The 57305-nt window shown below is 40.5% G+C and carries 64 protein-coding genes and 1 pseudogene (2 of these 65 cut by a window edge); 9 read left to right on the top strand and 56 right to left on the bottom strand.

All coding sequences use genetic code 11. The features are described from left to right. A protein-coding gene (locus tag FJR77_RS00260; protein ID WP_140832975.1) for a pullulanase crosses the window boundary here: on the top strand, positions 1-3598 show its 3' portion. It extends 278 nt beyond the left edge of the window; 3598 of the gene's 3876 nt are visible here — the last part of the coding sequence; the start codon falls outside the window, past its left edge; its stop codon occupies positions 3596-3598. A 99-nt stretch (positions 3599-3697) separates the two neighbouring features. On the opposite strand, the gene FJR77_RS00265 is transcribed toward FJR77_RS00260, so the two are convergent. The 9 genes from FJR77_RS00265 to ruvB form a co-directional block, all read right to left on the bottom strand. Then, positions 3698-4747, bottom strand: coding sequence for an LLM class flavin-dependent oxidoreductase (locus tag FJR77_RS00265; protein ID WP_125451117.1), 1050 nt, complete (start codon positions 4745-4747; stop codon positions 3698-3700). A 119-nt stretch (positions 4748-4866) separates the two neighbouring features. Continuing rightward, entirely contained in the window at positions 4867-6675 is a 1809-nt protein-coding gene (glmS, locus tag FJR77_RS00270; RefSeq protein ID WP_140832973.1) for a glutamine--fructose-6-phosphate transaminase (isomerizing), read from the bottom strand. A 191-nt stretch (positions 6676-6866) separates the two neighbouring features. After that, positions 6867-8246, bottom strand: a complete 1380-nt coding sequence (gene bglA, locus FJR77_RS00275; RefSeq protein WP_125451119.1) for a 6-phospho-beta-glucosidase — start codon at positions 8244-8246, stop codon at positions 6867-6869. Between the two features lie 98 nt (positions 8247-8344). Further along, the gene (locus FJR77_RS00280; protein WP_125451120.1) at positions 8345-10198 is read right to left on the bottom strand and encodes a proline--tRNA ligase; all 1854 of its coding nucleotides are present in this window, start codon (positions 10196-10198) and stop codon (positions 8345-8347) included. Positions 10199-10210: 12 nt separating this feature from the next. Then, positions 10211-11470 (bottom strand): RIP metalloprotease RseP, encoded by a 1260-nt coding sequence (rseP, locus tag FJR77_RS00285; RefSeq protein ID WP_125451121.1) that lies wholly within the window; start codon positions 11468-11470, stop codon positions 10211-10213. 15 nt (positions 11471-11485) lie between these two features. Continuing rightward, a complete protein-coding gene (locus tag FJR77_RS00290; RefSeq protein ID WP_061758899.1) occupies positions 11486-12289 on the bottom strand; it encodes a phosphatidate cytidylyltransferase in 804 nt (267 codons plus the stop codon). Positions 12290-12297: 8 nt separating this feature from the next. Beyond that, a complete protein-coding gene (locus tag FJR77_RS00295; RefSeq protein WP_140832971.1) occupies positions 12298-13056 on the bottom strand; it encodes an isoprenyl transferase in 759 nt (252 codons plus the stop codon). Between the two features lie 232 nt (positions 13057-13288). Then, complete coding sequence (locus FJR77_RS00300) at positions 13289-13861, bottom strand: nucleotidyltransferase family protein (RefSeq protein WP_140832969.1); 573 nt, start codon at positions 13859-13861, stop codon at positions 13289-13291. Continuing rightward, positions 13842-14840: a Holliday junction branch migration DNA helicase RuvB gene (gene ruvB / locus FJR77_RS00305; protein WP_079114808.1), complete on the bottom strand. Its 999-nt coding sequence runs from the start codon at positions 14838-14840 to the stop codon at positions 13842-13844. Before ruvB ends, FJR77_RS00300 begins: the two co-directional genes overlap by 20 nt. Before the next feature lie 133 nt (positions 14841-14973). On the opposite strand from ruvB, the gene FJR77_RS00310 reads away from it, so the two are divergent. Then, positions 14974-15066 (top strand): type I toxin-antitoxin system Fst family toxin, encoded by a 93-nt coding sequence (locus FJR77_RS00310; RefSeq protein WP_125451129.1) that lies wholly within the window; start codon positions 14974-14976, stop codon positions 15064-15066. Positions 15067-15927: 861 nt separating this feature from the next. Here the strand turns inward: FJR77_RS00310 and FJR77_RS00315 are convergent. The 6 genes and pseudogenes from FJR77_RS00315 to leuS all read right to left on the bottom strand — a co-directional run bounded on the left by FJR77_RS00315 (position 15928) and on the right by leuS (position 22072). Next, positions 15928-16613 (bottom strand): annotated as a pseudogene (locus tag FJR77_RS00315) (GNAT family N-acetyltransferase). 94 nt (positions 16614-16707) lie between these two features. Continuing rightward, positions 16708-17127, bottom strand: a complete 420-nt coding sequence (locus FJR77_RS00320; protein WP_140832965.1) for a DUF3021 domain-containing protein — start codon at positions 17125-17127, stop codon at positions 16708-16710. A 9-nt stretch (positions 17128-17136) separates the two neighbouring features. Then, entirely contained in the window at positions 17137-17592 is a 456-nt protein-coding gene (locus FJR77_RS00325; protein ID WP_125451132.1) for a LytTR family DNA-binding domain-containing protein, read from the bottom strand. Positions 17593-17610: 18 nt separating this feature from the next. Then, on the bottom strand, positions 17611-18453 hold the full coding sequence (locus tag FJR77_RS00330) for an ABC transporter permease (protein WP_140832963.1): 843 nt from the start codon (positions 18451-18453) through the stop codon (positions 17611-17613). Then, positions 18453-19319: an ABC transporter ATP-binding protein gene (locus FJR77_RS00335; RefSeq protein ID WP_061758906.1), complete on the bottom strand. Its 867-nt coding sequence runs from the start codon at positions 19317-19319 to the stop codon at positions 18453-18455. The genes FJR77_RS00330 and FJR77_RS00335 overlap by 1 nt, the downstream gene beginning before the upstream one ends. 251 nt (positions 19320-19570) lie before the next feature. Then, positions 19571-22072 (bottom strand): leucine--tRNA ligase, encoded by a 2502-nt coding sequence (gene leuS / locus FJR77_RS00340; RefSeq protein WP_140832961.1) that lies wholly within the window; start codon positions 22070-22072, stop codon positions 19571-19573. 147 nt (positions 22073-22219) lie between these two features. On the opposite strand from leuS, the gene FJR77_RS00345 reads away from it, so the two are divergent. The 7 genes from FJR77_RS00345 to FJR77_RS00370 all read left to right on the top strand — a co-directional run bounded on the left by FJR77_RS00345 (position 22220) and on the right by FJR77_RS00370 (position 29935). Next, a complete protein-coding gene (locus FJR77_RS00345; RefSeq protein ID WP_235888708.1) occupies positions 22220-23338 on the top strand; it encodes a sensor histidine kinase in 1119 nt (372 codons plus the stop codon). Then, positions 23325-23879, top strand: a complete 555-nt coding sequence (locus tag FJR77_RS10230) for a sensor histidine kinase (RefSeq protein WP_235888709.1) — start codon at positions 23325-23327, stop codon at positions 23877-23879. The genes FJR77_RS00345 and FJR77_RS10230 overlap by 14 nt, the downstream gene beginning before the upstream one ends. Then, positions 23872-24642 carry a response regulator transcription factor gene (locus FJR77_RS00350; RefSeq protein ID WP_079114801.1) on the top strand — a complete coding sequence of 257 codons (771 nt, stop codon included), beginning with the start codon at positions 23872-23874 and terminating at the stop codon, positions 24640-24642. The genes FJR77_RS10230 and FJR77_RS00350 overlap by 8 nt, the downstream gene beginning before the upstream one ends. A gap of 291 nt (positions 24643-24933) precedes the next feature. Beyond that, on the top strand, positions 24934-25974 hold the full coding sequence (locus FJR77_RS00355; protein ID WP_061758909.1) for an ABC transporter substrate-binding protein: 1041 nt from the start codon (positions 24934-24936) through the stop codon (positions 25972-25974). Between the two features lie 162 nt (positions 25975-26136). After that, a complete protein-coding gene (locus FJR77_RS00360) occupies positions 26137-27183 on the top strand; it encodes an ABC transporter substrate-binding protein (RefSeq protein WP_061758910.1) in 1047 nt (348 codons plus the stop codon). Positions 27184-27195: 12 nt separating this feature from the next. Continuing rightward, a complete protein-coding gene (locus FJR77_RS00365) occupies positions 27196-28287 on the top strand; it encodes an ABC transporter ATP-binding protein (protein ID WP_140832959.1) in 1092 nt (363 codons plus the stop codon). After that, complete coding sequence (locus tag FJR77_RS00370; protein WP_140832957.1) at positions 28277-29935, top strand: ABC transporter permease; 1659 nt, start codon at positions 28277-28279, stop codon at positions 29933-29935. The genes FJR77_RS00365 and FJR77_RS00370 overlap by 11 nt, the downstream gene beginning before the upstream one ends. Before the next feature lie 102 nt (positions 29936-30037). Here the strand turns inward: FJR77_RS00370 and FJR77_RS00375 are convergent, their stop codons facing one another. The 41 genes from FJR77_RS00375 to FJR77_RS00580 all read right to left on the bottom strand — a co-directional run. Next, complete coding sequence (locus FJR77_RS00375; protein WP_000241548.1) at positions 30038-30730, bottom strand: histidine phosphatase family protein; 693 nt, start codon at positions 30728-30730, stop codon at positions 30038-30040. 232 nt (positions 30731-30962) lie between these two features. After that, positions 30963-32492, bottom strand: a complete 1530-nt coding sequence (locus tag FJR77_RS00380; RefSeq protein WP_140832955.1) for an N-acetylmuramoyl-L-alanine amidase family protein — start codon at positions 32490-32492, stop codon at positions 30963-30965. A gap of 17 nt (positions 32493-32509) precedes the next feature. Beyond that, positions 32510-33847 carry a PFL family protein gene (locus FJR77_RS00385; protein ID WP_140860020.1) on the bottom strand — a complete coding sequence of 446 codons (1338 nt, stop codon included), beginning with the start codon at positions 33845-33847 and terminating at the stop codon, positions 32510-32512. A 9-nt stretch (positions 33848-33856) separates the two neighbouring features. Continuing rightward, positions 33857-34123 (bottom strand): ACT domain-containing protein, encoded by a 267-nt coding sequence (locus tag FJR77_RS00390; RefSeq protein ID WP_000644124.1) that lies wholly within the window; start codon positions 34121-34123, stop codon positions 33857-33859. Between the two features lie 264 nt (positions 34124-34387). Then, complete coding sequence (rplQ, locus tag FJR77_RS00395) at positions 34388-34774, bottom strand: 50S ribosomal protein L17 (protein ID WP_000331493.1); 387 nt, start codon at positions 34772-34774, stop codon at positions 34388-34390. Between the two features lie 11 nt (positions 34775-34785). Further along, positions 34786-35721: a DNA-directed RNA polymerase subunit alpha gene (locus tag FJR77_RS00400; protein ID WP_000568988.1), complete on the bottom strand. Its 936-nt coding sequence runs from the start codon at positions 35719-35721 to the stop codon at positions 34786-34788. A gap of 42 nt (positions 35722-35763) precedes the next feature. Then, positions 35764-36147, bottom strand: coding sequence for a 30S ribosomal protein S11 (gene rpsK, locus FJR77_RS00405; RefSeq protein ID WP_001118385.1), 384 nt, complete (start codon positions 36145-36147; stop codon positions 35764-35766). Positions 36148-36164: 17 nt separating this feature from the next. Continuing rightward, positions 36165-36530 (bottom strand): 30S ribosomal protein S13, encoded by a 366-nt coding sequence (gene rpsM, locus FJR77_RS00410; protein ID WP_000090781.1) that lies wholly within the window; start codon positions 36528-36530, stop codon positions 36165-36167. Positions 36531-36547: 17 nt separating this feature from the next. Further along, positions 36548-36664 (bottom strand): 50S ribosomal protein L36, encoded by a 117-nt coding sequence (rpmJ, locus tag FJR77_RS00415; RefSeq protein WP_001808836.1) that lies wholly within the window; start codon positions 36662-36664, stop codon positions 36548-36550. A 24-nt stretch (positions 36665-36688) separates the two neighbouring features. Next, on the bottom strand, positions 36689-36907 hold the full coding sequence (infA, locus tag FJR77_RS00420; RefSeq protein WP_001029883.1) for a translation initiation factor IF-1: 219 nt from the start codon (positions 36905-36907) through the stop codon (positions 36689-36691). 116 nt (positions 36908-37023) lie between these two features. Beyond that, positions 37024-37662 carry an adenylate kinase gene (locus FJR77_RS00425; RefSeq protein WP_001050436.1) on the bottom strand — a complete coding sequence of 213 codons (639 nt, stop codon included), beginning with the start codon at positions 37660-37662 and terminating at the stop codon, positions 37024-37026. Positions 37663-37812: 150 nt separating this feature from the next. Further along, positions 37813-39123, bottom strand: coding sequence for a preprotein translocase subunit SecY (gene secY, locus FJR77_RS00430; protein ID WP_000465402.1), 1311 nt, complete (start codon positions 39121-39123; stop codon positions 37813-37815). A gap of 12 nt (positions 39124-39135) precedes the next feature. Next, a complete protein-coding gene (gene rplO, locus FJR77_RS00435) occupies positions 39136-39576 on the bottom strand; it encodes a 50S ribosomal protein L15 (protein WP_000766087.1) in 441 nt (146 codons plus the stop codon). A 144-nt stretch (positions 39577-39720) separates the two neighbouring features. Next, entirely contained in the window at positions 39721-39903 is a 183-nt protein-coding gene (rpmD, locus tag FJR77_RS00440; protein WP_000057241.1) for a 50S ribosomal protein L30, read from the bottom strand. 13 nt (positions 39904-39916) lie between these two features. Then, positions 39917-40411 (bottom strand): 30S ribosomal protein S5, encoded by a 495-nt coding sequence (gene rpsE / locus FJR77_RS00445; protein WP_000874202.1) that lies wholly within the window; start codon positions 40409-40411, stop codon positions 39917-39919. A 17-nt stretch (positions 40412-40428) separates the two neighbouring features. Then, a complete protein-coding gene (rplR, locus tag FJR77_RS00450) occupies positions 40429-40785 on the bottom strand; it encodes a 50S ribosomal protein L18 (protein WP_000624044.1) in 357 nt (118 codons plus the stop codon). An 83-nt stretch (positions 40786-40868) separates the two neighbouring features. After that, the gene (gene rplF / locus FJR77_RS00455) at positions 40869-41405 is read right to left on the bottom strand and encodes a 50S ribosomal protein L6 (RefSeq protein WP_000086640.1); all 537 of its coding nucleotides are present in this window, start codon (positions 41403-41405) and stop codon (positions 40869-40871) included. Between the two features lie 116 nt (positions 41406-41521). After that, positions 41522-41920 carry a 30S ribosomal protein S8 gene (gene rpsH / locus FJR77_RS00460; RefSeq protein ID WP_000245504.1) on the bottom strand — a complete coding sequence of 133 codons (399 nt, stop codon included), beginning with the start codon at positions 41918-41920 and terminating at the stop codon, positions 41522-41524. Between the two features lie 284 nt (positions 41921-42204). Then, positions 42205-42390 (bottom strand): type Z 30S ribosomal protein S14, encoded by a 186-nt coding sequence (locus tag FJR77_RS00465; protein WP_001085697.1) that lies wholly within the window; start codon positions 42388-42390, stop codon positions 42205-42207. 17 nt (positions 42391-42407) lie between these two features. Then, positions 42408-42950, bottom strand: coding sequence for a 50S ribosomal protein L5 (gene rplE / locus FJR77_RS00470; protein WP_000013542.1), 543 nt, complete (start codon positions 42948-42950; stop codon positions 42408-42410). Between the two features lie 23 nt (positions 42951-42973). Then, entirely contained in the window at positions 42974-43279 is a 306-nt protein-coding gene (gene rplX / locus FJR77_RS00475; RefSeq protein WP_000497691.1) for a 50S ribosomal protein L24, read from the bottom strand. A gap of 77 nt (positions 43280-43356) precedes the next feature. Next, the gene (gene rplN, locus FJR77_RS00480) at positions 43357-43725 is read right to left on the bottom strand and encodes a 50S ribosomal protein L14 (protein WP_000616545.1); all 369 of its coding nucleotides are present in this window, start codon (positions 43723-43725) and stop codon (positions 43357-43359) included. A gap of 25 nt (positions 43726-43750) precedes the next feature. Further along, the gene (gene rpsQ / locus FJR77_RS00485) at positions 43751-44011 is read right to left on the bottom strand and encodes a 30S ribosomal protein S17 (RefSeq protein ID WP_000440801.1); all 261 of its coding nucleotides are present in this window, start codon (positions 44009-44011) and stop codon (positions 43751-43753) included. Positions 44012-44035: 24 nt separating this feature from the next. After that, positions 44036-44242, bottom strand: coding sequence for a 50S ribosomal protein L29 (gene rpmC, locus FJR77_RS00490; RefSeq protein WP_000772918.1), 207 nt, complete (start codon positions 44240-44242; stop codon positions 44036-44038). A gap of 9 nt (positions 44243-44251) precedes the next feature. Then, positions 44252-44665 (bottom strand): 50S ribosomal protein L16, encoded by a 414-nt coding sequence (gene rplP / locus FJR77_RS00495; RefSeq protein WP_000960946.1) that lies wholly within the window; start codon positions 44663-44665, stop codon positions 44252-44254. 3 nt (positions 44666-44668) lie between these two features. Further along, the gene (gene rpsC, locus FJR77_RS00500; protein WP_140832951.1) at positions 44669-45322 is read right to left on the bottom strand and encodes a 30S ribosomal protein S3; all 654 of its coding nucleotides are present in this window, start codon (positions 45320-45322) and stop codon (positions 44669-44671) included. A gap of 12 nt (positions 45323-45334) precedes the next feature. Further along, a complete protein-coding gene (rplV, locus tag FJR77_RS00505; protein WP_000818137.1) occupies positions 45335-45679 on the bottom strand; it encodes a 50S ribosomal protein L22 in 345 nt (114 codons plus the stop codon). 11 nt (positions 45680-45690) lie between these two features. After that, complete coding sequence (gene rpsS, locus FJR77_RS00510; RefSeq protein WP_000533766.1) at positions 45691-45972, bottom strand: 30S ribosomal protein S19; 282 nt, start codon at positions 45970-45972, stop codon at positions 45691-45693. 103 nt (positions 45973-46075) lie between these two features. After that, entirely contained in the window at positions 46076-46909 is an 834-nt protein-coding gene (gene rplB, locus FJR77_RS00515; protein ID WP_000512911.1) for a 50S ribosomal protein L2, read from the bottom strand. A 17-nt stretch (positions 46910-46926) separates the two neighbouring features. Beyond that, on the bottom strand, positions 46927-47223 hold the full coding sequence (locus FJR77_RS00520; RefSeq protein WP_001055347.1) for a 50S ribosomal protein L23: 297 nt from the start codon (positions 47221-47223) through the stop codon (positions 46927-46929). Continuing rightward, positions 47223-47846 carry a 50S ribosomal protein L4 gene (rplD, locus tag FJR77_RS00525; RefSeq protein WP_140832949.1) on the bottom strand — a complete coding sequence of 208 codons (624 nt, stop codon included), beginning with the start codon at positions 47844-47846 and terminating at the stop codon, positions 47223-47225. Before rplD ends, FJR77_RS00520 begins: the two co-directional genes overlap by 1 nt. A 24-nt stretch (positions 47847-47870) precedes the next feature. Then, positions 47871-48497: a 50S ribosomal protein L3 gene (rplC, locus tag FJR77_RS00530; protein ID WP_000160197.1), complete on the bottom strand. Its 627-nt coding sequence runs from the start codon at positions 48495-48497 to the stop codon at positions 47871-47873. Between the two features lie 216 nt (positions 48498-48713). Further along, positions 48714-49022 (bottom strand): 30S ribosomal protein S10, encoded by a 309-nt coding sequence (rpsJ, locus tag FJR77_RS00535; protein ID WP_001284513.1) that lies wholly within the window; start codon positions 49020-49022, stop codon positions 48714-48716. A 253-nt stretch (positions 49023-49275) separates the two neighbouring features. Continuing rightward, complete coding sequence (locus FJR77_RS00540) at positions 49276-49893, bottom strand: uridine kinase family protein (protein ID WP_140832947.1); 618 nt, start codon at positions 49891-49893, stop codon at positions 49276-49278. Continuing rightward, on the bottom strand, positions 49890-50480 hold the full coding sequence (nrdG, locus tag FJR77_RS00545) for an anaerobic ribonucleoside-triphosphate reductase activating protein (RefSeq protein ID WP_140832945.1): 591 nt from the start codon (positions 50478-50480) through the stop codon (positions 49890-49892). The genes FJR77_RS00540 and nrdG overlap by 4 nt, the downstream gene beginning before the upstream one ends. Beyond that, positions 50473-50979 (bottom strand): GNAT family N-acetyltransferase, encoded by a 507-nt coding sequence (locus FJR77_RS00550; protein WP_140832943.1) that lies wholly within the window; start codon positions 50977-50979, stop codon positions 50473-50475. The genes nrdG and FJR77_RS00550 overlap by 8 nt, the downstream gene beginning before the upstream one ends. A 43-nt stretch (positions 50980-51022) precedes the next feature. Next, positions 51023-51163 carry a hypothetical protein gene (locus FJR77_RS00555; protein ID WP_000521618.1) on the bottom strand — a complete coding sequence of 47 codons (141 nt, stop codon included), beginning with the start codon at positions 51161-51163 and terminating at the stop codon, positions 51023-51025. A gap of 11 nt (positions 51164-51174) precedes the next feature. Then, positions 51175-53382 (bottom strand): anaerobic ribonucleoside-triphosphate reductase, encoded by a 2208-nt coding sequence (nrdD, locus tag FJR77_RS00560; protein WP_181146572.1) that lies wholly within the window; start codon positions 53380-53382, stop codon positions 51175-51177. A 119-nt stretch (positions 53383-53501) separates the two neighbouring features. Further along, a complete protein-coding gene (locus tag FJR77_RS00565; RefSeq protein WP_140832939.1) occupies positions 53502-55055 on the bottom strand; it encodes a glycosyltransferase family protein in 1554 nt (517 codons plus the stop codon). 254 nt (positions 55056-55309) lie between these two features. Further along, on the bottom strand, positions 55310-56842 hold the full coding sequence (gene cls / locus FJR77_RS00575; RefSeq protein ID WP_140832937.1) for a cardiolipin synthase: 1533 nt from the start codon (positions 56840-56842) through the stop codon (positions 55310-55312). Between the two features lie 139 nt (positions 56843-56981). Beyond that, positions 56982-57305, bottom strand: partial view of an SP_0198 family lipoprotein gene (locus FJR77_RS00580; protein WP_061758921.1) — the 3' portion only. It continues 141 nt past the right edge of the window; 324 of the gene's 465 nt are visible here — the last part of the coding sequence; its start codon lies off the right edge, out of view; it ends in the stop codon at positions 56982-56984.

Consider the following 57305-nt stretch of genomic DNA (forward strand, 5'->3'; position numbering starts at 1 on the left):
TGCAACAGAGGCAACCACTCCTGCTGCAACTCCCGCCGATTCAGCACCACAAACTGGGCAAGATCGTTCAAATGAGCCAACTACTTCTACGAGTCCAGTAGCAACTGAAACTAAGGCAGAAGAGCCAATCGAAGACAATTACTTCCGTATCCACGTCAAAAAACTTCCTGAAGAAAACAAGGATAGTCAAGGACTATGGACTTGGGATGATGTTGAAAAACCTTCTGAAAACTGGCCTAACGGAGCCTTGTCCTTTAAGGATGCCAAAAAAGATAACTACGGCTACTACCTAGATGTCAAATTAAAGGGAGAACAAGCCAAAAAAATTAGCTTCCTCATCAATAATACAGCTGGAAAAAATCTAACCGGCGATAAATCGGTAGAAAAACTGGCACCAAAGATGAATGAGGCTTGGTTGGACCAAGATCACAAGGTTTTCTCTTACGAGCCACAACCTGCAGGAACTATTCGCGTCAACTACTACCGTACAGATGGCAACTATGACAAGAAATCTCTCTGGTACTGGGGAGATGTGAAAAATCCAAGTAGTGGTGAATGGCCTAACGGAACAGACTTTACGGCTACAGGCAAATATGGTCGCTATATCGATATTCCACTCAAGGATGCAGCTAAAGATCTTGGATTTTTATTACTAGACAGAAAGAAACAAGGAGACGATGTGAAAATCCGTAAAGAAGATTATAAATTCACAGATTTGAAAAATCATAGCCAAATTTTCCTAAAAGATGATGACGAAACCATCTACACCAACCCCTACTATGTGCACGATATCCGCATGACAGGAGCTCAACACGTAAGAACTTCTAGCATTGAAAGTAGTTTTTCAACACTTGTCGGTGCTAAAAAAGAAGATATCCTCAAACACTCCAACATCACTAATCATCTAGGAAACAAAGTAACTATCACTGATGTTACAATCGATGAGGCTGGTAAGAAAGTGACCTACAGCGGAGATTTCTCTGACACAAAACATCCTTATACCGTTAGCTACAACTCTGACAAATTCACTACCAAAACAAGCTGGCGCCTGAAAGATGAGACTTACAGCTATGATGGTAAACTTGGAGCTGAACTCAAAGAAGAAGGAAAACAGGTTGATTTAACTCTCTGGTCACCAAGTGCTGATAAGGTTTCTGTTGTTATCTACGACAAGAATGACCCTGAAAAAGTAGTTGGAACTGTCGCTCTTGAAAAAGGGGAAAGAGGAACTTGGAAACAAACTCTAGATAGCACAAACAAACTAGGCATCACAGATTTCACTGGCTACTATTATCAATACCAAATCGAGCGTCAAGGTAAAACTGTTCTTGCACTCGATCCTTACGCTAAATCCCTCGCTGCTTGGAATAGTGACGATGCTAAGATTGACGATGCCCATAAAGTGGCTAAAGCTGCCTTTGTAGATCCAGCTAAACTAGGACCTCAAGACTTGACTTATGGTAAGATTCGCAACTTCAAATCGCGCGAAGATGCTGTCATCTATGAAGCTCATGTGCGTGATTTCACTTCAGATCCTGCCATCGCAAAAGATTTGACTAAGCCATTTGGTACTTTTGAAGCCTTTATCGAAAAACTAGACTACCTCAAAAATTTGGGTGTAACCCACATCCAGCTCCTTCCAGTCTTGTCTTACTACTTTGTCAATGAGTTGAAGAACCACGAACGCTTATCTGACTATGCTTCAAGCAACAGCAACTACAACTGGGGATATGACCCTCAAAACTACTTCTCCTTGACTGGTATGTACTCAAGCGATCCTAAGAATCCAGAAAAACGAATCGCAGAATTCAAAAACCTCATCAACGAAATCCACAAACGTGGCATGGGAGCCATCCTGGACGTAGTGTATAACCATACAGCCAAAGTCGATATCTTTGAAGATTTGGAACCAAACTACTATCACTTTATGGATGCCGATGGAACACCTCGAACTAGCTTTGGTGGTGGACGTTTGGGGACAACTCACCACATGACCAAACGCCTCCTAGTTGATTCTATCAAATATCTAGTTGATACCTACAAAGTGGATGGATTCCGCTTCGATATGATGGGAGACCATGACGCCGCTTCTATCGAAGAAGCTTACAAGGCTGCACGCGCCCTCAATCCAAACCTCATCATGCTAGGTGAAGGTTGGAGAACCTATGCTGGTGATGAAAATATGCCTACTAAAGCTGCTGACCAAGATTGGATGAAACATACCGATACTGTCGCTGTCTTCTCAGACGACATCCGTAACAACCTCAAGTCTGGTTATCCAAACGAAGGTCAACCTGCCTTTATCACAGGTGGCAAACGTGATATCAATACTATCTTCAAAAATCTCATTGCTCAACCAACCAACTTTGAAGCTGACAGCCCTGGAGATGTCATCCAATACATCGCAGCCCATGATAACTTGACCCTCTTTGACATCATCGCCCAATCTATCAAAAAAGACCCAAGCAAGGCTGAGAACTATGCTGAAATCCACCGTCGTTTGCGACTTGGAAATCTCATGGTCTTAACAGCTCAAGGAACTCCATTTATCCACTCTGGTCAGGAATATGGTCGCACCAAACAATTCCGTGACCCAGCCTACAAGACTCCAGTAGCAGAGGACAAACAACCAAACAAATCTCACTTGTTGCGTGATAAGGACGGCAATCCATTTGACTATCCTTACTTCATCCATGACTCTTACGATTCTAGCGATGCTGTCAACAAGTTTGACTGGACTAAGGCTACAGATAGAAAAGCATATCCTGAAAATGTCAAGAGTCGTGACTATATGAAAGGGTTGATTGCCCTTCGTCAATCTACAGATGCCTTCCGACTTAAGAGTCTTAAAGATATCAAGGACCGTGTCCACCTCATCACTGTCCCAGGCCAAAATGGTGTGGCAAAAGAGGATGTAGTGATTGGCTACCAAATCACTGCTCCAAACGGAGATATCTACGCAGTCTTTGTCAATGCGGACGAAAAAGCTCGTGAATTTAATTTGGGAACTGCCTTCGCCCACCTCAGAAATGCTGAAGTTTTAGCAGATGAAAACCAAGCAGGACCAGTTGGAATTGCCAACCCGAAAGGACTTGAATGGACTGAAAAAGGCTTGAAATTAAATGCCCTTACAGCTACTGTTCTTAGAGTCGCTCAAGGCGGTGCCAGCGTTGCCCCAGCTGTGGAAGAAAAACCAGAATTTGACCTTTCTAGCTTAAAACAAGAACACGGTCAAAATAACGGCCAAGACAATATGTCAAACCGAGTAGACAAACCGGAACAGCAAACTCCAGCTCCACAAACTAAACCTGATTCTGCAAAACCGGATGCAAAAGTAGCTAATGTGGAAAATAAACCTAGCCAAGCTACAGCTGATTCACAAGCTGAACAAGAAGCACAAGCATCATCTGTAAGTGAAGCTATTCAAAACGAAGCTGTAGAAAACTCTAGCAAGGAAAATATACCTGCAACCCCAGCTAAACAAGCTGAACTTCCAAATACAGGAACCAAAAACGATCACAAACTCCTGTTGACAGGAATCAGCCTCCTTGCCCTTCTAGGTCTCGGGTTCTTGCTCAAAAACAAAAAAGAGAACTAAACTAGCCCTCCTATAGAAAAATCCCCCAAGCATTAAGTCTAGGGGGATTATTTTTTGTACAATATTTGTGGTTATAATACATTTGATTAGTATTTTTTATTAAGCCTCTTTCATGGCAAAATAAGCCCGGACTTTGGGTGCTACTTGCATTCCGAATAGTTCAATAGCTCTCAGGACTTGTTCATGAGGCATGGAACCAAGCGGTAGATGGAGCATGAAGCGGTCCAAGCCTAGATCTTCAATCATGCGAATCAATTTTTCTGCCACCTGATCTGGATTGCCCACAAACATAGCACCATTTGGCCCAACTTGCTCCAAATATTGCTCATAACGCAATTCCTGCCAGTGCGGACGGTCTTTGGAAATAGCATCCACCACTTGCTTGGTCGGATGGAAATAATCTTTCACCGCTTGCTCGCCATCATCAGCAATCCAACCCCAAGAATGGGCTCCAACCTTTAGTTCATGACTGGCATGACCCGCTTCGCTCCCAATCTCACGATAAGCCTGAATCAACTTTTTAAAATAACGCGGATTGCCACCAATAATGGCATAAACAATCGGTAGACCTGCCTGAGCAATCTTCACAGTTGATTCGACATGACCACCTGTCGCTATCCACAAGGGTAATTTTTCCTGAACTGGACGAGGATAAACTTCTTGGCCAGAGATTGTTTGAGTCAATCGCCCTTTCCAGTCTAGCCTTGTTTTTTCATTGACTAACTGGAGCAAGTCTAATTTCTCATCAAAAAGGGCTTCGTAGTCTTTCAAATCATAGCCAAACAGAGGAAATGATTCCGTGAAAGAACCCCTTCCAGCCATAATCTCCGCACGTCCATTTGACAAAGCATCGATAGTGGCATATTGTTGGAACAAACGAATCGGGTCCATGCTCGAGAGAATGCTGACTGCACTGGTCAAACGAATTTTCTTGGTATTGACTGCCCCAGCTGCCAGAACAATCTCTGGCGCAGATACTGCAAAATCCGCTCGATGGTGCTCACCAATCCCATATACATCCAAACCAACCTTGTCAGCTAGCTCAATCTCTGCCAGCAACTGGCGAATACGTTCGGCATGACTGTAAGTTTGCCCAGTCCCTTCAAGCTCCGTTGTTTCCCCAAATGTTGAAATTCCCAATTCTACCATTGTGATTCTCCCTGTCTATTTCTGTCCTTCAATTTGAAAAATTATTCTAACACGAATCTTGAGTACAAGCAACCGATTTGCTCACAAGAAAAAGCCTAGATAAACTAGACTTTTTAAGCTTATTCTACCGTTACTGACTTAGCAAGGTTACGTGGTTTATCCACATCAAGCCCACGGTGCAGGGTTGCGAAGTAAGCGACTAATTGCGTTGGCACGACCATTGAAATTGGTGAGAGGTATGGATGTACGGTCGTAAGAACGATGTCGTCTGTATCTTTGGCAACATTTTCTTCTGCTATAGTGAGGACTTTGGCACCACGGGCTGCCACCTCTTGGATATTTCCACGAGTGTGGTTGGCAAGGACTGGATCTGACAAGAGAGCCAAGACAGGCGTTCCTTCTTCAATCAAGGCAATAGTTCCGTGCTTGAGTTCTCCTGCCGCAAAGCCTTCACACTGGATGTAAGAAATCTCTTTGAGCTTGAGACTTGCTTCCATGGCTACGTAGTAATCTTGGCCACGTCCGATGTAAAAGGCATTGCGAGTTGTTTCAAGGAGCTCACGAACCTTGGCTTCGATGGTTTCTTTCTCTGAAAGAGTTGATTCAATAGACTGAGCTACGATTGACAACTCATGAACTAAATCAAATGCTTGCGCTTTGGCATTGCCATTTGCTTCTCCGACTGCTTTTGCAAGGAATGCAAGGGCTGCAATTTGTGCTGTATAGGCTTTAGTTGATGCCACGGCAATTTCAGGACCCGCGTGAAGAAGCATAGTATGGTTAGCTTCACGTGACAGAGTTGATCCTGGCACATTTGTCACTGTCAAACTTGGAATACCCATTTCATTGGCCTTAACCAAAACCTGACGGCTATCCGCTGTTTCACCAGACTGGCTGATAAAGATGAAGAGTGGTTTCTTGCTGAGAAGTGGCATACCATAGCCCCACTCAGATGAGATTCCAAGTTCAACTGGCGTATCTGTCAATTCTTCCAGCATCTTCTTAGAAGCAAATCCTGCGTGGTAAGATGTTCCAGCTGCAAGAATGTAGATGCGGTCTGCGTCTTGAACAGCCTTGATGATAGCTGGATCAACGACTACTTGACCAGACTCATCTGTGTAGGCTTGGATGAGTTTACGCATCACTGTTGGTTGCTCATCAATTTCCTTAAGCATGTAGTAAGGATAAGTTCCCTTACCGATATCAGACAAGTCAAGTTCAGCAGTGTAGCTAGCACGCTCACGACTATTACCATCATAGTCTTGAACTTCCACGCTATCAGCCTTGACGATTACCAACTCTTGGTCATGAATTTCCATGTACTGGTTGGTTTCACGAATCATAGCCATGGCATCTGAGCAGACCATGTTATAGTCTTGTCCAAGACCAATCAAAAGTGGTGATTTATTCTTAGCCACATAGATGACTTCAGGATCTTGTGAGTCAACCAAGGCAAAGGCATAAGAACCACGGATGATGTGAAGAGCTTTTTTGAAGGCTTCAAGAACTGACAAACCGTCTTCTTCCGCAAATTTTCCAATCAAGTGAACGGCGATTTCCGTATCTGTTTGCCCCTTGAAGTGGTGTCCTGCAAGGTATTCTTCCTTGATTTCAAGGTAGTTCTCAATCACCCCATTGTGCACCAAGACAAAACGTTCAGTCTCAGAGCGGTGTGGGTGAGCATTGTCTTCAGTTGGTTTCCCGTGAGTTGCCCAACGAGTATGTCCGATACCAGTTGTTCCCTCCACACCAGCTGTCTTGGCAGACAATTCTGCGATACGACCAACAGCCTTCACCAAATGGTTCTCAGCACCACCTAGGACAAAAATCCCCGCAGAATCATAGCCACGGTATTCGAGCTTTTCAAGCCCTTGAATCAAAATATCAGTTGCATTTGTGTTTCCAACAACACCAACAATTCCACACATAGTATATACGACACAGACCAGCTGTGCTTTCTCCTTAAAATTGGTATAGTCTAATTCCTCTTTTGTAGAATCAGCAAAAACAGTATATACTTGTTTCTTTCACTTGTCAAGAGTAAAAATTGGTATAGTTCAAATTAATCTACTGTAAGCAAAAAACTCTGACCAATTAGAATAATCAGTCAGAGTCCTTTTTAAAATCCATTATTATCGCTTAATTCCTTGAACCAGTGCCCTGATTTTTTCAGACGACGTTCTTGCGTTTCCAAGTCTAATTCGACCAAACCATAGCGATTTTTATAGCTATTGAGCCATGACCAACAATCGATAAATGTCCAAATCAAGTAGCCCTTACAATTAGCTCCGTCTTCAATAGCGCGGTGAAGTTCACGAAGATGACCTTTTACAAAGTCAATACGATAATCATCTTGAATCATTCCATCTTGACGGAATTTTTCCTCTCCTTCAACCCCCATACCATTCTCTGTCAACATCCACTCGATATTACCATAATTTTCCTTGATATTTTGGGCAATGTCATAAATCCCCTGCTCATAAATCTCCCAGCCACGGTGAGGATTGATTTTACGTCCAGGCATCACATAAGGTTCGTAAAAATGTTCTGGCAAGAATGGACTCTCTGGATGCTTAGCAAATCGAGGTGCCATGACGCGCAAAGGTTGATAGTAGTTAACACCGAGGAAGTCCACCGTATTGTCACGAATGAGTTCCAACTCCTCCTCTGTAGCATCAGGCAAGAGCCCATATTCATGCAAGATTTCTACCAACTCCTGTGGATAAGTCCCCAAAACAGACGGATCTAAGAAAGATTGGGCCTGAAAAAGGTCTGCAATACGAGCTGCCTTGACATCAGCAGGATGCTGGCTACGTGGATAAGCCGGTGTCAAGTTGAGGACAATCCCAATCTTAGAGTCAGGCAAGAGTTCATGACAGGCCTTAACCGCCCGACTGCTGGCCAATTGTGTATGATAGGCTACTTTTACCGCTGCTTCTGCATCCACCTTATGTGGATAATGGGCATCGTAAAAATAACCAAATTCTACAGGAACGATGGGCTCGTTAAAGGTAATCCATTGGTCCACCAAATCTCCATAAGTCTCAAAACAGAAACGAGCATAGTCTTCATAGGCTGAAACAGTCTCCTTATTTTCCCAACCATCACCAGCTTCTTGAAGAGCAAAAGGCAAATCAAAATGGTAGAGATTGACTAACAGACGAATCCCCTTAGCCTTAATAGCCTCAAAAACCTTACGATAGAAATCCACACCTTGAGGATTGACTTTTCCACAGCCTTGTGGAAAAATCCGTGACCATTGAATAGAAGTCCGAAAGGCTGTGTGACCAGTATCTAACAAAAGCTCAATATCCTGCTCCCAATTTTCATAAAAGGTCGATGTCTTATCTGGACCAAGCCCATTATAGTAACGATTTGGCTCCACTTGGTACCAATAATCCCAGAGATTATCTCCCTTACCGTCACCAGCTACACGTCCTTCTGTTTGTGGTCCAGAAGTAGAGGATCCCCAGACAAAATCCTTTGGAAATCTTAGCATACATTTACCTCTTTATCTACTCATTTTTCCTATTATACAGAAAAAACAAGGTAAAAACTAGTTACATTTTTTCCTTGTTTTTCTTCTAATTATAGTTTTTATTTCTTGCTGAGGATTTCAAGCGTTTCAAGTAAGTTATCTGCATGAACTTCGATGGTGTCACCAGTCGCTTTAATCTTCACTTCTACGATGCCATCAGCCGCTTTTTTACCAACAGTGATGCGGATTGGCAATCCAATCAAGTCGCTGTCGCTGAATTTGACTCCGACACGTTCATTACGGTCATCTGTCAAGACTTCGTAACCAGCTCCCATCAAGCTTGCTTCAAGTTTTTCTGTCAAGGCTTGTGCTTCTTCGTCCTTGACATTGACAGTAATCAAGTGCACATCAAATGGCGCCAATTCTTTAGGGAAGTTGATTCCCCATGCGTAACGGTATTCACCTTTTGGCGTTTTGTTAACAAAGAGGCGAGCGTGTTGCTCCATCACTGCTGAAAGGAGACGGCTGACACCGATACCGTAACATCCCATGATAATTGGCACAGCACGGCCATTTTCATCCAAAACATCTGCTCCCATGCTTGCTGAGTAGCGAGTACCGAGTTTGAAGATGTGACCAATTTCGATACCACGAGCAAAGTTAAGAACCCCTTGTCCGTCTGGGGACACTTCACCCTCACGAACTTCACGAATATCCACATATTCTGCAGTGAAGTCACGACCTGGATTCACACCAGTCAAGTGGTAGCCATCTTCGTTAGCACCCACAACTGCATTGCGAACATCTTGCACCTTACGGTCTGCAATGATTTTAACATTATCTGGCAAACCAACTGGGCCAAGTGAACCGAATCCTGCTTGAACAAGATTCGCCACTTCTTCTTCGCTCGCAACATCAAAGAAATCTGCTCCCAAGTGGTTTTTCAACTTAACTTCGTTGAGTTGGTCATTTCCAACTAGAAGGGCCGCAACAAGCTCACCATCTGCCATGTAGAAGAGAGTTTTAATTGTTTGTTCTTCTGGAACATTGAGGAAGGCTGCAACTTCATCGATTGATTTAACATCTGGAGTTACAACACGAGTCACTTCTTCTTCAGCGACAACACGGTTGCTTGGTTTGTACTCGTTTGTTGCCATTTCCAAGTTAGCCGCATAGCTAGACTCACTTGAGTAAGCAATGGTATCCTCACCAGAAACCATCCATTTAAGCAATTCTGCCTTGATTTCTTCTTGCACTTCTGTAGGAATTTCGTCAAATGAGGCAACTGACTTGTCCAAGACAACCCAGCGGTCAAGGTCTGTACGAGCAGATGTAATAGCCATAAATTCTTGGCTATCCTTACCACCCATAGCTCCACCATCACCGATGATAGCCTTGAAATCTAAGCCACTACGAGTGAAAATACGCTCATAAGCAGCCTTGTACTCATCGTAAACACTGTCCAAGCTATCATAGTTAGCGTGAAAACTATAAGCATCCTTCATGATAAACTCACGTGTACGAAGTAGTCCATTACGTGGGCGTTTTTCATCACGATACTTAGGCTGGATTTGATAAAGGTTAAGTGGCAATTGCTTATAAGACTTAACAGAATCACGGACAATAGCTGTAAAGGTTTCTTCGTGAGTTGGACCTAGGATAAAGTCTGATTTTTCACGGTTTTTTAGTTTGTAAAGGTCCTCACCATAAGTTTCGTAACGACCTGATTCGCGCCACAACTCTGCACTGAGAAGGGCAGGAGCCAACATCTCAACGGCACCAATCTTGTCAAACTCTTGGCGCATGATGTTTTTGGCTTTTTCAATCACACGGTTGGCAAGTGGCAGGTAAGAATAAACACCTGCTGAGACTTGACGAACATAACCAGCTCGCAACATAAGAGCATGGCTGATAACTTGAGCATCGCTTGGCATTTCGCGAAGCGTTGGGATAGGCATTTTACTTTGTTTCATAATATTCCTCGATTATCTAAAAAAGAGTCGCATAATGTCATTCCAGGTCACAGCAATCATCAAGACAACCATGATGACCACTCCGGCCAAGGTGACATAGGTTTCAATTTCTTGTTTCAATGGTTTGCGGCGGATGGCTTCTAGGATATTGAGCACAATCTTACCGCCATCCAGAGCTGGAATCGGAATAAGATTAAAAATCCCGATATTGATGGAAATTATTGCCAAAAAGTACAAGACATTCTCAATTCCATTTTTAGCAGCATCACTACTTGCCTTAAAGATGGCAACAGGTCCACCTAACTTGTTCAAATCCGGTTGGAAAATCAGATTTTTCAGAGCCGATAGAATTCGGAGAGCCGAGTCAGCAGCACTTGTAAATCCACCTACAAACATAGATAGAAAGTCCGACTTAATTCCTGGTTGAACACCTAGAAGATATCGACCTTGATTTTCTTCTGGGGTAACAGTAACTTGTTTGTCACTCCCCTTTTCAGAAATAGTCACATCCAAGATCGGGGCCGTCTTATCTTTGGTTTCTGATTCCACAGCCTGAATCAAGCTTTCCCAGTTGCTAACCTCATGTGAGCCAATCTTGGTAATTTGTGCCGTTTCTGGTACTCCCACCTTAGCCAAGGCCCCTTGGGGCATAACATGGAACTGGTTGGTATCAACATCTCTGACACCACCCTGCATAAAGATTAAAATCCAAAAAACAACGACACCTAAGATAAAGTTGTTCATAGGGCCTGCAAAGTTGGTAATCAGTTTGCCCCAGATAGTTGCATTTTGATATTGAACATCTAAAGGTGCAATCCGAACCTCAGTTCCATCTAATTCTACAACCGTTGCATCATGATCCACTGCAAGGGTTTTTTCTTCTTCCAGAACCAAACCCTTGATAAAGAGCTTGTCCTCAAAGTCAAACTGAGTCACCTGCATAGGAAGAGCTGTTTGATCCAATTTTTTACCTGAGAGATTGATGCGTTTAACTTTACCATCATCAGTAAGGGTTAAACTGACAGGAGTTCCTGTCTTGATTTCAGTCGTATCATCGCCCCAACCTGCCATACGAACGTAGCCACCCAGAGGCAAGATCCGAATGGTATAGGCCGTCCCGTCCTTACCAATGTGAGCAAAGATTTTGGGTCCCATACCGATGGCAAATTCACGCACTAGAATTCCTGATTTCTTGGCAAAGTAGAAGTGTCCGAACTCGTGCACCACTACAATAATCCCAAAAACCAGAATAAAGGTTAAAATTCCGAGCATTCTATCTTCCTTTCTCTAAAAGAGTCCAAATAAGTGCATGATTGGAAATACAAGCAACATACTATCGAAGCGATCCAAAACACCACCATGCCCAGGAATAAATTTCCCAGAATCCTTAACACCAAAGTGACGCTTAATCGAACTTTCTAGTAAGTCACCAAATTGTCCAGCAATGCTGAAGAAAATAGCAAAGACTGACATCTTGTAAATTCCATACGGAAGAGCAACTGTCCTATCAAAAATCATAAAGACAATTGTTATCAAGATAGCTCCTAAAATACCACCAAAAGATCCCTCAAAGGTTTTATTGGGTGATACCCTTGGCGCTAATTTTCGTTTACCGTATCTCATCCCTACAAGATAAGCACAACTATCTGTTGCCCAAACAATACACAAGGCCAATAGTGCCTTATCTAAACCTGCAATTCTAGCATCTAATAGAGCATTAAAGCCAAAGCCCACATAGAAACTCATAGCAAGAGGGAAAACAGCATCCTCAATCGTATAGGACTTGCTAAAAACAGTTGTTCCTAACATAATTGAAATCAACACACTATAAGCAACCACATTCCCATCAACTGGTAAAAAAGTCAGGTAATTCTCCAAGGGAATGGTCAAGGCAAAGGTTGCAAAGAGGGTCAAGAGCCCCTCCATAGTCATGGTCTCTAAACCTCTCATCTTCAAAAGTTCATGCATTGCTAGCATGGCTATGATTCCGATGGCGATCTGAAGCAAAAGGCCCCCAATCATTAAAATTGGTAGGAAAATAGCCAGGGCAATCCCTGCGAACAAGGTTCTTTTTTGTAAATCCTTTGTCATATCTCCTCCTAAACTCCTCCAAATCGGCGATGACGACGATTGTAGGCAAGAATAGCTTCCTGCAAGGCTACCTCATCAAAGTCAGGCCACAAGGTGTCCGTAAAATAGAGCTCACTATAGGCTCCCTGCCATGGAAGAAAATTACTCAAACGCAATTCTCCACTAGTACGTATAATCAAGTCTGGGTCTCGTAGGTCCTTAGGCAAATGATGGGTAAAGAGATAATTGCCAATCAAGTCCTCTGTGATATCACCTGGGGTGATTTTGGCATCTAAAACATCCTGGGAAATCAACTTAAGAGCCTGTGTAATCTCAGCACGTCCACCATAGTTGAGGGCAAAATTAAGAATCAAACCTGTGTTGTTCTTAGTCAATTCCTCAGCCTTTGTTAAAGCTTCAAAGGTTTGCTTAGGCAGGCGGTCTGTCTCCCCAATCATTTGAATCTTAACATTATTCGCATGCAGTTCCGGGACATAATTATCATAAAACTCTACTGGCAAGTTCATGATAAACTTGACTTCCTGATCTGGGCGGGTCCAGTTTTCTGTAGAAAAAGCATAGACCGTAATAACCTTAACGCCTAGTTTGTTGGCTGCCTTGGTCACAGTTTGCAATGCTTCCATGCCCGCCTTGTGTCCGAAGACTCGCGGTTGCATACGTTTTTTAGCCCAACGGCCATTGCCATCCATGATGATGCCGATATGAGCAGGAACCTGTGTCGGAACCTCTACTTCCACAGCCTTATCTTTCTTAAAAAATCCAAACATGATCTTATTCCTATTCAAAAATCTATCGTTTCATTATACCATATTTCCCTATTTTCTTCTATCACTAAGCTATTTATTCTCAGGCACAAAGCCTACTTTTCAAAAAAAAATAAGTCGCCTGATTGGGCGACTCTATTTTTATAGGGAGATTATTATGAAAAAGTTTTAGGAGTTTAAGTTAAGGTCTTCTTAACTTATGGACTTAGTATACACTCCCTAGCTTAAAGTTTCCTTAAGTATTTTTAAAAATCAAATTTTTCCATTTCTCCTGCCAATTTTTCTTGGATAAACGTGTTTGATAGAGTTCCATTCGGTCTTCATTCTCTAAAAAATGAGGAGTTAGACGAACTTGAAAATTCAAAATATCCTCCAAACCATAAGGTGCATAGAGTTCAAAATCGGATTCTTCATTCAAGCGCAGTACAACTGCCGTACACCGTTCTGGATACTTACTCATAGCATCACTGGAACTGATATAGGGAGCAGTATGAGGGCTATGCAGGTGCATATAGACTTGATTTTTCAATTCCCACTGGTACTGAGGAAAATCCTCTCTCAACTTTTTCTCTAGATACAAGGTTTCCTCATAAGAAATATCTGAATCAAAGAAAATCACATCTACATCTGTTTCACAATCAAAAGGTGATTTATCTGACAAGAGATTCCAGATGAAATTTCTGACAGAACCTGCTGCCAACCACGAGTCTTTCAGACCAAGGTCTCGGATGATAGTCAAAATAGCCATCATATCCGGATTTTCTCTAAAAGCCTCCAGAATTTCTTGCTCATTTTTCATTGTATTCATAACCTAAGTGCTCATATGCCTTAGCAGTCGCCACCCGTCCAGACCGTGTCCGCATGATAAAACCTTTTTGGATTAAGTAAGGTTCATACATGTCTTCAACTGTCTCACGCTCTTCGGCGATATTCACAGAAAGAGTTCCTAGACCAACAGGACCACCACCGTACATCTCAATCATGGTCCGAAGGATTTTCTGGTCCACATAGTCCAGACCTTCATGGTCAACATCCAGCATGGTCAAAGCCTTATCGGTAATAATATCATCGATAACCCCATCCCCCATAATCTGGGCAAAATCGCGCACGCGCTTGAGGAGACGATTGGCAATACGAGGGGTCCCACGACTACGTAGGGCCAACTCAGATGCTGCCTCATGAGTGATTTCCATCTCAAAAATATCTGCCGTCCGCTCGACAATTTCTGTCAAGTCAGCATGGGCATAATACTCCATATGCCCCGTAATCCCAAAACGTGCCCGTAGTGGATTTGAGAGCATACCAGCCCGAGTCGTCGCACCAATCAAGGTAAAAGGTGGTAACTCCAAATGAACACTGCGACTACCTTCACCAGCCCCAATCATGATATCAATGTAGAAGTCCTCCATGGCACTATAAAGCACCTCTTCCACCGACATGGGCAAGCGATGAATCTCATCAATAAAAAGGACATCCCCAGGCTCTAAGTCATTCAAAATCGCTACTAGATCTCCAGCTTTTTCAATGACAGGCCCAGACGTCTGCTTGAGATTGACACCCAGTTCGTTGGCGATAACAAAAGCCATGGTCGTTTTCCCCAAACCTGGAGGCCCAAATAAGAGGACATGATCCAACGCTTCATCCCGCATTTTGGCAGCTTCAATAAAGATTTGTAGCTGGTCCTTGACCTTATCCTGCCCAATATATTCACGTAAATACTGAGGACGGAGCGTGCGTTCTACTAACTCCTCGTCCCCCATTATCTCATTATCTAAAATTCTACTCATGGCTCTATTATATCAAAAATCCAAGCCACAAACAAAAAAGCCACCCGATTGGGTGACTCCTGAGTTTAGCACTTATGTGGTATAATATTATACGGCACTGCTACACCGCCTACGAAAGGAGGTGAGATAGCCCATGATGGAACTAATCCTTAAAACTATCATCGGACCAATTGTGGTCGGTGTTGTTCTTCGCTTAGTCGATAAATGGCTAAACAAGAACAAATAGTGTCAAAAAAGACCCCAAGCTTAATGTGGAAGTTAGCTTGGGGTCTTTTCTAGTCCATGATATAGAACTAATCCTTAATTCCTCTCCATTATCCCACAGTTCACAAAATTTGTCAAAACTTTACATCCTCAGCTTCTCAAGCTTTAACCGCTTTACAACAAGACTTTCAAGTTTAAGAGAAAATTAGGGATTCTATCAATTTCATAGAAATTTTGATTTAGTAAACGAAGAGACAATCTTATATGTCACTTCTCATTTAATACGCCACTACTAGACAAGCAAAATCATTATTACAGTAGTTCCAGTCCTTCAATTAACAGTCACTTACATTCAAAGCGAGGTTGAAGTAGCTGAAGTAACAGCAAACCTATTTCTTAGTCATATTCGCTAAAAAGGTCCCCGCCAATTCCCCGACCAAAATCCGAAAAATATCGAAAAATGATTTTTAGAAAACTCCCCAAAAGCCTGAAATAAAGCCAAAAAACTCCACCTGATTGGGTGGAGTTAAGGGAGATTATTATGAAAAAGAAAAGTTTAGAATTTTATTAAATAAAGTTAGGAGGTCTTTATTTAATAACTACATGATACAAGACGAAACTTAAAACTAGCTTAACTTTTCTCAAATTTTACTATTCTGCAAAAAATTTCTATCACTAGCACCTATCCAAGAAAAAAAGCCACCTGATTGGGTGACTTCATTAGGAGATTATGATGAAAAAAGTTTTAGGATTTCATTAAATAAAGTTAGGAGGTCTTTATTTAATGGTTATATAATACTAGACCAGTCTTAAATTTTGCTTAAGAAAAAACAAGTTTTGTTATTTTTCTCTGTTTATCCAAGTCATTCCTCTATAACACCTCTTAAAGCTCTCTCAAGCTCTTGTGCTGTCGTCCATTTTTATCAAAGTTTTCAGGATCCAACCATGTTTCCAATCGAGCTTTGACTTTTGGCCAGTCCTTATCAATCAATCCGTATCTCTCGTACGTCCCTTATAAACCACTGCCTGGCGGAAGGTCCCTTCATAGACAAAACCTAAACGTTCCGCTGCTCGTCTGGATGGCAGATTTAAGGCATCGCATTTCCACTCATAGCGACGATAGTTAAGCTTCTCAAAGACATAGCAAGCCAAGAGATACTGGGCTTCTGTTCCTATCCGTGTCCCCCTGAGTTTTGGAGAGAAAGTGACAGCTCCCACTTCTATTACTCGGTTATTCTGGTCAATGCGCATGAGAGAAAATGTTCCCAAAGCCTTACCAGTTGCCTTGTCTACAATCGCATAGTAAAAGCGATCCTTACGAGCCAACATCTGATTTAAAAGGCTGACCAACTCCTCTATATCTGCGACTGACTCCTGAAAGAGGTAGGTCCACATTTCCCGAGGCGTATCAGGGCCATAAACAGCTAATAAATCCTCCGCATGCTTTTCTACAGAGAGAGCCTCTATTCGAGCATAACGCCCTTCTAAAAAATCAATAGAAGGCAGTGCACCTGGTGTATAACCTTCCATTGACTCACCAATCATCTGACCATATTCGTTTACTGGCATTTTTCTTCTCCTTGTTTTACGCTGAAAATACTATATCACAAATTGTTCTCTTTGGAAACTGGCACTGGCTTAAAACTTCATCCTCAACACTATATTAGTGACCCGTTTTCTGTCTTTTATCCTCTAAGGCTTGATTAATTCGTTGAGTGAGTTTGTGAGTTTGCCAGATTTGATACAACCATATCAATCCATAAATTAACAAGAAAAAGAACCAAAGCAAGGGACTCCACAAGGCTGAACCCCAGCCCAAAAATAGAGAGATCAATACTAAGATAGTAGCTGTCACTAATAAATGAACTCCTACACGTATACTAAAAGCAAGAAACTCTAGCTTTTCAAGGATTAAAGTCAATACCCCCATAATTCCACCCATTAAAAACAGAGCTAGAATATTTTTTATCATTGGTTCAGGATAGGTAATACCTGGATAACACTGAGCTAATAACATCATACTCAAATAAAAGAAAGAAGCCGTACGCATTCCCGATACAAAATAATCAATTAATCGTTTCATGATTTTCTCCTATAAACCTAGATAATTCATTAAGGACTTAACGTATTTCCGACTCACACTAGATTTGATGCCCCGAGTCATTTTAGCCATCATGTTCCCTGAAAAACTATCTGATAACGATTCTAAGTGGTCAATGTTTATAATTGAATGGCGTGATATCTGTATAAAGTTACGCCGATTAATCCGATTCTGAAAATTTATCAATGTTTCCTTAGTTTTATAAATCCCATCTACCGTATAAATGGTTAATAAATTCTTGTCAATATCAGCTAGAATAAGATCCTCAATTTTCACCATAACCAGATAATCATCCGTTCGAATAGGAATGGCCACCTGATTGGTCGTTGAAAATTGTTCTAAATACTCCATGATTTCCCTTGCTTGGCCGGTTAACTGAGCTGCCTGAATTACAATATGTGGGTCCTTTTCTGAAAACTCTGCCTTCATTTCAAAACGAATCTTCATTTTCTCTCCAATATACTTTTATTTTCTCTTGCTAAATACTTTAACAAATAAAAGCCAAAGAAGAATAGCGACGAGACATATAATAACCACTATAAAGTATGTCTCTTCCTTTGTCAATAGTTCTTGCCAGTTGATTTGGATTCCCATTTTTTCTTGAAATTCCTTTAACAAGCTGCTATTTCCTGTAAATGCGGTCTCTAATGGTTCTTTCATTAAAATTTGTCGATAGAGAGAAGCAATATAAGTTGCAGGGGTACACTTCATGATAATCTGTGCAAAATCAGGTAAAACTCCAATAGGGACATAAGTTCCTACTAAAAATCCAGAAGCAGTTCCCACTATAGTTGCCAGTTTGCCAAGACTATCTACAGATTGAAAACGATAAATCAAGAGAATATTTATCAAACTTGAAAGCAGACTACTTAACAACATAATCAAAGTAATTTCCGGTAAATGACTGATAACTGGACTTTCTTTAAAATAAAGCCCCATAACAGCAAACATAAACACCTGCATAACAAAAGAAATGGCAATACTACTGATTAGATAGGACATCTGTAAACCCCAGATACCTAAATCTGTCAAGAAGAGATCTTGATCCACTTGATTTTCACGATCCTGTACCATTTGTGTAAGAGCCGTAAAACTGGTTGTAATCCCAGTCACAGCCAAGGTCCCACCCATCAGCCAGTTATTTAAAAGGTTCGTATTATCAGGGAGTTGGGACCAAGCATCCGTCAAGTTCTTCTGCAAAAAAATGATATAAAGGAGGAAGGAAATCAATGCCCCCAATAATGAGAAAAATACTCCTGAACGATTACGAAAATATAAGATAAAATTCCGTTTCAATAAAGCTAACATTACCGAACCTCTCTTCCTGTAAGTGCAATAAAGGCATCATCCATGGTACCTGGACGAAACTCAAAAGAATCAATTTCTTCTCGTACTTTTGCCAAATATTCAATAGCTTCCAGTGATGTCCTTGGATAAAAAAGATATTCCAACTCATTTTCTTCCTTTACTGTCATTCCAGTCTGTAACAACTTTTCTAAATCCTTCATTTCTTTAAAACGAATTTTTAGGATATTAGATGCATACTGACTTTTAATAGCCGTCGCAGAACCTTGCGCAATCACTTTCCCATGATCAACGATATAGATCTGATTTGCTTCATCCGCTTCATCCAGATAATGAGTCGTTAAGATAATAGTCATCCCTTCATCCTTTTGTAGTCGAGACAATAAATCCCAAATGGCTTTGCGAGTCTGAATATCTAGACCTGTCGTTGGTTCATCTAAGAAAAGAATATCTGGCTGTGAAAGAAGAGCACGCGCAATATCAACCCTACGTTTTTGCCCACCTGACAAAGTCCCATATAGTTGCTTCTGGAAAGCAGTCAAACCCAGTTGATGGATCAAATCATCCACACGACTTGCTGCAATCTCCTTATACTGTTGAGCACGAATCGTAAGATTTTCCCTAACTGTCAACATCTCATCCAGTACACTAGCTTGAAAAACAACTCCTATTTTCGTATTTGGCGCATATCGAATCTGACCTTTTGTCGGCTTTTTCAAACCGATTAACATGGAAATGGTGGTTGATTTTCCTGCACCATTGGGACCCAAAATAGCATTAAAACTCCCTTTTTCAAACTCTAACTGAATATCGTCAACAGCCATATGATCGCCGTACCGTTTAGTCAAATGTTTAGCTTGTAAAATCATATTTAGTTCCTCCTCTTTACCTCATCAGTTTAACAAAAAGTATGAAAGAAAAATCGACTTTTGAGATAGGTGGTTAAAATGAGAGGTTAAGTGGTGAGATGACGGAAACAGGATTATATTTTTCATTCAAAAAATCCTCCAGATTCTACTCTGAAGGATTCTTATCTTATTTCACAACAATATTAACCAATTTAGTTGGCTTCAATAGTCCAGTGGACCATTGAAGGTGGCAAATAGAGCTAATAAACTCGTTATTTAACGACGATATTAACGAGTTTGTTAGGTACCGCAATCACCTTGACGATTTCCTTACCGTCAATTTCTGCTTTGACTTTTTCATCAGCTAGAGCAATCTCTTGCAATTCTTCGCGTGATAGGTCTTTAGCGACCATGAGTTTGGCACGAACTTTTCCTTTGATTTGGACAACGATTTCGATTTCGTCTTCAACCAATTTGCTTTCGTCCCATGTTGGCCAAGCCACGTAAGAGATTGACTCACCTGTTGCTGCAACTGTTTGCCAGAGCTCTTCTGCCAAGTGAGGTGCAAATGGTGCAATCAACTGAACGAAGCCTTTGGCGTAGTCTACATAAAGTTTTTCTTCCTTGTTAGCCGCGTTGACAAAGACCATAAGTTGGGCAATAGCTGTGTTGAATTTCAATGATTCGATTTGTTCTGTGACAGCTTTAACGGTTTCGTTATAAACCTTGTCAAGAGCGCCATTGTTTTCCGCAGCGATTTCTTTACTTGTAATCAAACGGTAAACACGGTCCAAGAATTTACGGCTTCCTTCCAGACCTTCTTCAGACCAAGCAATCGAAGCATCAAGTGGTCCCATGAACATTTCATAGACACGAAGGGTGTCAGCACCGTATTGTTCCACAACATCATCTGGGTTAACAACGTTCTTGAGGGATTTAGACATCTTGGCTGGTGCTTGCTCCAACTCTTCTCCTGTTTCCATGTGGAAGAAGGAGCCGTCACGTTTTTCAACCTTATCAGTTGCCACAAGAGCCCCACGGTGGTCACGGTAGCTTGTTCCCAAGATCATTCCTTGGTTAAAGAGTTTTTGGAATGGTTCCTTAGTCGGAACAACACCGAGATCATAGAGGAATTTATGCCAGAAACGAGCGTAAAGCAAGTGAAGAACGGCATGCTCTGCACCACCCACGTAGATATCTACTGGCAACCATTGTTTGAGGAGATCCTCATCGGCCAATTTCTCAGTATTGTGTGGGTCAATATAGCGGAGGTAGTACCAGCTTGAACCTGCCCACTGTGGCATGGTGTTGGTTTCACGACGACCTTTGACACCATCTTCACGAGTCACTTCAAGCCAGTCTGTCAAGTTAGCTAGTGGACTTTCCCCTGTACCTGAAGGGCGGATGTCCTTGGTTACAGGCAAGACAAGTGGCAATTCACTTTCAGGAACAGCTGTTGATGTCCCATCTTCCCAATGAATGATAGGAATTGGCTCACCCCAGTAACGTTGACGGCTAAAGAGCCAGTCGCGGAGACGGTAGGTAACTTTCTCCTGACCACAGCCGTTTTCTTCCAACCAGGACACAATCTTAGCAATAGCTTCTTCTTTGTTCAATCCATCTAGGAAGTCTGAATTGACATGAAGACCATCCTCTGTGTAGGCAGCTTCTGCTACGTTTCCACCTTCAAGGACTTCTACGATTGGAAGGTCAAATTGTTTGGCGAATTCCCAGTCACGTTGATCGTGGGCAGGCACAGCCATTACAGCACCTGTTCCATAACTAGCAAGAACATAGTCCGCAATCCAGATTGGAATTTCCTTGCCATTGACAGGGTTGATGGCATAAGCACCAGTCCAAACCCCTGTTTTTTCTTTGGCAAGGTCTGTACGAGCCAAGTCAGATTTGAGGCTAGCTTGGTGTTTGTAGTCTGCTACTGCATCTGCTTGCTCTGGGCTTGTGATAGCGTCAACCAAGTCATGCTCAGGAGCCAAGACTGTGAAAGTCGCACCGAAAAGGGTATCAGGACGAGTGGTAAAGACAGTAAATTCCTTATCAGTTCCCTTAACCTTGAAGGTTACATTTGCACCAGTTGATTTCCCAATCCAGTTGCGTTGCATGTCCTTGATAGACTCTGGCCAATCTAGTTCATCTAAGTCATTAAGCAAACGCTCTGCATATGCCGTGATTTTGAGCATCCATTGGCGCATTGGTTTGCGAACAACTGGATAGCCTCCACGCTCAGAAGTTCCATCAGGAAGCACTTCTTCATTAGCGATAGCTGTTCCGAGTTCCTCAACCCAGTTTACTGGCACTTCCGCTTCATAGGCCAAGCCTTTTTCATAAAGCTTAGTAAAAATCCATTGCGTCCACTTGTAGTAGTTTGGATCTGTTGTATTGACTTCACGATTCCAGTCATAAGAAAATCCAAGCGCATTGATTTGGCGTTTGAAGTTGGCAATGTTCTCAGCTGTAAATTCTGCTGGGTCATTACCAGTATCCATAGCGTATTGCTCTGCAGGCAAACCAAAAGCATCCCAACCCATTGGGTGAAGGACATTGTAGCCTTGCGCACGTTTGTAACGACTGAGGATATCGGTTGCGGTATAGCCTTCTGGGTGTCCTACGTGCAGACCAGCTCCAGACGGATAAGGGAACATATCGAGAGCATAAAACTTCGGTTTTGATGCATCTGTTCCTGTCTTAAATGTATGATGTTCTGCCCAGTAGCTCTGCCACTTAGGCTCAATTTCTTTATGATTGTAAAAACTCATGGTCTCTCTCCAATTTTGTGATGTTACTATTATACCATTTTTGAGGGAATTTGGTCTCGTTCTATTCTATACTTTTCTATTTTACCTTGCTCTAGAATTTTTAAACTGCTATACTTATAACAGAAAACCCTTCCAAGGAGGTAGCGAATGTCTCATTCCTTTAAAAAATCTCTCCAAAAAGAAATTCTCCATAGAAGCTCTATCGCAGCTTTTATGACCTCTCTTTTACTACTCATTTTACTTTTTGGTTTTTCCTATTTTTTACAAAAGCAGCAACTCTCCAAAGACACAAGACAGATTGTAAAACAGGTTCAAGAAATGAAAGAAGCAAATAATGAGCTCCTGACTACTATGAACCATAAAATGATTCCTGGATTTTTGGATGGCAAACACACAGAGCGAGAAGTCTTTAGCTTATTTTACGAGACCAAAGCTAAATTAAAACTTAGTTCTGACCTCATTATCCTAAGTGATGCAGGTGAATTACTATTTAGTACCAATCGAAATCATCAAGAAAGTATTTTATCTCCCTACTATCTAAAACTGCTCATTCAAAATCCTTCTCAAGAAAAAGTGACAGAAAAAATTGCACTCTCTTCAGATAAACAACATTACACACTCTTTATCAAACCACTACTTCAAAACCAACGAGTTATAGCCTATACGATTGCTTTCGTAAATGAGAATGATTTCATCTCAAGTTTCCCAATGATAAATTCTAAATACATCATTACCGATAACTTTGGTAATATGTTTTCCAACAATACAAATCAATTTACTCGTTCCACTCTTGAAAAATTTGATGAAAAACTCCTACACTCTCGCACCCACTGGTATGCGAACGAACCGCTTATTGTTCAAAAAGAAAAAGTCGGTGCTATTTTTTCAATCTATACTTTTCAATCCTTCTTTCCTATTCCTAGCTTACTTGGCCTAGCCTCCATTCTCACCTTATGTATATTCTTCCTCTACTTCTGGCAAGCAAGACGAATTGCTCACAAAATTGCTACACACAACGCTGTTCCTATTGAAAGCTTGGTTTACCAACTTCAAGAAATTCCCAAACAAGCAGAAAAAAGGCTTTCTCTACAAACAGGTGATGAGTTTGAGTTTATGGCAGAAAAAATCAACAATATGTTGTACGAATTAGATCAACTTCATCAAAAAATGTTGACCATAGAAAAAGAAAAGTGGATTTTTGAAAGAAAAATGCTGGAAGCTCAGTTCAATCCTCATTTTCTCTACAATACACTTGAGAACACTTGAGACGATTAAAGTCACTTCTTTAATGGATGCAGCTCTCACACAAGACCTGATTCAAAACCTTACGCGCATTCTTCGCTACAGTATCACCGATTTAGAAAAAGAAACAACCATTTGTCAGGATTTAAAGATTATAGAGGATTACCTGATTATTCATAAGATTCGTTTCGAGCACTTTTCCTATGATATTGTCTGCCCAGAAACTGTCGATAATCAGCCTATTCCTAAACTTTTCTTGCTTCCTCTAGTAGAAAATGCTATAAAATATGGGATGCAATACCGTATTGATCTTCATATAGATATCCAAATTACCTGGGAAGCAGATTCTCTGACTTTTTTAGTCAAGGATAACGCCGGAGGGCTCACAAAACAAGAGCGACTCGCTATTTTAGACTCTTTAGAAAGCCCTCATACCCAGCATGGCATCGTGAACAGCTATAAACGATTGAGCAATTTCTTTTCTGATGTCCAGCTAGATTTAGGAGTCAATCGCCAAGGAGAAACTTGGGTCAAATTTATAACGAAAGGACTAACTCATGTTTAAGCTCATTATCGTAGAGGACGAACACCTCATTCGAAAATGGCTAGAGATTGCCATAGACTACTCTGCCTTAGGTATCCAAGTCGTAGGAACTGCCAGTCACGGTCAAGAGGGAATGAAACTCATCCAAGAAAAAGAACCTCATATTGTCTTAACAGACATCACAATGCCAATTATGGATGCTTTTATGATGTTCGAAGCTACTCGTACTCTTTCTTATGAAAAAGTTATCTTATCAGGTTATAACGATTTTCAAAATGCCAAAAAAGCCATGCAATATGGAGCAGTTGATTTCTTATCCAAACCAATTGATACCAAGGAGTTGACAGAATGTCTTCAAAAAATTGTTTTGCGATTACGAGTTAGCACTCGTCAAGAAACTCCTTTTTTAGAAGAGTATCAAACTTTACTCACCTCTATCCAACAAGTTGATACACAAAACCAAATCATTCAGCAAATTCTTGAATTTGTGCATCAACACTACTGTATGCACTTTACCATTTCTAGCATTGCAGAGAATCTAGGGTATAGCGAAAGTTATCTATATAAGGTTATCAAAGAAGACTTCCCAATGACGCTAAATGAATATATCTTACGCTACCGCCTCAAGCAAGCTATAGATAAAATGGCTGAATCCCCTAATTCTCCCTTAAGCGATATCTCTGAACAAGTTGGATTTTCAGACTATAAATATTTTGCCAAAGTTTTTAAAAAATATCTCCATATTTCTCCAAAAGAATTAAAACTCATGGATAAAAACCATTGATGTAAAAGGATTGCTCAGCTCAGGCAATCTTTTTATTTTGTACTTTTACTCAATGAAAATCAAAGTGCTAACTACTCAAATCATAGCTTTGAGATTGCAGATAAAGCGACGTGTTTTGAAGAGTATTACCATCAAAATCACAGCTAAAATTCACCAATCCTTGCTCTAGGAACTCATTTCCTATTTTTCGTTTTAGATTTCTTTAAGGTTTTTATTATATCCTGTAGGACTCTACAATTTAAAAACATTAACAATCTAGGTAGAGAAAATGTTCGTAAAAAGGAGATACTTATGAAAAAAATACTATTCTTTCTCTCTTTTAGCTGGATATTCCTTTCTTTATCAGGATGTTCTTCACCTATAGAAGCGGAAACTAGCTCTGAAAAAGATTCAGATAACACTTTAGTTGTCTACTCACCTAATCCTGAAGACCTTATCGAAGAAACAATCCCAGCCTTCGAAGAAAAATATGGTATTAAGGTTGATTTAGTACAAGCCAGCACTGGTGAATTGTTCAAAAAAGCTGAGGCCGAAAAAGAATCCCCTGTAGCTGATGTCATTTTCGGAGGCTCCTACGCCCTCTTCTCTTCTAACGAAAATCTTTTTGAACCTTATATTTCTCAAGAGAACGACCAGATAATCCCTGAATATCAAAATAAAACAGGATTCTACACACCTTATACACTGGATGTCAGTGTTATCATTGCCAATTCAGCCCTTACAAAAGATATAAAAATTGAAGGTTACAATGATCTACTCAATCCTAAATTAAAAGGAAAAATTGCTACTGCTGATCCTAGTAATGCTTCTAGCGCATTTGCTCAATTAACAAATATGCTTGTGGACCAAGGTGGATACGAAAATGAACAAGCTTGGACCTATGTGAAAAATCTCTTTACCCTAGTAGATGGAAAGATTGCATCTAGCTCTTCAAATGTTTACAAAGCTGTCGCCGATGGAGAAATGGCTGTAGGACTAACCTATGAAGATCCTGCCTTAAAACTCTTAAATGATGGAGTTGATGTAAAAGTCATTTATCCGAAAGAAGGAACCGTCTTTTTACCTGGTAATGCAGCTATCGTCAAAAACGCTAAACACATGGAAAATGCCAAGAAATTTATCGACTTCCTCCTTTCACAAGAAATCCAAGATAAGCTAGGAACCGAAACTACAATCCGACCTATTCGTAAAAATGCTAAAACCAATAAAAATATGAAGGCTATGACAGAAATCAATATTGCCACTGAAGATTCCAATTATGTCATTAAAAACAAATCCGCCATTCTTAAAAAGTACAATGACATTTTTACAGATATCCAATCTAAAAAATAAAATTTGACTTGACAGTGATTAACTGTCAAACTCTACTATAAAATCAAAATGATTACTTCCGTTTTTGTAGAGAATTTTACTCTAATAGAATAGAATTATCGGTTTTAAAAACGCTTACATTGTTTTAAAATAAACTTAAATAACACAACGGAGGTATCCATCATGAAAAAGAAATGGATGTATTATGCTGCTTGCGGACTAGCTCTTTTTGGTCTTGCTGCTTGTTCTTCTAATGAATCTGCCGATGGCGGTTCATCTGATAAAGGAGACGGCGGTTCGCTAGTCGTTTATTCACCAAACTCAGAGGGCTTAATCGGAGCAACTATTCCTGCCTTTGAAGAGAAATATGGTATCAAAGTAGAACTGATTCAAGCTGGCACTGGAGAACTTTTCAAAAAACTAGAGTCAGAAAAAGAAGCTCCTGTAGCTGATGTCATCTTTGGTGGTTCTTATACACAATATGCTACCCACGGAGAACTCTTTGAAAACTATACTTCAAAAGAAAATGATAATGTTATCAAAGAATATCAAAACACAACTGGCTACTCTACACCTTATACACTAGATGGTAGTGTTTTAATCATCAATCCTGATTTAACGAAAGGCATGAACATCGAAGGATATAGCGACCTTCTCAAACCTGAACTAAAAGGAAAAATCGCAACTGCTGACCCAGCAAACTCTTCTAGCGCCTTTGCTCAATTAACAAATATGCTACAAGCTCAAGGTGGTTACAAAGACGATAAAGCTTGGTCTTATGTAAAAGATCTCTTCACACTTATTGATGGTAAAATCGGTTCAAGCTCATCTGGTGTCTATAAAGCAGTCGCTGACGGAGAAATGGCTGTTGGTCTCTCTTATGAAGATCCAGCAGTTAAACTCTTAAATGACGGAGCTAACATTAAGGTAGTCTATCCAAAAGAAGGAACAGTCTTCCTACCTGCTAGTGCTGCTATCGTTAAAAAAGCGAAAAATATGGAAAATGCCAAGAAATTTATCGATTTTATTATCTCTCAAGAAGTACAAGATACACTTGGTACAACCACTACTAACCGTCCTGTTCGTAAAAATGCTAAAACGAGCGAAAATATGAAACCAATTGACAAAATCAAAACACTCACTGAAGATTATGATTATGTCATCAAGAATAAATCAGATATCGTTAAAAAATACAACGAAGTCTTTACAGATATCCAATCTAAACAGTAAAAGAGGTTCACTATGAGTGAGATCAAAATTATTAACGCCAAAAAAATCTACCACGATGTCCCTGTTATTGAGAATTTGAACATTACAATTCCAAAAGGAAGTCTCTTTACCCTTCTTGGACCTTCAGGGTGTGGGAAAACGACACTTCTTCGTATGATTGCAGGTTTCAACAGTATCGAAGGCGGAGAATTTTACTTCGATGATACAAAAATCAATAATATGGAACCCAGCAAACGCAATATCGGGATGGTTTTCCAAAACTACGCTATTTTCCCACATTTGACTGTCCGAGATAATGTCGCTTTTGGTCTCAAGCAAAAGAAGGTTCCAAAAGAAGAATTGATTCAACAAACCAATAAATATCTTGAACTCATGCAAATTGCTCAATATGCGGATCGAAAGCCCGATAAACTCAGTGGGGGACAACAACAACGTGTCGCCTTGGCACGTGCCTTAGCTGTTAATCCAAGTGTTCTCCTCATGGACGAACCACTTAGTAACCTAGATGCCAAACTTCGCTTGGATATGCGTCAAGCTATTCGAGAAATCCAACACGAAGTGGGAATTACAACTGTTTATGTGACCCACGACCAAGAAGAAGCTATGGCTATTTCAGACCAAATTGCTGTTATGAAAGACGGAGTCATCCAACAAATCGGTCGGCCAAAAGAACTCTATCATAAACCAGCTAATGAGTTTGTAGCAACCTTTATCGGACGCACAAATATTATCCCTGCCAATCTTGAAAAACGGAGCGACGGCGCTTATATCGTCTTTTCAGATGGCTATGCTCTTCGAATGCCAGCTCTTGATCAGGCTGATGCACAAGCTATTCATGTAAGCATTCGTCCTGAAGAGTTTATCAAAGATGAATCTGGTGATATTGAAGGAATTATTAGCGATAGCGTCTATCTTGGACTGAATACTGAATACTTCATCGAGACAGGCTTTGCCTCAAAAATTCAAGTTAGCGAAGAATCAACTTTTGAAGAAGATCTACAAAAAGGCGATCGTATTCGTCTACGAATCAATACTCAAAAATTAAACGTCTTTTCTGCAGATGGTTCTCAAAACCTGATAAAAGGAGTCAACCATGGAACGTAAAAAACTAAATATTTGGACAGCCTCCTCTTTCTTCATCTTTCTTACCTATCTTGTCTTTCTCGTTTATCCTATCGTTACCGTGCTCAAGCAAGCACTCATACATGAAGGACAATTCTCACTAGCTAATTTTGTCACTTTCTTTAGTAAAGCCTACTACTCTGAGACACTAGTCAACAGTTTCAAGGTTTCCATTACCGCTACTGTCACTTCCTTAGTCGTAGGAACCCTATTAGCTTACCTCTTTTCCATGTATGATTTCAAGGGAAAGAAATTTCTACAAATATTGATTATCATTGCTTCCATGTCAGCTCCTTTCGTGGGAGCCTACTCCTGGATTCTCTTGCTAGGACGAAATGGGGTCATTACTAAATTCCTGACAAATACCCTTCATCTTCCAGCTATCGATATTTATGGATTCAAAGGAATTGTACTTGTCTTTACACTTCAACTATTTCCACTGGTATTTCTATACGTTGCTGGGACAATGAAAAGTATTGACAATTCTCTACTTGAAGCCGCTGAAAGCATGGGTTCCTTCGGATTTAAGCGTATCGTAACGGTTATTTTACCTCTCCTAGTTCCAACCTTACTAGCGGCTGCCCTGCTTGTATTTATGAGAGCATTCTCAGACTTTGGAACACCGATGTTAATTGGTGAAGGATATCGGACTTTCCCGGTCTTGATTTATACCCAATTTATTAGCGAGGTTGGAGGAAATTCTGCTTTTGCATCTGCTTTAGCAATTATGGCGATTATCATTGCCTTAGCAATTTTCCTTATCCAAAAATACATTTCAAATCGCTACAGTTTCAGTATGAATTCGCTCCATCCAATTGAGCCTAAAAAAACTACAAAAGGAAAAATGGCTGCCATTTATGCGACAGTCTACGGAATTATCTTGTTCTCTGTTCTACCTCAAGTCTACTTGATTTATACTTCTTTCCTAAAAACATCAGGTATGGTATTTGTCAAAGGCTATTCTCTAAACAGTTACAAGGTAGCTTTCAATCGTATGGGATCTGCTATTTTCAATACTATTCGTATCCCTTTGATTGCCTTAGTTCTAGTTGTCCTATTCGCAACATTTATCTCCTACCTAGCCGTTAGAAAACGGAATTTGTTTACAAACTTAATTGACAGCCTCAGTATGGTACCTTATATTGTACCAGGAACCGTTCTAGGGATTGCCTTCATTTCTTCTTTCAATACTGGTCTATTTGGAAGTGGATTTCTTATGATTACAGGGACAGCTTTCATCTTAATTATGTCCCTATCTGTCAGAAGATTACCGTATACTATTCGCTCATCTGTTGCTAGCTTGCAACAAATAGCACCAAGTATTGAAGAAGCTGCTGAAAGCTTAGGAAGTAGCCGTCTCAATACCTTTGCCAAGATTACAACTCCAATGATGCTATCTGGTATTATTTCTGGAGCCATCCTATCTTGGGTCACAATGATTTCAGAACTCTCTACTTCTATCCTCCTCTACAATGTCAAAACAAGAACAATGACTGTAGCCATTTATACAGAAGTTCTCAGAGGAAATTACGGTGTAGCTGCAGCCTTGTCAACTATCCTGACTGTTCTAACAGTAGCTTCCTTGCTCTTGTTTATGAAAATCTCTAAAAGCAACAGCATTACACTTTAGTTTCCCCCATCAAAAACAGCCGAAAAGATTATCCTCGGCTGTTTTTTCTTATCTTGATATTCTTATTAAATCCCTAGTTCAGAGCAAGCAAGTCTAGACTAATTAAATAGAGGCTTCCTCCATCTTCTCCCGTCCTAGTTCTCGGTAACTACGGTCACCGACAACTTCAACGCTAAACTGCCCGTCCTCATATTCAAGGATTGTCACGCTACCATTATCGAGACCATGCGGATGCATACCATTAATCAGATAAACAATGGTTCCAATGGTCATTCCATGGCTGACAACGAGAGCATTGCCCCCACCTTGTTCTTCCATTTCTTTGGCAATCGCTTCAAAACCTTCCTTGATTCGACCACTGAGTTTTTCCCAGCCTTCAGCCCAACCAGCTGTATCGACCTCTACCAAGCCCTCAGCCAGTTCAGCATAAGACAATTGATGAACATGGTCCACATTAAAGATACGAGGAATAATGCCCATGAAAAGATCGCCATCGTAGGCTCCGTCAAAACTACCAAAACACCATTCTCTGATACGCTTGTCCATGCGATAAGGGATTTTTCCCTGCAAGCCAAGTTCATCAAGGATGATTCCCATTGTCTGAATGGTGCGACCAGAATCACTCGAATAAGCGCGCTCAAACTGTAAACCAGATTCTCGCAAACCGATTCCTAATTCTTGAATTCCTCGTTCACCTTCAGCTGTTAAGGGAGTATCGCTCCAACCTTGCGCGCGACCAATCGTGTTAAACATGGTCTTGCCATGACGTACCAAATACAATCGTACTTTTACCATTTTCCGTCCTCCGTTTGCTTCTATTATATCATGGATGATAAAACAAAAGCCACCCATACAGGCGACTTTTGCAGGAGATTATTATGAAAAAGTTTAGGAGTTCTATTAAATAAAGATATTAGATGAAAATCAAATTCAAACTAAATCAGTATTATCTGTTTCAAATAATATTAGGAGGTCTTTATTTAATGATTATAGTATACACAGCCAACCTTAAATAGAACTTAAAAAATTAAACCCATTCACCTTTTTCATTTACTTTATAACCGTTAATGGTCATATTTTTTGCTAATTTCCCATCAGCTAGCAAGTAATACCACTTATCTCCATCCTTAATCCATTGATTACGAGCGTACTTGCCGTCTTGGTTCAGATAATACCAACTATCATACTGAGAATCAAATACCCACTCACTCTTAGCCATGTAACCACCACGTTTTAGGTAATATTCTCCCTGCCAAGCTTTCTCTACATAACTACCAGTTGAATCTACATAAAACCAGCTCTTATAATCATCATCATAAATCCATTCACTCGCAGCCATTGAAGCATCTGCTTTTAGATAATAACGGCCTACCCAACGGTTTCTTACAAGATTACCAGAAAGGTCATTGTAGTACCATTTACCAGACTCTTTAAACCACTTACTTGCTTGATGATCTTTCTTAGTCTCTTCATTAGCTGTAACGGTAGATTGAGATGAAGTTGAAACTGAGGATGAAGTCCCAGTAGAAACTGCTTGAATAGCCTCTTCTTTTGTCACCTTAGGCTTAGCTTTTCCTTGGTAAACATCTTCGATACGCTTAGTAAATACAGATAGCTCCTCAGGGGATAGCATGTGTACTAATTCAGGTTCCTCCTCATGTAAAAGACCAGCTTCCCTCTTAACTTTGTGTATCCCTTCTTCAACTATATCATCAATCTTACTAAACATAGAAATCTTTTCTGCTTTCGAAAGTGTATCATCATTACTAATAGCCGTCTTCTCCATAAAGGCAACAGCATTAATTTCTCGGATATTCTTTTCTTTAGGTACTGTAGAAATCGGATAATGATTGTTAGATAAAAATAGAGAAACTTTCTTAAGATATGTGTTTAAATTATCTTGATTATTAAATAAAGTTAAATACTTATCATTATCTTCATCAAAACCAGATTGATGAAAACCAGGTGAGTAGTATCTCGAAACTCTATCTAACATTTCTTTTTTCTCTAATTCTGTATAGTGAGAATCATTATTTACTTGAGAAATTACAAGATTCTTTTTCTTTAATATAGCAAGTTTAGCAACAGCATGCTTCATTCTATAGGCAAAATGATTACCTTTTTCTCCATCGCCATTAATGTAGCTTAATTGCGATTTTTTAAAATCTGATAAAATCTTTGATAACTCTTTCAAAGGAATTTTTCTTTCTAAGCTATAGTTTCTTAGATTCTCTAACTGTTCCATAGAATATTTTAAATTGTTATTAAGTTCTTCTCTCAATTCATCCTTAATAGAGCTTACATCACTCTTGGAAATAGAGACTATATCCCATTCTCCTTTGTCAATTTCTTCAAAGAGACGATGTTCTACTTGCTTTTTGAAATTTTGTAAATCATCTTTCGTTTCCTCTATCATTTTCTTAATATCTTCTGGACTCACACTAGTGGTAGTTTCATGGCTTTCTTCCTGCGCATAAACTACTTGATTGGCGAAAGTTGGGACTAGTAAAGTCGACAGTCCTAAAGCTACTAAAGCATGTTTCATTTCTTTTTTCATCATTTTCTCCTATTTTCTTAATTTTTAAAACTATGAATTGGTGCTGGGATTTGTCCTCCACGAGAGATGAAATCAACAGACGAAGCCCCATTGACCTTCATAACGGGTGCAGTACCTAATAGACCACCAAACTCAATCATGTCTCCTTCTTTTCCTTTAGGAATGATACGAACAGCTGTTGTTTTCATATTAATGACACCAATTGCAGCCTCATCCGCAATCATAGCCGCAATGGTTTCAGCAGGCGTATCTTCTGGGATGGCAATCATATCCAAACCAACGGAACAGATAGCCGTCATAGCTTCTAGTTTTTCCAGATTAAGAGAGCCATTTTGCACTGCAGCAATCATTCCTTCATCCTCAGAAACAGGAATAAAGGCACCAGACAAACCACCGACTTGGTTGCAGGCCATCACTCCGCCCTTCTTAACTTGGTCGTTCAAGAGTGCCAAGGCAGCCGTCGTCCCGTGTGTTCCAACTGTTTCTAGCCCCATTTCCTCAAGGACACGTGCAACAGAATCTCCAACCGCAGGAGTTGGCGCCAAACTCAAGTCCACAATACCAAACTCCACACCCAGTCTCTCACTGGCCATTTGACCAACCAATTGACCGATACGAGTGATTTTAAAGGCAGTTTTCTTAACTGTTTCGGCTACTACGTCAAAGCTCTCTCCACGAACTTTTTCCAAGGCACGTTTCACCACACCAGGACCAGAAACTCCGACATTGATGATAACATCTGCCTCCCCAACACCATGAAAGGCACCCGCCATAAATGGATTGTCCTCAACAGCATTAGCAAATACAACCAACTTGGCCGCTCCCATATCTGATAGATTAGCCGTTTCCTTAATAACTCGTCCCATATCTGCCACAGCCGTCATATTAATACCAGACTTGGTTGAGCCAATATTAACTGACGAGCAAACCTTATCCGTTTCAGCCAAAGCACGAGGAATAGAATTGATTAGAATCTCATCTCCCTTTTGATAACCTTTTTGTACCAAGGCAGAGAAACCACCAATAAAGTCCACACCAATCTCTTTCGCAGCCTTATCAAGCGCTTTTGCCAGAACCACATAGTCTGTCGCATCTGTCGCTGCTCCAATCAGAGAAATAGGAGTCACCGATACACGCTTATTAACGATAGGAATTCCCAACTCAGCTGCAATCTCATCGCCAACAGCCACTAAATTAGCCGCCTTGCTCGTAATCTTTTGATAAATTTTCTCCGCAGCACTATTGATATCTGGATCGATACAGTCCAAAAGGGAAATCCCCATGGTAATGGTTCTGATATCGAAGTTTTGCTCCTCAATCATAGCTATAGTTTCAGTAACTTGTCTAATATCCATGTGCACCTCCTAGATATTATACATAGCTTCGAAAATCGCAGCACTTTGAATATTAATTTTCACATTCAAAGTTTGCCCAAAAGCTTCAAATTCATTACGAAGATAAGTGAAATCTTGTTTTTCATCACTAGAGACGACAGCCATCATCGTGAAATATTCATCCAATACAGTTTGAGAGATATCATCAATATTCAAACCCAATTCTGCAATTTTACCAGAAACACCTGCAACAATTCCAGATTTATCTTTACCAACAACAGTTATAATCGCTTTCATAAGCAAACTCCAATTCTTCTTAAAATAGGAAACCTGAACATTAAACAGATTTCTTCTTAAATAGTATAGCATAATTCTAACTAAAATACTCAAAAACGCCTGCTTACGAAGTTGTTCTTAGGAAAAAAACAATTTCGTAAACAAGCGTCTACTATCCCAACTTATGATGAGTGTTCCCGCTAGGACCGAAATCCTAGCGGTAGACCAGAGCTAGACTAAGAGCACAAGACTCCATCATCATAACACTCAACAAAATTGATGATTTTATACTAATTCGATGATCGCCATTGGCGCTGCATCACCACGACGTGGTTCAGTTTTAAGGATACGAGTGTATCCACCGTTACGTTCAGCATAACGAGGTGCAATTTCTGAGAACAATTTTTGAAGTGCTGTAGTAGAAGTGTACTTATCAGTTGCTTCATCATAGTTTTCAGATGCGATTTCATTACGTACGAAAGCAGCTGCTTGACGACGTGCATGCAAATCACCACGTTTACCTAGAGTAATCATTTTTTCAACAGTTTTACGGATTTCTTTAGCACGAGCTTCAGTTGTCACAATTGATTCGTTGATCAAAAGGTCAGTTGTCAAATCGCGAAGCATTGCTTTACGTTGTGAGCTAGTGCGTCCTAGTTTACGGTAAGCCATGTATTCCTCCTTTATTTATCTTTTAATCCAAGACCCAAATCAATGAGTTTGAGTTTCACTTCTTCCAAACTCTTGCGTCCAAGATTTCGTACTTTCATCATCTCTGCTTCAGATTTTTCTGTTAAATCATGCACAGTATTGATACCGGCACGTTTCAAACAGTTGTATGAACGCACAGACAAGTCCAGTTCCTCAATCGTACGATCCAAAATACGGTCGTCAGATTCAGTGTCAGCTTCTTTCATCACTTCAGTTGACTTAGCAATCTCAGTAAGATTTGTAAACAAATCAAGATGTTCTGTCAAAATACGTGCTGAAAGCCCTAAAGCATCTTCTGGAATAATTGTTCCATTTGTCAAGATTTCAAGGGTTAGTTTGTCAAATCCATCATTGCTACCTACACGAGCAGGTTCCACTTGATAGTTGACTTTCGTAACTGGTGTATAAATAGAATCTACAGCAAGTGTTCCAACTGGTGCATTATCTTTTTTATTTTCATCAGCAGGTACATATCCACGACCACTGTTAACAGTCATAGTCGCTTTTAGAGAAGAACCTTCACCGATTGTAAAGAGATAATGATCTGGATTTACAATTTCAATATCGCTATCTGTCAAAATGTCACCAGCTGTTACTTCAGCAGGACCTTCAACATCTAGTTCGATGATTTTTTCGTCTTCAACGTACGATTTCACTGCAATTCCTTTAATGTTCAGAATGATTTGCATCACGTCTTCACGAACACCTGGAACTGTGTCAAACTCATGTAACACACCATCAATGTTGATAGATGTCACAGCTGCTCCTGGTAGAGAAGCTAGAAGTACACGACGAAGAGAGTTACCAAGAGTTGTACCGTAGCCACGTTCAAGTGGTTCGATTACAAACTTGCCATAATCTTTATTTTCATCAATTTTTGTTATATTTGGTTTTTCAAACTCGATCATTTAGTTACTCCCTCTTAAACGAAAAGCAGTGTAATGCGATGATTATACACGGCGACGTTTTGGAGGACGAGCACCATTGTGTGGCACTGGAGTCACATCACGAATTGCTGTTACTTCAAGACCAGCGGCAGCAAGCGCACGAATAGCTGACTCACGACCAGAACCTGGACCTTTTACAGTAACTTCAACTGATTTAAGACCGTGTTCTTGTGCAGATTTAGCAGCAGCTTCAGAAGCCATTTGAGCAGCGAATGGTGTAGATTTACGAGAACCTTTGAAACCAAGAGCACCAGCTGATGACCAAGCAATTGCATTACCATGCACATCAGTAATCATAACAATAGTGTTATTAAATGTAGCGTGAATATGAGCAATACCAGATTCGATATTCTTTTTCACACGACGTTTACGTGTTGGTTTAGCCAAGACTTTTACCTCCTATATTATTTTTTCTTACCAGCGATCGCAACAGCTTTACCTTTACGAGTGCGAGCGTTGTTTTTAGTGTTTTGTCCACGGACAGGAAGTCCACGACGGTGACGGATACCACGGTATGAACCGATTTCCATCAAACGTTTGATGTTCAAGTTTACTTCACGACGAAGGTCACCTTCAACTTTGATTGCATCCACTTCACGACGGATAGCATCTTCTTGATCTGATGTAAGATCACGTACACGAACATCTTCTGAGATTCCAGCAGCAGCCAAAATTTTCTTAGATGTTGCAAGTCCGATACCATAAACATAAGTCAATGAGATTACTACGCGTTTGTCATTTGGAATGTCAACTCCAGCAATACGAGCCATGTTTTCTCCTTTCTATCTTATCCTTGACGTTGTTTGTGTTTTGGATTTGCTGGGCAAATTACCATAACACGACCATTACGACGAATAACTTTACAGTATTCGCAAATTGGTTTGACCGATGGTCTTACTTTCATTTCTTATCCCTCCAAGTTTTTCGATTATTTAAAGCGGTAAGTGATACGTCCACGTGTCAAGTCATATGGACTCATTTCGACAGTAACACGATCTCCCGCTAAAATACGAATATAGTTTTTACGAATTTTACCAGAAACTGTTGCTAAAATCTGATGTCCATTTTCAAGTTCAACCGTAAACATTGCATTCGGCATTGTATCAACTACTTTGCCTTCAACTTCAATCACATCGTCTTTTGCCACGCAAAAGCACCTCCATAAATTTCGATTCGATGCCTCTAGACACAGAGACAACAATTATAAGTCAGACTATCTCAGTATAACATTTGTAGCGGATTTTTGCAAGTGTGAAAAACGCTTTATTTCAAATTTGTCAATACTTTTTCGATATCTGAGAAGACATCATTGATATCTTGATTACCTTCGATGTCATGAACCAAACCTTTGGCACGGTAGTGAGCAATGATTGGTTCCCCTTGAGCAATATTTACATCCAAACGACGTTTTACTGTCTCGGGCTTATCATCTTCACGTTGGTAATAATCTTCTTCTTTATAGTCAACTGGTGGGTTAAAGACCTTGTGGAAAGTTTCTCCAGTTACGCGGTGGATGATACGACCACTCAAACGTTCCAAGAGGCTGTCTGGATTCACTTCGATGTTGATAACACCTTCTAGTTCGATGCCAAGTTCAGCCAATGTTTTATCCAAGGCATGAGCTTGTTCGATTGTACGTGGGTAACCATCCAACAAGAATCCTGTTTCTTTAATATCATCTTGTGAAAGACGTTCTTTTACGATTCCATTTGTAACTTCGTCAGGAACCAATTCACCCTTGTCAATGTATGACTTAGCAAGAACACCCATTTCAGTTTGATTTGCCATTGCAGCGCGGAACATATCACCTGTTGAGATATGTGCAACATGGAATTGTTCTACGATTTTTGCTGCTTGAGTTCCCTTACCTGCACCAGGTAAGCCCATAATCAAAAGATTCATGATTTGATCTCCTTATTTTATTTTTAAATAGAAGCAAAAAGTCTTTTCACCCCTATTTAAAAACAAAATAGAAGAGGGGAGACCAAACTCTCACAAATGTCAGAGTTTAAACCTCCACTCCCTCAGCATTTACCAATTCAGTAAATACTCTTATTCTGTTCTGTCCATGAAACCAACATACTTACGTTTCAATAGGTAACCTTCCAATTGTTTGATTCCTTCAATACCTGTAGAGATAATGATCAAAAGACTAGTTCCTCCAAAAGCAACTGCTTCTGAAAGTCCGAAAACATCCTTTGCTACAATCGGTAAAATGGAAATCACACCAAGGAAGAGGGAACCAACAGTTGCAAGACGACGAAGAAGTTTAGACATATATTCTTCTGTACCTTTACCAGGACGAACTCCATGGATATAGGCACCGCTCTTTTGTAGGTTCTCTGCCGCTTTTTCAGGATTAATCTGCACAAACGTATAGAAGAATGTAAAGAGAATAATCAACAAAGCATACATAGCAATACCTGTTGGTGAAGTTGTTGCCAGCATTTCTTGTGCTGTTCTTACCCAAGCCCAATCATGACCTGTAGCGCTTAAAAACTGTAGAATAGCTGCTGGCGCCGCAGTAATCGAACTTGCAAAGATAACAGGGATAACTCCAGCAGGGTTTACTTTCAAAGGAAGGTAAGAGCTAGATGGAGCGCCTTGTGCAACCTTAGTATATTGGATTGGAATTTTGTATTCTGCTTGTTGAACATAAGTTGTAAAGTATATAATCAACAATACAGTAATAATCAAAATGATTACAAAAATAATAGATGAGTTGATACGGTCACTTGGGACGTTCACAAAGTAGTCCACATAGATGCCCTGAATCATCTCTGGAATTGAGGCAACAATCCCGGCAAAGATAATCATAGAAACACCATTTCCGTATCCCTTATCTGTAATTTGCTCTCCCAACCACGTCACAATCATGCTACCAGCTGTTAAGATGATACCAATCATGATAAAGACTTGTGGAGTAAGAGCTGTTTTCAACAATTGAGCTCCAGCCAAAGTATTAAAACCAGCTGTAATCCCGATAGATTGCACAAAAGCGAGAACTAGAGCAATATAACGAGTAGCTTGATTCAATTTTCTTCGACCTACTTCCCCTTGTTTACCCCACTCTACAAATTTGGGTAAAATATCCATTTGCAAGAGTTGGACAACGATAGAGGCCGTAATGTAGGGACTAACACCAAGAGCAAAAACTGAGAAGTTTTTCATGGCATTCCCTGAGACCAAGCTCAACATGTTTAAGAAGGATAATCCACTTAAAGCATTCAAGCTATTGGCATTCACACCAGGAACTGTAATGCTAGTTCCGATACGAAAGACCAAAACGATAAAAATTGTAAATAAAATTTTTGATCGAACCTGCTTGACTTTAAGAGCTTCTCTTAATAATTTAAAAAACATAGGTCACCTCTCTTAGATGACTTCTACTGAACCACCTTTAGCAGTGATAGCTTCTTCAGCTGATTTAGAGAATTTAGCTGCTTTTACAGTCAATTTCTTAGTCAACTCACCGTTACCAAGAATTTTAATACCTGATTTTTCAGCTTTAACAATTCCTGCTTCGATAAGAACAACTGGAGTTACTTCAGCACCATCTTCAAAGACGTTCAATTGGTCAAGGTTCACAATTGCGTATTCTTTAGCGTTGATGTTAGTGAATCCACGTTTTGGAAGACGACGGAACAATGGAGTTTGTCCACCTTCAAAACCAAGGCGAACTCCGCCACCGCTACGAGCTTTTTGACCTTTTTGACCACGACCAGATGTTTTACCGTTACCTGATGAAGTACCACGACCAACGCGGTTACGTACTTTACGAGAACCTTCTGCAGGTTTCAATTCATGAAGTTTCATTTTTATTTTCTCCTCTTTTGTAAAATGCTAGCGCCGATAAGGGAGAAAAGGTTGTCTCCCCCATCAACTCGCCTATACGACGTCATCATAGATGACTATATCTAGTTTTAGGGGATGGTATAGTGCACATCCCCTAAAAATTCATTAGTTTACTTCTTCAACTGTTACCAAGTGAGATACTGCTGTGATCATACCACGGATAGCAGCGTTATCTTCTTTAATAACAGAGCTGTTCAATTTGCCAAGTCCAAGTGCTACAACAGTTTTACGTTGTGATGGAATGCGTCCGATTGGAGACTTAGTCAAAGTAATTTTAATTTGAGCCATTTTATCCCCTTTCTTATGCCAAATCAGAAACTGAAATACCACGAAGGGCAGCAACTTCTTCAGCGCGTTTCAATTGTTTCAAACCTTCAACAGTTGCACGAACAATGTTGATTGGAGTGTTAGAACCAAGTGATTTAGATGTAATATCTGCCACACCTGCCAATTCCACAACGGCACGAACTGCACCACCAGCGGCAACTCCAGAACCTTCTACAGCAGGTTTCAACAATACTTTAGCTCCACCGAATTCTGAAAGAACTTCGTGTGGGATTGTTGTTCCAACCATAGGAACTTCGATCAAGTTTTTCTTAGCATCATCTACTGCTTTACGGATTGCTTCTGGAACTTCTTGAGCTTTACCAGTACCAAATCCTACGCGACCGTTGTGGTCACCAACAACAACAAGAGCTGCGAAACGAAGACGACGTCCACCTTTAACAACTTTTGTAACACGGTTGACAGCAACTACGCGTTCTTCTAATTCAACTGCATTGTCTTTAAATGCCATTTTCTAGTGTCCTCCTATTAGAATTTCAATCCGTTTTCACGAGCTGCATCAGCCAAAGCTTTCACACGTCCGTGATATAGATATCCACCGCGGTCGAACACCACTTCTGAAATACCTTTAGCGTTTGCACGTTCTGCAACGAGTTTACCGACAGCAACGGCTTGTTCAGTTTTAGTTCCTTTTGAAACTTCTTTGTCAAGAGTTGAAGCACTTGCGAGCGTTACACCCGCTACGTCATCAATCACTTGAGCGTAGATGCCTGTATTAGAACGGAATACGTTCAAACGTGGGCGATCAGCAGTTCCAGAGAGCTTTCCGCGAACGCGACGGTGGCGTTTTTGGCGGAGTTTGTTTTTATCTGGTTTTGAAATCACAGTTTTCACCTCTTTAGTTTTAAATCGTGTGCTATGCACAAAGTTGGAAAATAGGTTGGTGGTTGATTCTCAACCACTCAACATTATTTACCTGTTTTACCTTCTTTACGGCGAACGAATTCACCAACGTAACGGATACCTTTACCTTTATATGGTTCTGGTGAACGAAGGCTACGTACGTAAGCAGCTGTTTGACCAACTACTTCTTTTGAAATTCCGCTAACAACGATTGTTGTTGGGTTTGGAAGTTCAAAAGTAATTCCTTCTGGAGCTTCAACTTCGTCTGGATGAGATTTACCAACAGCCAAAACAAGTTTAGATCCTTGAAGTTGTGCACGGTAACCAACCCCGCGCATTTCAAGTTCTTTCTTGAATCCTTCTGATACACCAACAACCATGTTGTTCAAAAGGGCACGAGTAGTTCCGTGGATAGTTTTCATTTCTTTTGAATCGTTTGGACGGTGAAGAGTTACTTCAGTACCTTCCACACGGATTTCAATATCTTTTGAGAACTCACGAGTAAGTTCTCCTTTAGGTCCTTTTACAGTTACAACGTTGTCATTGTTAGTGAGTTCAACACCAGCAGGCAACACGATAACTTTATTACCAATACGTGACATGTTTATTTTCTCCTGTTAAATTGTCAGGCCAAGACGGCCAGTTTTCACGGGGTTCAGATACTTATTTAGTTCAAAAGCTGAACTGAACACGCTCTAACGAGCTTTGTATCTTGATTTTACCAAACGTAAGCGATAACTTCCCCACCAACATTCTTTTGGCGTGCTTCTTTATCAGTAAGCAAACCTTCAGAAGTTGAAAGGATAGCAATTCCAAGTCCGTTAAGAACTTTTGGAAGGTCTTCACGTTTTTTGTAGACACGAAGTCCTGGTTTAGAAACACGTTTCAAGTTAGTGATAACTTTTTCACCGTTTGGTCCGTATTTAAGGAATACACGGATGATGCCTTGTTTGTCATCTTCGATGATTTCAACGTTTTTTACAAAACCTTCGCGTTTAAGGATTTCAGCAATCCCTTTTTTGATGTTTGATGCAGGTACTTCAAGTACTTCGTGTTTAGCTTGGTTAGCGTTACGAATACGAGTTAGGAAGTCTGCGATTGGGTCAGTCATAACCATTTTGTTTTTCTCCTCTTACTAGTAGTTTGCAAGTTGCACTTGCTAGTTAATACATGATACAAAGAGCGTAACAGCACGAGCAAAAATAGGCAATTTGATGCAGGAGCGATGCTCCAAAGCAAATTGGTCTTTTTTGCCAAAGCTGTAGCTCGTGTTCAAATTGGAAACCCCAACTGAACCCGGGCTAAACTCTGTGTGAAAAAGATAAACTTTCCTAGAAACTTCAGTTTCTTCGTCAAGTTTCCTATTTTCACTTGGAGTTTTGACGCCCTTGATATCTTAAATTACCAAGATGCTTTTGTTACACCAGGGATTTGTCCTTTGTAAGCTAATTCACGGAAGCAAACACGGCAAAGTTTAAATTTGCGGTAAACTGAATGTGGACGACCACATTTTTCACAACGAGTATAAGCTTGAGTAGAGAACTTCGCTGGACGTTTGTTCTTAGCAATCATTGATTTTTTAGCCATTAGATTTACCTCCTATATTATTTTGCAAAAGGCATTCCAAGGCCTGTAAGCAATGCACGTGACTCTTCGTCAGTGTTAGCAGTTGTTACGATAACGATGTCAAGACCACGAGTTTTGTCAACGTCATCGAAGTTGATTTCTGGGAAGATCAATTGTTCTTTCACACCAAGTGTGTAGTTTCCGCGTCCATCAAATGATTTTGTTGGAACACCGTGGAAGTCACGTACACGTGGAAGTGAAACTGAAACCAATTTATCCAAGAATTCGTACATACGTTCACCACGAAGGGTAACTTTTGCACCGATCGCAACACCTTCACGAAGACGGAAGCCGGCGATTGATTTTTTAGCTTTAGTGATAAGTGGTTTTTGACCTGAGATAAGTGCCAATTCTTCAGCAGCTTTTTCAAGGCTTTTAGCGTTTGATACAGCTTCACCAACACCCATGTTCAAAACGATCTTATCTACTTTAGGCACAGCCATCACTGATGAGTAGTTGAATTGTTCTGTCAAAGCAGGAACTACTTCATTAAGATATTTTTCTTTTAAACGATTTGCCATTATACTTCTCCTTTCCTTCGTGATTAATCAAGCACTTCGCCTGATTTTTTGTTGTAGCGAACTTTTTTACCGTCTACAAATTTGTAACCAACACGGCCAGCTACACCATTTTTGTCCAAAACTTGAACGTTTGATACGTGGATAGCTGCTTCTTTCTCGATGATACCACCTTGAGGAAGCTCGTTAGTTGGACGTTGGTGTTTCTTAACGATGTTAACACCTTCAACGATAACTTTGTTTACTTTTGGAAGGGCAGTAAGGACAACAGCTTCTGTTCCCTTATCTTTACCAGCGATTACGCGAACTTTGTCGCCTTTTTTTACAAACATTAGGTTTCTCCTTGATTTTTCTTACGCCCATAAGGGCACCCTAGCTTGAAGCTAGGGGACTAGTTTGTTTCTAAAAATTAAAGTACTTCTGGAGCAAGTGACACGATCTTCATGAAGCCACCTTCACGCAATTCACGTGCAACTGGGCCAAAGATACGTGTTCCGCGAGGAGTTTTGTCTTCACGGATGATAACTGCTGCGTTTTCGTCAAATTTGATGTATGAACCATCAGCACGACGAGCACCTGATTTAGTACGAACGATAACTGCTTTAACAACGTCACCTTTTTTAACCGCACCACCAGGAGTAGCTTGTTTTACAGATGCCACGATAACATCACCGATGTTTGCAAATTTACGTCCTGAACCACCAAGAACTTTGATAGTCAAGATTTCGCGAGCACCGCTGTTGTCTGCGACTTTCAAACGAGTTTCTGTTTGAATCATTTCAGTTTTCTCCTTTCAGGTTTGATTAGATGATGACCGCTTCTTCAACAACTTCTACAAGACGGAAACGTTTTGTAGCTGAAAGCGGACGAGTTTCCATGATACGTACGATATCGCCTTCTTTGGCAACATTGTTTTCATCATGAGCTTTGTATTTTTTAGAGTAGTTAATACGTTTACCATAGACTGGGTGGTTACGTTTTGTTTCAACTACAACTGTGATTGTCTTGTCCATTTTGTCAGATACAACACGTCCAACAAGAACTTTACGATTATTGCGTTCCATTGAAATTTCTCCTTCCCTAGTCTATTATTTCGCTTCAGATTGAACTGTTTTGATACGAGCGATTTGTTTTTTAACTTCTTTCAAGCGAGCTGTTTGTTCTAATTGACCAGTAGCAGCTTGGAAACGAAGTTCAAACAATTCTTTTTTCAATTCGTTTTCGCGCTTCGCGAGTTCTTCTTGAGAAAGACCACGAAGTTCTTTAACAAATTCTTTTACTTCATTAAGTTTCATGCCTTCTCCTTATTCTGCTTCACGTTTTACGAATTTACATTTAACTGGCAATTTATGGCTAGCAAGACGAAGTGCTTCGCGTGCAATCTCTTCAGATACACCAGCGATTTCGAACATCACTTTACCACGTTTAACTGGTGCTACCCAACCTTCAGGTGCCCCTTTACCAGATCCCATACGCACACCGATAGCTTTAGCAGTGTATGATTTGTGTGGGAAGATTTTAATCCAAACTTTACCACCACGTTTCATGTAACGAGTCATGGCGATACGAGCAGCTTCGATTTGGCGGTTAGTGATCCAGTGGCTAGTTGTAGCTTGAAGACCGTATTCACCGAATGCTACTTCTTTTCCACCTTTTGCTTCACCGCGCATTTTTCCACGGAATTCACGACGGTGTTTAACACGTTTAGGTACTAACATTGGTTATTTACCTCCTTTAGTGTTTTTGCGAGCTGGAAGAACTTCACCACGGTAGATCCATACTTTAACACCAAGTTTACCGTATGTAGTATCTGCTTCTTCCCAAGCGTAATCGATATCTGCACGAAGTGTGTGAAGTGGAACAGTTCCCTCAGAGTATCCTTCAGCACGGGCGATATCTGCACCGTTCAAACGACCTGATACTTGAGTTTTGATTCCTTTAGCTCCAGCACGCATTGCACGTTGGATTGCTTGTTTTTGTGCACGACGGAAAGCAACACGTTGCTCCAATTGACGAGCAATTCCTTCACCTACAAGGTGAGCATCCAAATCAGGGTGTTTGATTTCGATGATGTTGATGTGTACTTGTTTTCCAGTCAATTTGTTAAGTTTCGCACGGAGTGCATCAACGTTAGCACCACCTTTACCGATAACCATACCTGGTTTAGCAGTGTGAAGTGAAACGTTAACTTTGTTTACTGCGCGTTCGATTTCGATAGTTGAAACTGCTGCGTCAGCAAGTTCTTTTTGAACGAATTTACGGATTGCAAGATCTTCATGAAGGTAATCCGCGTATTCTTTTTCAGCATACCATTTGGCATCCCAATCACGGATGATGCCGACACGCATACCAATTGGATGTACTTTTTGACCCACGATTTTACCTCCTTATTTTTCTGCAACAGCTACAGTGATGTGAGCTGTACGTTTGTTGATTGGTGAAGCTGAACCTTTCGCACGTGGACGGAAACGTTTCATAGTTGGTCCTTCGTTTGCGAATGCTTCAGATACTACCAAGTTAGCTTTATCCAAACCAAAGTTGTTTTCAGCGTTAGCTACAGCTGAGTTCAAAACTTTCAAGATGATTTCAGCAGCTTTGTTTGGAGTGAATGTCAAAATTGCGATTGCATCGGCTACGCTTTTACCACGGATGTTATCAAGAACAAGACGTGATTTACGAGGTGAAACACGTACTGTACGAGCCATTGCTTTAGCTGAAGTAATTTCTGCCATTTATGTTCTCCTTATTTTCTACGTGTTTTCTTGTCGTCTGCAGCGTGACCTTTGTAAGTACGAGTTGGTGCAAATTCACCAAGTTTGTGACCTACCATGTCTTCTTGGATGTAAACAGGTACGTGTTTACGTCCGTCATAAACTGCGATAGTGTAACCAATGAAACTTGGGAAGATCGTTGAACGACGTGACCAAGTTTTAATAACTTTTTTCTTTTCGTCGTTAGCTTGAGCTTCAACTTTTTTCATCAAATGCTCATCGACGAAAGGTCCTTTTTTAAGACTGCGTCCCATTTTTATATTTTCTCCTTTAAATGTTGTACCACAGCGGCTTGCGCTCCTATGGAGCGCTACCGAGCTGGCGGATTTACTAGTTGCTTAAGCGACTAGTTTAATATTATTTCTCGTTGCGACGACGAACGATAAGTTTGTCAGATTTCGCTTTCTTGTTACGAGTTTTAAGACCAAGAGCAGGTTTGCCCCATGGAGTAGATGGTGCTTTACGACCAACTGGTGCTTTACCTTCACCACCACCGTGTGGGTGATCGTTAGGGTTCATTACAGAACCACGAACTGTTGGGCGGATACCTTTCCAACGGCTACGTCCTGCTTTACCAAGGTTTACAAGTCCATGTTGTTCGTTTCCGACAACACCAACTGTAGCGCGGCAAGTTCCAAGAATCATACGAACTTCACCTGATTGAAGACGAACAAGAACGTATTTACCTTCAGAACCCAATACTTGAGCAGATGCACCAGCAGCACGTACCAATTCACCACCACGACCTGGTTTCAACTCGATGTTGTGGATCAAAGTACCAACTGGGATGTTAGCAAGTGGAAGAGCGTTTCCGACTTTGATATCTGCTTCTGGACCTGAAACGATACGTTGACCTACTTCAAGACCTTTTGGAGCGATGATGTATGCTTTCACACCGTCAGTGTAGTGTACAAGAGCGATGTTTGCAGAACGGTTTGGATCGTACTCGATTGTTTTAACAACTGCTTCAACGTTGTCTTTGTTACGTTTGAAGTCAACCAAACGGTAGAAACGTTTGTGTCCACCACCTTGGTGACGAACTGTGATACGACCGTTGTTGTTACGACCAGCCTTGCTCTTCAATGCAACAAGCAATGATTTTTCAGGAGTGCTTGTTGTGATTTCAGCGAAATCCAAAGAAGTCATATTACGGCGACCGTTTGTTGTTGGTTTATAAACACGAATTCCCACGATATTTCCTCCTTAGATTATTCAGCTTCAGCAGCAAACAACTCGATTGCTTTAGAATCAGCTGTAAGTGTGATGATAGCTTTTTTAGTTTTGTTAGTAAAACCAGTGTAACGTCCAACACGTTTAGCTTTTGGTTTTACGTTGATTGTGTTAACATTTGCAACTTTAACACCTTCGAAAGCAGCTTCAACAGCTTGCTTGATCAAAAGTTTGTGTGCACGAGTGTCAACTTCAAATACATATTTCCCTGCTTCAAGTTGAGCCATTGAGCTTTCAGTGATAACAGGTTTTTTGATAACATCATACAAATTCATTATGCAAGAACCTCCTCGATTTTAGAGATAGCTGCTTGAGTAACAAGAAGTTTGTCACTATTTGCGATGTCAAGAACACTTGCAGTTGTAGCAGTCGCAACTTTCACGTTTGGAAGGTTACGAGCTGAAAGAGCTGCGAATTCGTTTCCTTCTTCAAGAATAACAAGGACTTTAGAATCGATGCTCAAAGCTGCAAGAACTTTTGCAAATTCAGCAGTTTTTGGAGCTGTAAATTCAAGAGAATCAACGGCTACAAATTTGTTTTCAGCAACTTTTTCTGAGTAAACAGATTTAAGCGCAAGGCGACGAACTTTTTGAGGAAGTTTGTACGCATAGCTACGTGGAGTTGGTCCGAAGACAACACCACCACCACGCCATTGTGGTGAGCGGATAGAACCTTGACGAGCACGTCCAGTTCCTTTTTGACGCCATGGTTTGCGTCCACCACCTGATACTGCAGAGCGGTTTTTAACAGCGTGTGTTCCTTGACGAAGGCTTGCGCGTTGGCTGATGATCACATCAAACACAACTGATTCATTTGGTTCGATACCAAATACTGCATCGTTAAGAACAACTTGGCCAGCTTCTTTACCAGTTTGGTCAAATAATGTTACGTTTGCCATTGTGACTGATTTCCCCTTTCTTTATTATTTACCAGCTTTAACTGCTGATTTGATAGTGATAAGAGATTTCTTAGCACCTGGTACGTTACCTTTGATAAGGATAACGTTCTTTTCTGGAACAACTTGTACAACTTCAAGGTTTTGAATTGTCACGCGGTCGCCACCCATACGTCCTGCAAGGTTTTTACCTTTGAATACGCGGTTAGGTGCAACAGGTCCCATAGAACCTGGACGACGGTGGTAACGAGAACCGTGAGCCATTGGTCCACGTGATTGTCCGTGGCGTTTGATAACACCTTGGAAACCTTTACCTTTAGAGGTACCAGTTACGTCAACAACGTCTCCAGCTGCGAATGTTTCAACTGTGATTTCAGCACCAACTTCCAAGCCTTCAACGTTTTTGAATTCACGAATGAAGCGCTTAGGAGCCGTGTTAGCTTTCGCTACATGTCCTTTAGCAGGTTTGTTGCTCAATACTTCGCGTTTGTCATCAAAACCAACTTGGATAGCGTTGTATCCGTCTGTTTCAACAGTTTTAACTTGAAGAACAACGTTTGGAGTTGCTTCAATAACTGTTACAGGGATCAATTCGCCAGCTTCAGTGAAGATTTGAGTCATTCCCACTTTTTTCCCTAAGATTCCTTTTGTCATGAGAAAATAGTTCCTTTTCTATATTTTTTATTCAAAAAGTTTTTAACGAGCGTTTTTTATGCTCAAGTCTAAGATACAAAGGGCGTCAAACTCAAAGTGAAAATAGGAAACTGACGCAGTGTCTAGCAGACACTAGGAAGTTTGTCTTTTTCACACCGAGTTTAGCCCGTGTTCAATTAGATTGAAACACCAGCCTCTGCTCTTTTATATTTTAGATTAAAGTTTGATTTCTACGTTTACACCACTTGGAAGATCCAATTTCATCAAAGCATCAACTGTTTTTTGAGTTGGGTTAACGATATCGATCAAACGTTTGTGTGTACGCATTTCAAATTGTTCGCGAGAGTCTTTGTATTTGTGAGTCGCACGAATGATTGTGTAGAGACTACGTTCAGTTGGAAGTGGGATTGGACCCGCAACTTGTGCACCTGTACGAGTAGCTGATTCTACGATTTTTGCAGCCGCTGTGTCAAGCGTACGGTGTTCGTAAGCTTTCAAACGGATACGGATTTTTTTGTTTGCCATCTTTTTCTCCTTTTCGTCTATTTAAGATAATAGGCTAGCTCCACAAGAAAACCGACGCGGTGTTGCGTGGCAATGCAACCGAGCGTGTCGCAACCTCTTGCATCAAAGCTAAAGCTGTAATTTACAGCACCATAATAGAATAACACAAAGCCCCTGCGATTGCAAGGGATTTGTTGCTGTTTTTTCGTTTTTTTGCTATGAAACTGTTTTCCTATTTTTTCTTTCTAAAATTAGGGATTTTCTTCTATACAAGTCAAGTCCTCTTGACCTCAAATTTATCTTCTGATTGATCCACTAAAATATCCGCCTTAGACTCAGTTTCTTTATAGTATCGCAGATGCTGCTCCCGTCTCATCTGATGGCTAGCCAATATAAAGGATGCATCGCGATTTCTCACCGTCGTATCTCGAGCTAGGCGTCGCTTTAATTCGCTCTCCTCATCCGTGTAAAAACAGATGGTTTTGTCAAAGAGTTCCTTAGGTAAAAAGCCCACAGACATCCCTTCGACAATCAGAATTGATTTGGCTCCTGACAAGACCTCACTAGCCTTCCAAGGTTCTTCAATCGTTAAGACATCCATACCCGCCTGTAAGGCCAGGATATCTCTCTGTAAACTCGCCAATTCATGTGCCACTGGCAGACAAGCTGTCACCTTTTGATTCGGCGCGTCCTTGGGTACTACCAAATGGCGTCCTGAGGTGATATAAGGATCTGTTTCTAGCAAATTCACTGTAGTAGAATCTAAAGCTTGGTACAATTCCTGTGCAAAGGTTGATTTACCCGAAGCCCCATGACCGTATATTCCCAGTGTCCTGACTTTTCCTGTTTCTATTTCTAAGACAAACTGGTCTATTAAGTCTTTTCTCTTCATTCTCTCTTCACCTGTTCATAGCTTTCTTTTCCGTCATTGAGTTTGTCCCAAATCACTACTTGTCCACTTTGGAGCGATTTTTGTACATCGATGATGCGTTGATTTGACGAACCTCGAAACTGGAGCATGAGATTTCTCTTAGTTCGGTCATATCTTCCATCGACAAGAATGTCAATCAGTGACAAGAGTTCCAGTTTGTCTGAAGTTTCCAACATCATTTCTTCCCAAGTGTAGCCGGTCCATGACCAGATATCTTTGTCTGGCAATTCCTTCCGGATACGTTTCACGAGTGGCAAAAGGATTCCTGTATTAAGGAAGGGTTCTCCTCCTAATAAAGTCAAGCCTTGAACATAAGGTTGAGCGAGATCTTCCATGATCTGTTCTTCTAATTCTGCTGTATAAGGAATGCCTGCATTAAAAGACCAAGTGGCAACATTATAACATCCCTCGCAATGAAACATGCAGCCAGATACATAGAGAGAATTGCGAACTCCTTCGCCATCAACAAAGTTAAAGGCTTTGTAGTCTATGATACGGCCTTGACTGAGCTCCTCGCTTTTCCATTCTTGTGGTTTTGGACTATTCATTCGCTACCTCTATCCAATAACGCTCCACACCATTACGAACATCCTCAAGGAGCCCACCATTGGCTAGAATGACTGCTCTGCTAGCAGGATTATTCACGCTACAGGTCACAAGAGTTCTCTTGATGTTCTTTTCTTTAGCAACTTGCAAGCCCTGACGGAGAGTTTCTTTAGCATAACCTTTGCCTCTTTCTGATGGACGAATGGAGTAGCCAATGTGACCACCTTCTTCTAGTAGAAAGTTACTGAGGCGCAACCGGAGATTAAGAAATCCAATTGCTTTATCTTTCACAGAAAAAGCTACTAACTGAATTGCGGGAACCCATCCTTCAGTCAAATTAATCCCCATTTCCTGATTCTGATTACTTTCCAACCATTCCTCATAAGAAAAATTTTTTGTATCCCAGAAACCACCGTCGTGAGGCGACTGATATTTTTCAAACTCTGCCATCATCTCTAAAACTGTTTCTTTATCTGCTAATCTTGGTCTGCGTAATTCCATCCTTACCTCCCACTAAGAGAAAAGCGAGAGCTGACTCTCACTTTTATTTCTTCTTATTCTTATTTAAAAATTGTTCTCTGAGGTTGAGCAAACGTTCTTTCTTACCAGCTCCACCTTTAGAGTGTTTCTCGTGATAACGGGTCACTTGTGCGCGCCCCTTATCGTCTAATTGATATTTTCCCATTTCATTACTTTCTAATTTGTTACTTGATGGCCAGCTATTTTAATAGTTGAACCATTCATATGTTTGACACGCGCTGCGATTTCCTTGTGACGCCCATTGACCATCGGTCTCGCTTGAGGATTGCCTAAATAGCCACAAGTTCGTTTGACCACATCTACTGTTTTAGGATCGCTATTGCCACAGTTTGGACAAGCAAATCCTCTCTCAGTTGGTTCAAAATCCCCTTCAAAGTCACACTTGTAGCAACGGTCAATTGGAGTATTGGTTCCCAAATATCCCACACGATCATAAGCGTAATCCCAGACAGCTTCCAGAGCCTTAGGATTTTGCTGAAGGACTGGATACTCACAATAATGGATGAAACCACCTGACGCACCTGCTTCTGGATAGACTTTCTCAAAGTCTAATTTTTCAAACGGTGTTGGATTTTTACGAACATCGTAGTGGAAAGAGTTGGTGTAGTATTCCTTGTCTGTAATATCAGGAATAGAACCGAACTTGTCTATATCTAGTCTACAAAAACGGTCTGTCAAACTTTCGGACGGTGTTGAGTAGATAGAGAAATGGTAGCCATATTGGTCAGACCACTCTTCTACACGGCGTTTCATATCGCGAATGATATCTAGCGTGAATTTCTTAGCATCTGGATTACTTTCCCAGCTGTTACCAAAGAAAACTGTCGCTACTTCGTACAAACCGATATAGCCTAGTGAAACTGTCGCACGACGATTCTTAAAGAGCTGGTCAACACTTTCTTCTTTACCTAGACGATGGCCAAAAGCACCGTATTGATACAGGATAGGAGCATTTGCTGGTGTTGCTTCCTTGGTTCGTTCGACACGATAAACCAGAGCATCTTCCGCAATGTTCATTCGCTCATTGAAGATTTCCCAGAACTTATTCATATCACCTTCAGACTCAAGAGCAATACGAGGCAGGTTAACCGTCACAACACCCAGATTCATGCGACCTGAATTGACCTCGACACCATTTTCATCCTTCCATCCTTGGAGGAACGAACGGCAGCCCATAGGTACCTTGAAAGAGCCAGTCAACTCGACAATCTTATCGTAGGACAAGACATCCGGATACATTCGTTTGGTTGCACACTCAAGAGCCAACTGTTTGATGTCATAGTTTGGAGTTCCTTCTTCCAAATTAAGGCCTCTTTTTAGCGTAAAGATGAGTTTTGGAAAGATGGCTGTTCGATGTTCTGAACCAAGGCCCTTGATTCGGATGTTCAAGATAGCTTTTTGAATTTCCCGCTCAAAACGATTGGTTCCCAGACCAAAACCTAGTGAAGTAAAAGGTGTTTGTCCATTTGAGGTGAAGAGAGTATTGATTTCATACTCGAGAGATTGCATGGCATCATAGATGTCCTTTTGCGTTTTCTTCCAAGCGTAATCTTCCCGTTTTTCAGGCAAAACCCATTCTTCCGCATCCTTAAGGTGTTTTTGGTAATTCTTCTCTGCGTAAGGCGCCAAGACCTCATCGATACGGTCAGCTGAACAGCCCCCATACTGGCTAGAAGCAACGTTGGCGATGATTTGCGAAATCTGAGCTGTTGCAGTCTGAATAGACTTGGGACTTTCTACCTCTGCATTTCCAATCTTAAAACCATTTTCCAACATACCCTTGAAATCAATCAAACAGCAGTTGGTCATAGGGGTATAGGGACTGTAGTCCAAATCGTGATAGTGGATATCCCCTTTTTGGTGGGCATTGGCTACGTGCTTAGGAAGCATTTGCAGTCCGATTGATTTCCCAACAATCCCTGCTGTCAAATCACGCTGAGTGTTAAAGACATCACTGTCTTTATTAGCATTTTCATTGATAACTGCCTGGTCTTTGTTGAGAAGTTTGTGAATACTAAAGTTGATATCCGTCGCTTTTGAACGCTCAAAATCCCTTTGTGTCCGATAAGTAATATACTCCTCAGCTAGCGCATATTCTTTGGCTTCAAGGAGTTCATGTTCTACGATATTTTGAATTTCGTAAATCTTAACCCCCTGTGGAAAACGACTATGAATTTCTGTGACAATTCGCTCGGTCAGAGCATTGAGGCGTTTTTCGACCAAGGGTGTCACATCCATAACCTTGTCTGCCGCCTTGTGGAGAGCCTTGTCAATCTTGTCCACATCAAATACAACACGTCTCCCATCTCGTTTCTCGACGAAGAGAGTTGGCAAAATTGTAATTTTTTCTTCTAGTGCAATCATATGCATGCTCTTTTCTAAAATGTTCTTTCTAAAATGTATTATACCACTCTAAAAAGAAAAATCAATATCTTGTGTTAAAAATCCTAAAATTTTTAAAAATACACAAGATATTGATTTTGTTATTTGATTTTATAGACTTTAAACTCTGAGTAATCGGTCTTTACTTGTTGGTAATTTTCTTTTAAGAGTGTCTCTACTTCAGACCAGACTGCCACCTTGTCATTCACAAGAATCATCTTTGGTTGTTTTTCTTTCAAGTCATTGATCAAGGTAGTTTTGTTTTCTTCTGTATTCGTGTAAAGAAGAGGCGATGGGAACATGGATCCAGCCAACCGCTGGCTTTCTTTATAGATCTGAACATGAGAATCCCAGATATAGATTTGGTCCCCCTCACTCGTCTCTTGTTTGACTCTATCTACTACTTGATGTTGTTCTTCATGCGAAGCTGGATGCAAGACAAAACGAGCTACAAAAGGAACTGCAATTAGATAAACCACTACTAGAATCGGTAGGTAGATCTTTCCCTTCATAAATTTTTTCCATAAAGTTGGAACTTCCTCTCTTCTCCGACGACGTGCTATTCTTCCCGAGTGTTCCCCACGAATACTAGTTATCAAAAGAAGGAGTAAAAATGGAAGAATTAGAATCAAACGCGAACCGTGAAGAGGTTCTTGAGAAAAAAGCAACAAGGCTAGTATAAATAAGAAAACAAAGCTAGCTGGTACTGAGATGACATATAATCTAGATGCTTTAGACTGGAACAAACCGAGAAAAACAAGGAAGAGAGCTCCTAAACCAAAGGTCAACAAACCATAGAATACAACATTATCCATTAGTTTAGGATTCGCAAAGACCTGAAGGGAATCAATCGGATACAAAAGACTCCCTAGAGCTTCTCCAAAACCTCCTGAAATGATGACATAGTAGCCTAAAGGATAAAATAGGAGAGAAAAACCAAGTGCTGCCGCAAAAAATTGATAAATTCCATGTATAAAGCGTCCATGTCCAACATTAAAAACCAATAAACCTACAGTTATCGCTACAATAAATAGAAGACTAGTTAGGGGTTCTATGAAAAATGATAGAGCTAAGAAAAGCCCCAGACGTAGAAATCCCTTGTCATGGTTAGGATTTGATAGATAACGCGCTACTAAAGAAAAGCCTGCAAATAAGAATGGAAGAGCTACAATCGTAGCATAGCCTCCTCCAAAACCAAGACCAGATACCAAAAGATAAAATATGGTTAGGAGTTGCTTAGCTTGATCCCTTTGTCCTGTCAGATAGTCAGTTGCAGAAAAAAGGAAATAACCCCCTCCTAAGAGGGCTAGCCATTCTACCAAGGCAAAAAGAATGCCTCCTTGGGTAATGTAAAGTAGTAAATAATAAAGAATGCCTTGACTAGCATAATAGCTACTATAAAGCTGTCCTCCCTGATGCAATGCCCAGCCTATATACAGGTCCTGAGCCTGAGAGGGACTTACCATATCTAAAAGTAAAGGAAGTACCACAGAAAAAATCGTCGCAATCGTACTTCCAATGATAAGGCTGAAAAACGGGAAAGCTAGGCGCTCTTCTTTTTCCAGGTTCGATTCAAGGTTCCTATCCAGTCTATTTTCAATTTCATTACTCTGTATCGTTTCGGATACTTCTTCGATTCTGCCATATACAGCCATGTCGTTTCTCCTATTCAATTTATCTGTCTTAGTATATCAAAAAGACCTAGAATTGTCAGCTTGCGATGGCTGTTTGAGTGATTTTTTACATAGTTTCACAAAGGTTTCAATTTCTCGAAATCGATGTAAATGTGTCTGTTTAAATATCATGATATAATCCAATTCTTTCTGAGTTAGCATCTTTCCTCCTACATCTTCTTATTCGTAAAAGGCAAGAAAAATAGGACTGGTTTGTGTCCTAAGTCCTAGATTTCTTATAAGATTGGGGCAAATAACTGGGCAATTTCCTTAATCAATTTTTGATACCAGCTATTTTTTATAGTATGAGTAAAAATTTCTTGCGATACTGAAAAAATCTCCTCAAAATCTTTTTGAATCTCTGTGATTGATTTCGTTTTATATAACAAAACTGCATTTTCATAGTGGTGAAGTAAACTTCTGTAATCTAAGTTAATGGTTCCAACTGCAGCAAAGTCCTTATCCACTAAGATTTGTTTACTGTGGATGAAGCCTGGACTATACTCAAAAATTCTTACTCCTGCCGATAATAAATCCGAATAAGCTCCTCTTGTAATGAGTTGGATTAATTTTTTATCTGGAATGAAAGGTGTTACAATGCGGATATCAACACCCCTCATAGCTGCATTTTTAATACTCTCTGTTAAGTCATAGTCAATAATCAAATAAGGCGTTGTAATATAGACTGAATCAGTGGCCTGATTAATCAAACTTTGATAGACTTTTTTCCCTACCTGGGTACGGAAGATGGGCTTGGGTCCACTACCGTAAGGAATGCAGAGCCCTTGGCCAGAACAAGGCTGATTTTCCAAGTGATACTGGTCAAAATCGCTGATTTCCCCACGATTGATGTACCAAGTCATCAAAAAGAGACGGGTTAGAGCCTTGACACCAGGGCCATCTAAGCGAATCCCACTATCCTTCCAATAACCAAAGCGTTCTACATGATTGATGTACTCATCAGCTAAGTTAATCCCTCCTGTATAAGCTACCTGACCATCTATGACAAGGATTTTACGATGGTCCCGATTATTATAAGCTACTGTCAAACGAGGAATCACCTTATTAAACTTATGGACCTCAATTCCTCGACTACGAAGCTGAATAGTATAATCCCCAGGTAAAGTCGCCATACAACCGATATCATCATAGAGCATCTTGACCTCGACACCCTGAGCTGCCTTTTGCTCTAGTATATCTAGTATACTATTCCACATCAGACCTTCTTCAACAATATAATACTCTAAAAAGATAAACTTTTCAGCTTTCTTGAGATCTTCCAGCATATGTTGCCACATGCTTTCACCTGAAGAAAAGAATTGTGAGTCGGTTCGATCATACACATCAGCATTGCTATCCATACTCAACAAAGATTTGATAACTCCGTAAGCTGCCTTATCATCTTCCTTCAATTTCTGGCGGAGTGCTTTACTGTTATCCTCCCGAAAATGCATGGAACCAAGTCTGTCCAACTGCTTGATTTCTTTTTTGGACAATCGCCTTTCACCAAACATCAGATAGAGCAGGGGGCCAATGACAGGAACAAAAGTCACCACTAGCCACATTACTTTGCTTTCAGGCGCCATGGAGCGATTAACAATTGCGACAATAGTTGCCATACTCATAAAGATCAAGACAATAATCCATAAAATAGGGGCCATGCGCCCTAAATAAAGAAAGAGACCAAAAACAAGAGAAAGTTCAAGTAGCATAATCGAAAGACTAAAGCCATACTTGGACATCAACAATTGGAATTTCCTATATTTCATATCCCCTCCTTGATATTTTGAATGCTAAAAACAGGTAATTGATACTAGTATAACTCAGGTATTCGACAGAAGGCAAGTATTTATGATCATTTTTCTGACTAAAAGCAAAAGAGACCGAAAAATCCGGTCTCCTCCTAGTCTATTTTGATAAAACGATTTGATCCGATGGGTCTCTATCCATATCATCTACAACGATTTGATTACCGTTTACAGTGTAAATTTTAGCATCATCGCCAATAATCATGCGTTGATTTGTTGCATCAAATGTAACCTGTTTGACTTTCTGATCCCCGTCAGATTCGAGCTCAGTCCATGTACCAGTAGTTCCAGTTACCACTAAAGTGATACGGTCTCCGTCATCCTGACCAGTATAAGTTCCATCAATATTAGTTGGTTGGGCTGTAACTGTATTTTGTGAAGAACTTGTTGCTGCCTGGTTGCTATTTTGTGTTGAAGATGAAGC

The organism is Streptococcus shenyangsis (assembly GCF_006385785.1).
Lineage (GTDB): Bacteria > Bacillota > Bacilli > Lactobacillales > Streptococcaceae > Streptococcus > Streptococcus shenyangsis.

What these genes read in the sequence shown, in the direction of transcription:
- rpsQ (WP_000440801.1), bottom strand. Translation starts at nt 44,011, where the DNA reads ATGGAACGCAATAATCGTAAAGTTCTTGTTGGACGTGTTGTATCTGAC.
- FJR77_RS00300 (WP_140832969.1), bottom strand. Translation starts at nt 13,861, where the DNA reads ATGAATACAATGAAAAATGAGCAAGAAATTCTGGAGGCTTTTAGAGAA.
- bglA (WP_125451119.1), bottom strand. Translation starts at nt 8,246, where the DNA reads ATGCTAAGATTTCCAAAGGATTTTGTCTGGGGATCCTCTACTTCTGGA.
- FJR77_RS00310 (WP_125451129.1), top strand. Translation starts at nt 14,974, where the DNA reads ATGATGGAACTAATCCTTAAAACTATCATCGGACCAATTGTGGTCGGT.
- FJR77_RS00345 (WP_235888708.1), top strand. Translation starts at nt 22,220, where the DNA reads ATGTCTCATTCCTTTAAAAAATCTCTCCAAAAAGAAATTCTCCATAGA.
- FJR77_RS00555 (WP_000521618.1), bottom strand. Translation starts at nt 51,163, where the DNA reads ATGGGAAAATATCAATTAGACGATAAGGGGCGCGCACAAGTGACCCGT.
- FJR77_RS00365 (WP_140832959.1), top strand. Translation starts at nt 27,196, where the DNA reads ATGAGTGAGATCAAAATTATTAACGCCAAAAAAATCTACCACGATGTC.
- FJR77_RS00425 (WP_001050436.1), bottom strand. Translation starts at nt 37,662, where the DNA reads ATGAATCTTTTGATTATGGGCTTACCTGGTGCAGGTAAGGGAACTCAA.
- rplO (WP_000766087.1), bottom strand. Translation starts at nt 39,576, where the DNA reads ATGAAACTTCATGAATTGAAACCTGCAGAAGGTTCTCGTAAAGTACGT.
- FJR77_RS00565 (WP_140832939.1), bottom strand. Translation starts at nt 55,055, where the DNA reads ATGGCTGTATATGGCAGAATCGAAGAAGTATCCGAAACGATACAGAGT.
- nrdD (WP_181146572.1), bottom strand. Translation starts at nt 53,382, where the DNA reads ATGATTGCACTAGAAGAAAAAATTACAATTTTGCCAACTCTCTTCGTC.
- FJR77_RS00280 (WP_125451120.1), bottom strand. Translation starts at nt 10,198, where the DNA reads ATGAAACAAAGTAAAATGCCTATCCCAACGCTTCGCGAAATGCCAAGC.
- leuS (WP_140832961.1), bottom strand. Translation starts at nt 22,072, where the DNA reads ATGAGTTTTTACAATCATAAAGAAATTGAGCCTAAGTGGCAGAGCTAC.
- ruvB (WP_079114808.1), bottom strand. Translation starts at nt 14,840, where the DNA reads ATGAGTAGAATTTTAGATAATGAGATAATGGGGGACGAGGAGTTAGTA.
- FJR77_RS00390 (WP_000644124.1), bottom strand. Translation starts at nt 34,123, where the DNA reads ATGAAAGCGATTATAACTGTTGTTGGTAAAGATAAATCTGGAATTGTT.
- rplD (WP_140832949.1), bottom strand. Translation starts at nt 47,846, where the DNA reads ATGGCAAACGTAACATTATTTGACCAAACTGGTAAAGAAGCTGGCCAA.
- rplN (WP_000616545.1), bottom strand. Translation starts at nt 43,725, where the DNA reads ATGATTCAAACAGAAACTCGTTTGAAAGTCGCAGACAACAGCGGTGCT.
- cls (WP_140832937.1), bottom strand. Translation starts at nt 56,842, where the DNA reads ATGAAATATAGGAAATTCCAATTGTTGATGTCCAAGTATGGCTTTAGT.
- FJR77_RS00295 (WP_140832971.1), bottom strand. Translation starts at nt 13,056, where the DNA reads ATGTTTGGATTTTTTAAGAAAGATAAGGCTGTGGAAGTAGAGGTTCCG.
- FJR77_RS00385 (WP_140860020.1), bottom strand. Translation starts at nt 33,847, where the DNA reads ATGGATATTAGACAAGTTACTGAAACTATAGCTATGATTGAGGAGCAA.
- FJR77_RS00320 (WP_140832965.1), bottom strand. Translation starts at nt 17,127, where the DNA reads ATGAAACGATTAATTGATTATTTTGTATCGGGAATGCGTACGGCTTCT.
- rpsJ (WP_001284513.1), bottom strand. Translation starts at nt 49,022, where the DNA reads ATGGCAAACAAAAAAATCCGTATCCGTTTGAAAGCTTACGAACACCGT.
- FJR77_RS00375 (WP_000241548.1), bottom strand. Translation starts at nt 30,730, where the DNA reads ATGGTAAAAGTACGATTGTATTTGGTACGTCATGGCAAGACCATGTTT.
- rseP (WP_125451121.1), bottom strand. Translation starts at nt 11,470, where the DNA reads ATGCTCGGAATTTTAACCTTTATTCTGGTTTTTGGGATTATTGTAGTG.
- rpsM (WP_000090781.1), bottom strand. Translation starts at nt 36,530, where the DNA reads ATGGCTCGTATTGCTGGAGTTGACATTCCAAATGACAAACGCGTAGTA.
- rplC (WP_000160197.1), bottom strand. Translation starts at nt 48,497, where the DNA reads ATGACAAAAGGAATCTTAGGGAAAAAAGTGGGAATGACTCAAATCTTC.
- secY (WP_000465402.1), bottom strand. Translation starts at nt 39,123, where the DNA reads ATGTTTTTTAAATTATTAAGAGAAGCTCTTAAAGTCAAGCAGGTTCGA.
- FJR77_RS00355 (WP_061758909.1), top strand. Translation starts at nt 24,934, where the DNA reads ATGAAAAAAATACTATTCTTTCTCTCTTTTAGCTGGATATTCCTTTCT.
- FJR77_RS00380 (WP_140832955.1), bottom strand. Translation starts at nt 32,492, where the DNA reads ATGAAAAAAGAAATGAAACATGCTTTAGTAGCTTTAGGACTGTCGACT.
- FJR77_RS00540 (WP_140832947.1), bottom strand. Translation starts at nt 49,893, where the DNA reads ATGAAGAGAAAAGACTTAATAGACCAGTTTGTCTTAGAAATAGAAACA.
- FJR77_RS00350 (WP_079114801.1), top strand. Translation starts at nt 23,872, where the DNA reads ATGTTTAAGCTCATTATCGTAGAGGACGAACACCTCATTCGAAAATGG.
- rplF (WP_000086640.1), bottom strand. Translation starts at nt 41,405, where the DNA reads ATGTCACGTATTGGTAATAAAGTTATCGTGTTGCCTGCTGGTGTTGAA.
- nrdG (WP_140832945.1), bottom strand. Translation starts at nt 50,480, where the DNA reads ATGAATAGTCCAAAACCACAAGAATGGAAAAGCGAGGAGCTCAGTCAA.
- FJR77_RS00550 (WP_140832943.1), bottom strand. Translation starts at nt 50,979, where the DNA reads ATGGAATTACGCAGACCAAGATTAGCAGATAAAGAAACAGTTTTAGAG.
- FJR77_RS00325 (WP_125451132.1), bottom strand. Translation starts at nt 17,592, where the DNA reads ATGAAGATTCGTTTTGAAATGAAGGCAGAGTTTTCAGAAAAGGACCCA.
- FJR77_RS00265 (WP_125451117.1), bottom strand. Translation starts at nt 4,747, where the DNA reads ATGGTAGAATTGGGAATTTCAACATTTGGGGAAACAACGGAGCTTGAA.
- FJR77_RS00330 (WP_140832963.1), bottom strand. Translation starts at nt 18,453, where the DNA reads ATGTTAGCTTTATTGAAACGGAATTTTATCTTATATTTTCGTAATCGT.
- FJR77_RS00465 (WP_001085697.1), bottom strand. Translation starts at nt 42,390, where the DNA reads ATGGCTAAAAAATCAATGATTGCTAAGAACAAACGTCCAGCGAAGTTC.
- rplQ (WP_000331493.1), bottom strand. Translation starts at nt 34,774, where the DNA reads ATGGCTTACCGTAAACTAGGACGCACTAGCTCACAACGTAAAGCAATG.
- FJR77_RS00360 (WP_061758910.1), top strand. Translation starts at nt 26,137, where the DNA reads ATGAAAAAGAAATGGATGTATTATGCTGCTTGCGGACTAGCTCTTTTT.
- rplE (WP_000013542.1), bottom strand. Translation starts at nt 42,950, where the DNA reads ATGGCAAATCGTTTAAAAGAAAAATATCTTAATGAAGTAGTTCCTGCT.
- FJR77_RS00335 (WP_061758906.1), bottom strand. Translation starts at nt 19,319, where the DNA reads ATGATTTTACAAGCTAAACATTTGACTAAACGGTACGGCGATCATATG.
- rplP (WP_000960946.1), bottom strand. Translation starts at nt 44,665, where the DNA reads ATGTTAGTACCTAAACGTGTTAAACACCGTCGTGAATTCCGTGGAAAA.
- rplX (WP_000497691.1), bottom strand. Translation starts at nt 43,279, where the DNA reads ATGTTTGTAAAAAAAGGCGACAAAGTTCGCGTAATCGCTGGTAAAGAT.
- rpmD (WP_000057241.1), bottom strand. Translation starts at nt 39,903, where the DNA reads ATGGCTCAAATTAAAATTACTTTGACTAAGTCTCCAATCGGACGCATT.
- rpsE (WP_000874202.1), bottom strand. Translation starts at nt 40,411, where the DNA reads ATGGCATTTAAAGACAATGCAGTTGAATTAGAAGAACGCGTAGTTGCT.
- rplV (WP_000818137.1), bottom strand. Translation starts at nt 45,679, where the DNA reads ATGGCAGAAATTACTTCAGCTAAAGCAATGGCTCGTACAGTACGTGTT.
- FJR77_RS00400 (WP_000568988.1), bottom strand. Translation starts at nt 35,721, where the DNA reads ATGATCGAGTTTGAAAAACCAAATATAACAAAAATTGATGAAAATAAA.
- FJR77_RS00520 (WP_001055347.1), bottom strand. Translation starts at nt 47,223, where the DNA reads ATGAATTTGTATGATGTTATCAAAAAACCTGTTATCACTGAAAGCTCA.
- glmS (WP_140832973.1), bottom strand. Translation starts at nt 6,675, where the DNA reads ATGTGTGGAATTGTTGGTGTTGTTGGAAACACAAATGCAACTGATATT.
- FJR77_RS00290 (WP_061758899.1), bottom strand. Translation starts at nt 12,289, where the DNA reads ATGACAAAGGATTTACAAAAAAGAACCTTGTTCGCAGGGATTGCCCTG.
- rpsH (WP_000245504.1), bottom strand. Translation starts at nt 41,920, where the DNA reads ATGGTTATGACTGACCCAATCGCAGACTTCCTAACTCGTATTCGTAAC.
- rpsS (WP_000533766.1), bottom strand. Translation starts at nt 45,972, where the DNA reads ATGGGACGCAGTCTTAAAAAAGGACCTTTCGTCGATGAGCATTTGATG.
- FJR77_RS00370 (WP_140832957.1), top strand. Translation starts at nt 28,277, where the DNA reads ATGGAACGTAAAAAACTAAATATTTGGACAGCCTCCTCTTTCTTCATC.
- rpmC (WP_000772918.1), bottom strand. Translation starts at nt 44,242, where the DNA reads ATGAAACTTAATGAAGTAAAAGAATTTGTTAAAGAACTTCGTGGTCTT.
- rpmJ (WP_001808836.1), bottom strand. Translation starts at nt 36,664, where the DNA reads ATGAAAGTAAGACCATCGGTCAAACCAATTTGCGAATACTGTAAAGTT.